Annotated in this window: 53 protein-coding genes and 1 pseudogene; 32 read left to right on the top strand and 22 right to left on the bottom strand. The window is 73.7% G+C overall.

Going from position 1 to position 55,769, the window contains the following annotated elements:
- The first annotated feature begins 165 nt into the window (after nt 1–165).
- Nucleotides 166–612: a hypothetical protein gene (locus tag FH609_RS13280; RefSeq protein WP_139669110.1), complete on the top strand. Its 447-nt coding sequence runs from the start codon at nt 166–168 to the stop codon at nt 610–612.
- 62 nt (nt 613–674) lie between these two features.
- Here the strand turns inward: FH609_RS13280 and FH609_RS13275 are convergent, their stop codons facing one another.
- On the bottom strand, nt 675–1,748 hold the full coding sequence (locus tag FH609_RS13275; protein ID WP_139669108.1) for a hypothetical protein: 1,074 nt from the start codon (nt 1,746–1,748) through the stop codon (nt 675–677).
- 140 nt (nt 1,749–1,888) lie between these two features.
- Here FH609_RS13275 and FH609_RS31075 point away from each other — a divergent pair, with 140 nt between their 5' ends.
- From FH609_RS31075 to FH609_RS13260, 3 genes are all read left to right on the top strand, one after another.
- On the top strand, nt 1,889–2,788 hold the full coding sequence (locus FH609_RS31075; RefSeq protein ID WP_193317948.1) for a hypothetical protein: 900 nt from the start codon (nt 1,889–1,891) through the stop codon (nt 2,786–2,788).
- 260 nt (nt 2,789–3,048) lie between these two features.
- On the top strand, nt 3,049–3,573 hold the full coding sequence (locus tag FH609_RS13265; protein ID WP_139669106.1) for a hypothetical protein: 525 nt from the start codon (nt 3,049–3,051) through the stop codon (nt 3,571–3,573).
- Nucleotides 3,574–3,762: 189 nt separating this feature from the next.
- Nucleotides 3,763–4,761 (top strand): aldo/keto reductase, encoded by a 999-nt coding sequence (locus FH609_RS13260; RefSeq protein ID WP_139669104.1) that lies wholly within the window; start codon nt 3,763–3,765, stop codon nt 4,759–4,761.
- Nucleotides 4,762–5,047: 286 nt separating this feature from the next.
- Here FH609_RS13260 and thpR read toward each other — a convergent pair whose 3' ends face one another.
- Entirely contained in the window at nt 5,048–5,641 is a 594-nt protein-coding gene (gene thpR / locus FH609_RS13255; protein WP_139669102.1) for an RNA 2',3'-cyclic phosphodiesterase, read from the bottom strand.
- 73 nt (nt 5,642–5,714) lie between these two features.
- On the opposite strand from thpR, the gene FH609_RS13250 reads away from it, so the two are divergent.
- Nucleotides 5,715–6,230 (top strand): GNAT family N-acetyltransferase, encoded by a 516-nt coding sequence (locus FH609_RS13250; protein ID WP_226961626.1) that lies wholly within the window; start codon nt 5,715–5,717, stop codon nt 6,228–6,230.
- A gap of 322 nt (nt 6,231–6,552) precedes the next feature.
- On the opposite strand, the gene FH609_RS13245 is transcribed toward FH609_RS13250, so the two are convergent.
- From FH609_RS13245 to FH609_RS13235, 3 genes are all read right to left on the bottom strand, one after another.
- Entirely contained in the window at nt 6,553–7,839 is a 1,287-nt protein-coding gene (locus FH609_RS13245) for a phosphotransferase family protein (protein WP_226961625.1), read from the bottom strand.
- A gap of 77 nt (nt 7,840–7,916) precedes the next feature.
- The gene (locus FH609_RS13240; protein ID WP_139669100.1) at nt 7,917–9,275 is read right to left on the bottom strand and encodes an MFS transporter; all 1,359 of its coding nucleotides are present in this window, start codon (nt 9,273–9,275) and stop codon (nt 7,917–7,919) included.
- A 166-nt stretch (nt 9,276–9,441) separates the two neighbouring features.
- Nucleotides 9,442–9,882 (bottom strand): MarR family winged helix-turn-helix transcriptional regulator, encoded by a 441-nt coding sequence (locus FH609_RS13235; RefSeq protein WP_122182837.1) that lies wholly within the window; start codon nt 9,880–9,882, stop codon nt 9,442–9,444.
- Between the two features lie 211 nt (nt 9,883–10,093).
- On the opposite strand from FH609_RS13235, the gene FH609_RS13230 reads away from it, so the two are divergent.
- Both FH609_RS13230 and FH609_RS13225 read left to right on the top strand, forming a co-directional pair.
- Nucleotides 10,094–10,423 carry a DUF2530 domain-containing protein gene (locus tag FH609_RS13230; RefSeq protein WP_139669098.1) on the top strand — a complete coding sequence of 110 codons (330 nt, stop codon included), beginning with the start codon at nt 10,094–10,096 and terminating at the stop codon, nt 10,421–10,423.
- A gap of 63 nt (nt 10,424–10,486) precedes the next feature.
- Nucleotides 10,487–11,389 carry a phosphotransferase family protein gene (locus FH609_RS13225; RefSeq protein WP_139669096.1) on the top strand — a complete coding sequence of 301 codons (903 nt, stop codon included), beginning with the start codon at nt 10,487–10,489 and terminating at the stop codon, nt 11,387–11,389.
- A 68-nt stretch (nt 11,390–11,457) separates the two neighbouring features.
- Here FH609_RS13225 and FH609_RS13220 read toward each other — a convergent pair whose 3' ends face one another.
- Both FH609_RS13220 and FH609_RS31070 read right to left on the bottom strand, forming a co-directional pair.
- On the bottom strand, nt 11,458–11,643 hold the full coding sequence (locus FH609_RS13220; RefSeq protein WP_139669093.1) for a hypothetical protein: 186 nt from the start codon (nt 11,641–11,643) through the stop codon (nt 11,458–11,460).
- A 3-nt stretch (nt 11,644–11,646) separates the two neighbouring features.
- On the bottom strand, nt 11,647–11,811 hold the full coding sequence (locus tag FH609_RS31070; protein ID WP_193317947.1) for a hypothetical protein: 165 nt from the start codon (nt 11,809–11,811) through the stop codon (nt 11,647–11,649).
- A 123-nt stretch (nt 11,812–11,934) separates the two neighbouring features.
- Here FH609_RS31070 and FH609_RS13215 point away from each other — a divergent pair, with 123 nt between their 5' ends.
- The 6 genes from FH609_RS13215 (at nt 11,935) to bla (ending at nt 19,624) form a co-directional block, all read left to right on the top strand.
- Nucleotides 11,935–12,786 carry a helix-turn-helix domain-containing protein gene (locus FH609_RS13215; RefSeq protein WP_139669091.1) on the top strand — a complete coding sequence of 284 codons (852 nt, stop codon included), beginning with the start codon at nt 11,935–11,937 and terminating at the stop codon, nt 12,784–12,786.
- Between the two features lie 12 nt (nt 12,787–12,798).
- A complete protein-coding gene (locus FH609_RS13210; RefSeq protein ID WP_139669089.1) occupies nt 12,799–12,987 on the top strand; it encodes a DUF397 domain-containing protein in 189 nt (62 codons plus the stop codon).
- A 10-nt stretch (nt 12,988–12,997) separates the two neighbouring features.
- Nucleotides 12,998–13,186 (top strand): DUF397 domain-containing protein, encoded by a 189-nt coding sequence (locus tag FH609_RS13205; RefSeq protein ID WP_139669087.1) that lies wholly within the window; start codon nt 12,998–13,000, stop codon nt 13,184–13,186.
- Between the two features lie 208 nt (nt 13,187–13,394).
- Complete coding sequence (locus FH609_RS13200; protein WP_139669085.1) at nt 13,395–17,975, top strand: DUF6531 domain-containing protein; 4,581 nt, start codon at nt 13,395–13,397, stop codon at nt 17,973–17,975.
- 18 nt (nt 17,976–17,993) lie between these two features.
- Nucleotides 17,994–18,662: a hypothetical protein gene (locus FH609_RS13195; RefSeq protein WP_139669083.1), complete on the top strand. Its 669-nt coding sequence runs from the start codon at nt 17,994–17,996 to the stop codon at nt 18,660–18,662.
- Nucleotides 18,663–18,664: 2 nt separating this feature from the next.
- The gene (bla, locus tag FH609_RS13190) at nt 18,665–19,624 is read left to right on the top strand and encodes a class A beta-lactamase (protein WP_405379022.1); all 960 of its coding nucleotides are present in this window, start codon (nt 18,665–18,667) and stop codon (nt 19,622–19,624) included.
- Nucleotides 19,625–19,655: 31 nt separating this feature from the next.
- On the opposite strand, the gene FH609_RS13185 is transcribed toward bla, so the two are convergent.
- Complete coding sequence (locus FH609_RS13185) at nt 19,656–20,570, bottom strand: endo alpha-1,4 polygalactosaminidase (protein WP_139669079.1); 915 nt, start codon at nt 20,568–20,570, stop codon at nt 19,656–19,658.
- On the bottom strand, nt 20,558–23,731 hold the full coding sequence (locus tag FH609_RS13180) for a sacsin N-terminal ATP-binding-like domain-containing protein (protein WP_226961624.1): 3,174 nt from the start codon (nt 23,729–23,731) through the stop codon (nt 20,558–20,560). Before FH609_RS13180 ends, FH609_RS13185 begins: the two co-directional genes overlap by 13 nt.
- A 160-nt stretch (nt 23,732–23,891) precedes the next feature.
- Here FH609_RS13180 and FH609_RS13175 point away from each other — a divergent pair, with 160 nt between their 5' ends.
- Nucleotides 23,892–24,614: a sulfite exporter TauE/SafE family protein gene (locus FH609_RS13175; protein ID WP_139669077.1), complete on the top strand. Its 723-nt coding sequence runs from the start codon at nt 23,892–23,894 to the stop codon at nt 24,612–24,614.
- Between the two features lie 91 nt (nt 24,615–24,705).
- Here the strand turns inward: FH609_RS13175 and FH609_RS13170 are convergent, their stop codons facing one another.
- Nucleotides 24,706–25,482, bottom strand: a complete 777-nt coding sequence (locus FH609_RS13170; protein WP_139669075.1) for a DUF3027 domain-containing protein — start codon at nt 25,480–25,482, stop codon at nt 24,706–24,708.
- Between the two features lie 406 nt (nt 25,483–25,888).
- Here FH609_RS13170 and FH609_RS13165 point away from each other — a divergent pair, with 406 nt between their 5' ends.
- From FH609_RS13165 to FH609_RS13150, 4 genes are read left to right on the top strand one after another with little or no spacing between them, the layout of a single operon-like run.
- Nucleotides 25,889–27,286 carry an MFS transporter gene (locus tag FH609_RS13165; protein ID WP_405379012.1) on the top strand — a complete coding sequence of 466 codons (1,398 nt, stop codon included), beginning with the start codon at nt 25,889–25,891 and terminating at the stop codon, nt 27,284–27,286.
- A gap of 27 nt (nt 27,287–27,313) precedes the next feature.
- Nucleotides 27,314–27,892 carry a hypothetical protein gene (locus tag FH609_RS13160; protein ID WP_139669073.1) on the top strand — a complete coding sequence of 193 codons (579 nt, stop codon included), beginning with the start codon at nt 27,314–27,316 and terminating at the stop codon, nt 27,890–27,892.
- 20 nt (nt 27,893–27,912) lie between these two features.
- On the top strand, nt 27,913–28,638 hold the full coding sequence (locus FH609_RS13155) for a futalosine hydrolase (protein ID WP_139669071.1): 726 nt from the start codon (nt 27,913–27,915) through the stop codon (nt 28,636–28,638).
- Nucleotides 28,635–29,501, top strand: coding sequence for a 1,4-dihydroxy-6-naphthoate synthase (locus tag FH609_RS13150; protein ID WP_139669069.1), 867 nt, complete (start codon nt 28,635–28,637; stop codon nt 29,499–29,501). The genes FH609_RS13155 and FH609_RS13150 overlap by 4 nt, the downstream gene beginning before the upstream one ends.
- 141 nt (nt 29,502–29,642) lie before the next feature.
- Here the strand turns inward: FH609_RS13150 and FH609_RS32285 are convergent, their stop codons facing one another.
- Nucleotides 29,643–30,026 carry a cold-shock protein gene (locus FH609_RS32285; RefSeq protein ID WP_139669067.1) on the bottom strand — a complete coding sequence of 128 codons (384 nt, stop codon included), beginning with the start codon at nt 30,024–30,026 and terminating at the stop codon, nt 29,643–29,645.
- Between the two features lie 166 nt (nt 30,027–30,192).
- Here FH609_RS32285 and FH609_RS13140 point away from each other — a divergent pair, with 166 nt between their 5' ends.
- Nucleotides 30,193–30,435: a hypothetical protein gene (locus FH609_RS13140; protein WP_226961623.1), complete on the top strand. Its 243-nt coding sequence runs from the start codon at nt 30,193–30,195 to the stop codon at nt 30,433–30,435.
- A gap of 23 nt (nt 30,436–30,458) precedes the next feature.
- Here the strand turns inward: FH609_RS13140 and FH609_RS13135 are convergent, their stop codons facing one another.
- Nucleotides 30,459–31,127 carry an HAD family hydrolase gene (locus FH609_RS13135; protein ID WP_139669063.1) on the bottom strand — a complete coding sequence of 223 codons (669 nt, stop codon included), beginning with the start codon at nt 31,125–31,127 and terminating at the stop codon, nt 30,459–30,461.
- A gap of 66 nt (nt 31,128–31,193) precedes the next feature.
- Here FH609_RS13135 and FH609_RS13130 point away from each other — a divergent pair, with 66 nt between their 5' ends.
- The 4 genes from FH609_RS13130 (at nt 31,194) to FH609_RS13115 (ending at nt 35,285) form a co-directional block, all read left to right on the top strand.
- Nucleotides 31,194–32,249: a FecCD family ABC transporter permease gene (locus tag FH609_RS13130; RefSeq protein WP_139669061.1), complete on the top strand. Its 1,056-nt coding sequence runs from the start codon at nt 31,194–31,196 to the stop codon at nt 32,247–32,249.
- Nucleotides 32,246–33,325 (top strand): FecCD family ABC transporter permease, encoded by a 1,080-nt coding sequence (locus tag FH609_RS13125; RefSeq protein WP_139669059.1) that lies wholly within the window; start codon nt 32,246–32,248, stop codon nt 33,323–33,325. The genes FH609_RS13130 and FH609_RS13125 overlap by 4 nt, the downstream gene beginning before the upstream one ends.
- The gene (locus FH609_RS13120) at nt 33,322–34,224 is read left to right on the top strand and encodes an ABC transporter ATP-binding protein (RefSeq protein ID WP_139669057.1); all 903 of its coding nucleotides are present in this window, start codon (nt 33,322–33,324) and stop codon (nt 34,222–34,224) included. Before FH609_RS13125 ends, FH609_RS13120 begins: the two co-directional genes overlap by 4 nt.
- Nucleotides 34,225–34,295: 71 nt before the next feature.
- Nucleotides 34,296–35,285: an ABC transporter substrate-binding protein gene (locus tag FH609_RS13115; protein WP_139669055.1), complete on the top strand. Its 990-nt coding sequence runs from the start codon at nt 34,296–34,298 to the stop codon at nt 35,283–35,285.
- 90 nt (nt 35,286–35,375) lie between these two features.
- Here the strand turns inward: FH609_RS13115 and FH609_RS13110 are convergent, their stop codons facing one another.
- From FH609_RS13110 to FH609_RS13080, 7 genes are all read right to left on the bottom strand, one after another.
- The gene (locus tag FH609_RS13110) at nt 35,376–36,170 is read right to left on the bottom strand and encodes an ABC transporter permease (protein WP_139669053.1); all 795 of its coding nucleotides are present in this window, start codon (nt 36,168–36,170) and stop codon (nt 35,376–35,378) included.
- Nucleotides 36,167–37,153, bottom strand: a complete 987-nt coding sequence (locus FH609_RS13105) for an ATP-binding cassette domain-containing protein (protein WP_226961622.1) — start codon at nt 37,151–37,153, stop codon at nt 36,167–36,169. Before FH609_RS13105 ends, FH609_RS13110 begins: the two co-directional genes overlap by 4 nt.
- Nucleotides 37,154–37,289: 136 nt before the next feature.
- Nucleotides 37,290–37,721 carry an SHOCT-like domain-containing protein gene (locus FH609_RS13100; protein WP_139669051.1) on the bottom strand — a complete coding sequence of 144 codons (432 nt, stop codon included), beginning with the start codon at nt 37,719–37,721 and terminating at the stop codon, nt 37,290–37,292.
- 35 nt (nt 37,722–37,756) lie between these two features.
- Complete coding sequence (locus FH609_RS13095) at nt 37,757–38,017, bottom strand: hypothetical protein (RefSeq protein ID WP_139669050.1); 261 nt, start codon at nt 38,015–38,017, stop codon at nt 37,757–37,759.
- Nucleotides 38,014–38,379 carry a DUF2089 domain-containing protein gene (locus FH609_RS13090; RefSeq protein ID WP_139669049.1) on the bottom strand — a complete coding sequence of 122 codons (366 nt, stop codon included), beginning with the start codon at nt 38,377–38,379 and terminating at the stop codon, nt 38,014–38,016. Before FH609_RS13090 ends, FH609_RS13095 begins: the two co-directional genes overlap by 4 nt.
- A 164-nt stretch (nt 38,380–38,543) precedes the next feature.
- Entirely contained in the window at nt 38,544–39,404 is an 861-nt protein-coding gene (locus FH609_RS13085) for an alpha/beta fold hydrolase (RefSeq protein ID WP_139669048.1), read from the bottom strand.
- Nucleotides 39,405–39,632: 228 nt separating this feature from the next.
- Nucleotides 39,633–40,667 (bottom strand): hypothetical protein, encoded by a 1,035-nt coding sequence (locus FH609_RS13080; RefSeq protein WP_139669047.1) that lies wholly within the window; start codon nt 40,665–40,667, stop codon nt 39,633–39,635.
- Between the two features lie 547 nt (nt 40,668–41,214).
- Here FH609_RS13080 and FH609_RS13075 point away from each other — a divergent pair.
- From FH609_RS13075 to pstB, 5 genes are all read left to right on the top strand, one after another.
- On the top strand, nt 41,215–41,922 hold the full coding sequence (locus tag FH609_RS13075; protein ID WP_226961621.1) for a response regulator transcription factor: 708 nt from the start codon (nt 41,215–41,217) through the stop codon (nt 41,920–41,922).
- A gap of 256 nt (nt 41,923–42,178) precedes the next feature.
- Complete coding sequence (gene pstS / locus FH609_RS13070; protein ID WP_139669046.1) at nt 42,179–43,291, top strand: phosphate ABC transporter substrate-binding protein PstS; 1,113 nt, start codon at nt 42,179–42,181, stop codon at nt 43,289–43,291.
- 124 nt (nt 43,292–43,415) lie between these two features.
- The gene (gene pstC / locus FH609_RS13065; protein ID WP_226961620.1) at nt 43,416–44,399 is read left to right on the top strand and encodes a phosphate ABC transporter permease subunit PstC; all 984 of its coding nucleotides are present in this window, start codon (nt 43,416–43,418) and stop codon (nt 44,397–44,399) included.
- Nucleotides 44,399–45,496 carry a phosphate ABC transporter permease PstA gene (pstA, locus tag FH609_RS13060; protein ID WP_139669045.1) on the top strand — a complete coding sequence of 366 codons (1,098 nt, stop codon included), beginning with the start codon at nt 44,399–44,401 and terminating at the stop codon, nt 45,494–45,496. The genes pstC and pstA overlap by 1 nt, the downstream gene beginning before the upstream one ends.
- 59 nt (nt 45,497–45,555) lie before the next feature.
- Nucleotides 45,556–46,335 (top strand): phosphate ABC transporter ATP-binding protein PstB, encoded by a 780-nt coding sequence (pstB, locus tag FH609_RS13055; protein ID WP_139669044.1) that lies wholly within the window; start codon nt 45,556–45,558, stop codon nt 46,333–46,335.
- Between the two features lie 128 nt (nt 46,336–46,463).
- Here the strand turns inward: pstB and FH609_RS13050 are convergent, their stop codons facing one another.
- Nucleotides 46,464–47,318 (bottom strand): helix-turn-helix domain-containing protein, encoded by an 855-nt coding sequence (locus FH609_RS13050; protein ID WP_139669042.1) that lies wholly within the window; start codon nt 47,316–47,318, stop codon nt 46,464–46,466.
- Between the two features lie 188 nt (nt 47,319–47,506).
- Between FH609_RS13050 and FH609_RS13045 the strand changes: the two genes are divergently transcribed.
- The 3 genes from FH609_RS13045 to FH609_RS13035 all read left to right on the top strand — a co-directional run bounded on the left by FH609_RS13045 (nt 47,507) and on the right by FH609_RS13035 (nt 52,239).
- Nucleotides 47,507–49,912, top strand: a complete 2,406-nt coding sequence (locus tag FH609_RS13045; RefSeq protein ID WP_139669040.1) for a helicase-associated domain-containing protein — start codon at nt 47,507–47,509, stop codon at nt 49,910–49,912.
- 99 nt (nt 49,913–50,011) lie between these two features.
- A complete protein-coding gene (locus FH609_RS13040) occupies nt 50,012–51,661 on the top strand; it encodes a DNA repair helicase XPB (protein ID WP_139669038.1) in 1,650 nt (549 codons plus the stop codon).
- Nucleotides 51,658–52,239, top strand: coding sequence for a hypothetical protein (locus FH609_RS13035; protein ID WP_139669036.1), 582 nt, complete (start codon nt 51,658–51,660; stop codon nt 52,237–52,239). Before FH609_RS13040 ends, FH609_RS13035 begins: the two co-directional genes overlap by 4 nt.
- A gap of 131 nt (nt 52,240–52,370) precedes the next feature.
- Here the strand turns inward: FH609_RS13035 and FH609_RS31635 are convergent.
- Nucleotides 52,371–52,475 (bottom strand): annotated as a pseudogene (locus FH609_RS31635) (RNA polymerase subunit sigma-24); the annotation flags it as partial.
- A 21-nt stretch (nt 52,476–52,496) separates the two neighbouring features.
- Complete coding sequence (locus FH609_RS13025) at nt 52,497–52,691, bottom strand: hypothetical protein (protein ID WP_139669034.1); 195 nt, start codon at nt 52,689–52,691, stop codon at nt 52,497–52,499.
- Between the two features lie 318 nt (nt 52,692–53,009).
- Between FH609_RS13025 and FH609_RS13020 the strand changes: the two genes are divergently transcribed.
- Complete coding sequence (locus FH609_RS13020; protein WP_139669032.1) at nt 53,010–55,067, top strand: HelD family protein; 2,058 nt, start codon at nt 53,010–53,012, stop codon at nt 55,065–55,067.
- The last annotated feature ends 702 nt before the right edge of the window (nt 55,068–55,769 follow it).

Here is a 55,769-nt window from a genome sequence, read left to right as displayed (position 1 = left end):
GCGCACGCCACCGCGCCCCGGCGGACCCCGCATCCCCCGGGGAGCCCCAGCCTCGGAGACGCAACTCCCGGTGTACGCACGGCCGCCCCCTCCCACCGGCGTGGTACGGCAGGTGTCAGCCACGGGCCGACGACCGCACGGCACGGCGCCCCGGAGTCTTGGCGCATGGAAGGTTCCCGCTCCCCGCTCACCCGGCGCCTGGCCGCGCTCGACCGACGCCTGGTCGCCCTGCTGACCGGCATCGCCCTGATCCGGCCGCTGTGCTCCGTCACCGGACTGACCGACGCGCTCGGCCGACCGTTCGCCCCGCTGGCGCTCACCGTGGCCATCTCGCTGGCCTGGGTGCTGATCGTCGCCCGGAGCGACGCGCCCGACCCGTTGGGCACGCTGGTCGCCGCAGGGCTGTGCTACGCCCTGGCCGCCATCGTGCTCAGCGGCGTGCTCTCCCCGCTGCTGGACGGCGAGTTGGACGGGCCGCTGGCCCGGCCCTTCACCATCGTCCCCCTGTTCGCGGTGAACGCCCTCTGGGGCGCCGTCTGCGGGCTCGCCGCAGCCGCCCTGCGCGACCGTCGCGACCGTCGCGACCGTCGCGATCGCCGCGATCGCCGGTGACGCGCGCCGGCTGGGCTCCGTGCTCGCTCCCACCCCCCTGTGTCCCCTCGTCCCCCTCGCTCTCACTCTCCCTTTCCGCCCTTCCCGGGCAGTCGCCGCGAGGCGAGCAGCGCGATCGCGCCGACCACCAGCAGCACCATGACCGAGTTGGCGCTGATGCCGCCGTTTCCGTCGTCCGTCTCGCCGTCGCCCGAACCCCCGGACGCACCGCGTTCGTTCGTCCCTTCGTCCGCCCCCTCCTCTCGCGCGCGGTCCTCGGCCGCGACGCTCTCCGGCAGCAGTTCCCCCTGCAACTCGATCGGCTCGACCTGACTGCCCGCCCCCTCAGAGCCGAACATCAGGTACCGCCCACCGGTGGCGAAGGTCACCGACTCCCCCTGCTGCTGAAGCGGGACCCGCACCCGCCGCTCCAGCCGTTGGGGCACCCCGTCCTCGCCCCAGGCGAACATCCTCGCCGCGAAGTAGCCACGCAGCAGAAGCCTGCTGCCATCCGGCGCGAACGCCCCGTCGGTCACCTCCAGTTCGACATCGGCTACACGTTCAAAGACGTTAACCCCTGCCTCTGACAATTCCTCGGGACCGGCGTAGAGGCCGCCCTCGCCGTCCCCGTTCTTGCTGGCGATATAGACCCGGCCCGTCTCCGGATGCACCATCAGCGCCTCCGCGTCGCGCGGTCCGTCGGCGTACTGGACGGTGTAGACGGTCGGCGCGACCGTGGCGTCACCCAACTCGGCCGGCTCGGGCAGCCGGTAGATCCACACCTCCGGCCACTCCCCGCCGAAGTTGTCTCCGATGTCCGCGACATAGAGGTCGCCGTCGGGCCCGAGGGAGATCGCCTCGACGTCCCGGGCCGTCACGCCCTCCAGGCTGACCGTGGCCCTGGTCTCGCCCGTGGTGCCGTCCACCGCGTAGATCCGGGCCGCGTCGTCGCTGTCGTTGTGCGTCCAGTAGACGTCCGGGTGGCGCGAACTCGCCGCCAGGCCACTGGACTCGGTCAGCCTCGGGTCGGACAGGGTGAACTCCGCCGGCTCGCCGCCCGACTCTCCGTCGTCCGCCGCCGCGACCGGCGCGGCGCCGGCCCACACCCCCGCCACCAGGCAGGGAACGACGAGGGCGCGTGAGATCCAGGTCGGCATGGGTCCAAGGGTGCCATCCCGAAGACGCGCCCGGCGCGCCCGCCCGAAGCACCCGCCCCCGCCCCGCGCGCCGTTCCGCAACTGACCGGGATTCCAAGGGCCATTGCGCCGAGGGTGACGCCTTTCTACGCTCGGTGCCCATGAGCGGATACGGACCGCCCGGATACGGGCAACAACCCGGCCAGGGGCAACCCGGTCAGGGGCAGCAGCCCGGTTATGGATACCCGGGCCAGGGCCAACCAACCGGCCCACCCACACCACAACAACCCGGCTACGGCCAGCAGCCCCAGTACGGCCAGCAGCCGGGCCAGCCGGGGCAACCTGGCCAACCCGGCCAGGGGCAGCAGCCCGGCTACGGCTACCCCGGCCAGGGACAGCAACCCGGCGCACCCGCGCCGCAGCCCAACTACGGCCAACAGCCAGGCCAACCCGGTCAGCCGCAGCAACCCGGCGTCCCCGGCCAGCCGCAGCAGCCCGGCTACGGATATCCCGGCCAGGGACAGCAACCCGGCGCAGGCCAGCAGCCGCCCGCCTGGGGCGCCCCAGGCCCCGCCGTTCCCCCGTCCCCGTCGGGCGCGACGTTCCCGGGGCAGGTCTACATCATCGGCATCGCCGGCTCCGCTATTGCCGCGATCGCGTCGTTCCTCTCCTGGGTCAAGGTCTCCGGTGACCTGATCGCGGAGGGGGATGCCGACGGCATCCGGGGCACCTCGGGTGACGGCATCTGGACGCTGGTCCTCGGCATCATCGCGGTCGCGCTCTTCGTCGCCGCCAAGGCGGCCAAGAAGCCGGTGCTCAACGCGGCCGGCGCGGTGCCGGGTCTGTTCATCCTGGGCATCGCGGCGCTCAACATGTTCAACACGGAACGGCTCGCCCGCGCCGACGTGGAGGACGAGATGTCTCTCACCGACGCGCAGTGGGACGAACTCGCCGCGAACTTCGAATTCTCGCCGGACATCGGCCTCTATCTCGTCACGGCCGGCGCCCTGGGCGCATTGACCGCCGGCATCCTCGCGGCGACGCAACTGCGCAAGAGCTAGCGGCGGTTGAGGGCGCCGCCGGCGGGAGACGGCTCAACTTCCCGTCCACAGAAGGGATATCGAGCCGTCGATGGGGAACGATCAGGAGCAGTCGCTCGTCCAACGCACGTGCATCGGATTTCGGACGAAGCGGAAAGTCCGTTCCGGATGAGGACGACTTTCGGCGGATGGCTACATCTGCGCAAAGATAAAACGCGCATAAGCGGTCTATCGGTCAAGCGGGTTGCATGGGTACCCCCCTGTTCCTAGCGTCTCCCGGCATGAGTGGATACGGACAACAGCAACCGGCCGCATACAACCAGGGCCCCTACACCCCTCCCCCGGCGGCACCCCTCGCCCCGGCGCTTCCCCAGCAGATCCACATCGCCGGCATCGTCGGCAGCGCGCTCGCCGCGCTGGGCTCGATCCTGGTGTGGGCGACGGCCGAGGTCGAAGGCGAGTCCGCCGGCACCAAGGGCCTTGAGGGCGACGGCCTCTGGACCCTGCTGCTGGGCATCGTGGCGGTCGGCCTGTTCGCCGCCGGCATGGCGACCAAGAAGGTGGTGCTGAGCGCGGCGGCCGCCGCTCCCGCGCTGATCGTTCTTGTCTTCGGCGTTCTGAACCTGCTCGACCCTGAGCGCGTGGTGCGCGCGGAGGGCGAGAGCGAGGGCGTGCCCAGCGAGCAGATCGATGCGCTTCTTTCCATGGTCGACGTCTCCGCCGGCTTCGGCCTCTACCTCGTGGTCCTCGGCGGCCTCGGCGGCCTCGCCGCCGGCGCGTTCGCGGCCACCAAGCTCAAGAAGTGAGTTGCGGTTAGCACTCGTTAGCAGAAGCAACACGCGGGAGTCGCTCCACAACGGAGCGTTCGTCGGGCGCACTCCACGAGTCGGTCATCACACACGTGGTGACCGACTTTCGCGTTCCGGCCCACCCGGCGCGGGACGGCGGCGCGGGCCCTTGCCTTGAGCGCACTCCAAGGCGTTTGCTTACTGAACATGAAGTACACACAGCTGGGACGCACGGGGCTCAAAGTCAGCCGACTGGTTCTGGGAACGATGAACTTCGGGCCTCTCGCTGACGAGGCGTACAGTCACTCGATCATGGACGCCGCGCTCGATGCCGGCGTCAACTTCTTCGACACCGCGAACGTTTACGGGGGTCCCAACAACCGGGGCCGCACCGAGGAGATCATCGGCACCTGGTTCGCCAAGGGCGGCGAACGGCGCGACAAGGTCGTCCTGGCCACCAAGGTCTACGGGAACACCACCAACGGCGACCAGCCGCCGTGGCCCAACCACGACAAGCTCTCGGCCGTCAACATCCGTCGGGCCGTCGACGCGAGCCTCAGGCGGCTCGGGACCGACCACATCGACGTCTACCAGTTCCACCACGTGGACCGGAACACCCCGTGGGACGAGATCTGGCAGGCCATCGACGTCCTGGTGCAGCAGGGCAAGATCCTCTACGCCGGGTCGTCGAACTTCGCCGGCTGGCACATCGCCCGCGCCAACGAGGCCGCCGCGCGGCGCAACTCGTTGGGCCTGGTGAGCGAGCAGTGCCTCTACAACCTGGCCGAACGCAGCGCCGAGATGGAGGTCATCCCGGCCGCCGAGGGCTACGGCCTGGGCGTGATCCCCTGGTCCCCGCTCCAGGGCGGGCTGCTGGGCGGCGCCATCCGCAAGGAGCGCGAGGGCGGCGCCTCGCGCAGCGCCGAGGGACGCTCGGGCCAAGCGCTGGCGGACCCGACCCTGCGTGCCAAGGTGCAGGAGTACGAGGACCTGCTGGAGAAGCACGGCATCGAGCCCGGCGACGCGGCGCTGGCCTGGCTGCTGACTCGACCGGGCGTGACCGGCCCGATCGTCGGCCCGCGCACCAGGGAGCAGCTGGACTCGGCGCTGCGCGCGGTCGAGTTGGAGCTGAGCGATGAGGTGCTCACCGAGCTGGACCGGATCTTCCCCGGCCCTGGGCCGTCCCCGGAGTCCTTCGCCTGGTGACCTCGCCCCGGGCGGCGACTCGTCCGTTGCGCCGGCCCGCCGGTCCGCTTCCTTCGGGAAGGGAACCGGCGGGCCGCGCCATGTCCCGGCCCCGGGGAGGGCCCCAGCCGGCGCCCGCGCCAGTCACCGCGCCCGGCCTGGGCGGCGGGCGCCGGCGCCCGTCAGCCGCCGAGGGCGGCGGCGACGGCGACCACGGCGAGGATCAGGACAAGGGCGGCGCTCACGATGCGGGCTCGGGTCTTGGCGTTCACACCAACCACGGTACGCCCAGCTCACGACCGCTTCATCACCGCTTCATCGGCCCTCCCAACGGCCAGGGCCCTCCCAACGGCCAGCTGGCCTGGGTGCGGTACCGCGTCCCGCCGGCGCCGTCCACCGCGTCCTCGCTCCGCATCAACACCAGCGAGTCAGCCGTCCAGGCCCCGCCCTCGAAACCTGCCAGCCTGGCCAGCCAGTGATCGAGGTCACCGTTCCGGTCCCGGTTCCGGGCGAGGGTCAGATGGGGCCGGTAGGCGTCGTGCACCGTCCCGCCGGGGGCGCCGGCAGCGCGGCCCGCCCCCGCGCTGGCGAACGCCAACCTGGTCAGCGGCTCCAGGTCACCCGCGACACCGGCCCACAGGTGCCGGCGGCCGAACGCACCCCCGCCGACCAGCCGCAGCGAGAACGGCTCGGCATCCCTCGCCACGTCGGCCAAGCCCTCGTACAGCACCGGCAGTTGGGAACCCTCGGTCTCGCCGAAGAAGGCGAGGGTGATGTGCCAGTCCTCCCGGTCCGCCCAGCGCAGCCGCTCGCCGGCCGGATGGCGACGCAACGGGCCGATCGTGTCCGCGAGTTGGTCAAGCGCCTCGGCCGGTGGCAGCAGCGCCGCGAAGGTTCTCATGCCGGCTCATGATAGGGACGGCCACTGACAGTCGCCGGAGACCGCGAGACGCTGGCCGCCTAGGATGCCCGTCATGAAGATCAGACCGGGCGGGCCCGAGGATCTGCCGCTGGTGTTGGGGATGTTGGACGGCGCGGTCGCCTGGCTGGTGGCGCGCGGCCACACGGGTCAGTGGGGAACGGAGCCCTGGTCCGCGCGGCCGAAGGCGCGGGCGAAGGTGGAGCGCATCCTCACGGAGGGCGCGCCCTGGATCGCGGAGATCGACGGCGAACCGGCCGGAACCCTCACCCTGACCACCGGCCCCGGGCCGGAGATCCCGCCGGCCGACGAGCCCGAACGGTATGTGCACCTGCTGGTCACCGACCGCCGCTTCGCCGGCCGGGGCGTGGGCGCGGCGCTGTTGACGCACGCGGTCGAGGAGACCCGGCGCGCGGGCGTGGATCTGCTCCGCGTGGACTGCTACGCCGGCAACGAGGGGCGCCTCGTCGCGTACTACACCAGCCAGGGCTTCACCCCGACCGAGCCCTTCTCCGTGGGCGACTGGCACGGCCAGGTGTTGGCGCAACGGGTGCTGCGCGGGGACGGCTGAACGCTCAGCGGAGCATTGTCAGCACTCTCGGTTAGCATTCACTCCCTTCTTCGGTTACTCTTCGTAGCGACAAAGCCGCGAGGGGCAACACACAGGGGGTAGAGCGATGTTGAGGCAGTTGCTGAGCCGGGTGATGGGCCGGGTGTCACGGGGGATCGCGCGGGTCGGGAGGGCGCTGGTGCGGTCGCTCGCGCGAGGGGCTGCGCCCCGGCGGCCGGCCGCGCGGACGCCGGCGTGGGAGCCGGAGCCGGCGCCTTCGTCGGCCAGGCTGTCCGCGCCGGAGCCGGAGCCGCCGAGGACGCCCGCCCCGGCCGCACCACCGCTAACGCGTGCCGAGTCCCAACAGCTCCCGGACCTCGGGGCGTTGGAGGAAGTCCACGCACCAGGCGAAGTGCCCGTCGTCGCCGGCCGAGGAGTAGACGGTGGCGGTTGCCAGGGAGTAGGCGGCGCGGTAGAGGAGCAACGTCTCCCTGGCGTACCCGAGTCGTTCGGTCATGGTGGCCAGCAGGGCCTCGTCGTGCTCCCGCGCCTCGGGCCCGTACATGTCGAAGAAGCCGGCGGCCGTGGCGGCGTCGAAGGCGTTGTCACCGGCCGTGCTCAGAAAGCCCCAGTCCAGCAGACCGACGACCCGACCGTCGTTGTCGACAAGGATGTTGGGCGGGCAGATGTCGCCGTGCAGCACCCGCGCCGGCCCGTCGACAGGCGGCAGCGCGCGAAGCCGCGCCAGCACGCTGGCCGGCACCGCGTCCTGCCCGGCCCTCCGGTCACTCGCCGCGTCAGCGCCCGGATCGGCTCCGGGCCCCGGACCCGCAACGGACCCGGCTCCGGCGCCCGGCCGCGCCGTCGCCCAGGACAGCGCCCGGGCGAGGGCGGGGCGGCCGGCCGCCGCGCGACGCTCGACGAGGGCGGCCAGCGCCTCCGGCCAGGAGGAGTGCCCGGCCCACAGCGGGACGGCCTCGCCCAGCGCGGGAAGGGAGCGGGCTGCCGGCCCGGCCGTGGTCGCGCCGAGCGCGGTCACCACCTCGACGACGGCCGCGTGCCCCACCGCAGGTCCCAGCCCCGCCTCGCTCAGCGGAACGCCGGGCAGCTCACGCTCCACGGTGACCACCAGTCCGTCCCGTTCCCGCACCGCCACCGGCTCGGGAGTGGCGAACGGCAGCCGCTGGGCGGCCAGTTCGGCATGAAAGGCGGCGAACCGCCGCGCCTCGGCGGCGGTTCGCCCGTTGCTCCAGACCTTGCCGACCAGCCCGTCCGCCAGCCGGTAGACGGTCCCCTCCATCCCCTGCCCCAGCAGGGCGAGGGGCCGAAGGCCCAGCGCGCGCAACACCTCGACGGCCGTTGGCGCGCCGCCGTCCGCCGTTGGTTCCTCGCTGCCCGCCGGCGGCTGCTCGGCGCCTACCGCCGCCTCGCCACCGCCCGCCGCGTGGCCACCGGCGGACGCCGCACCGCCGGCGGTGGCCGGCCCCCGGCCGGCGGCCGTCGAAGCCCGGCCGCTGGCCGACGTCCCGCCGGTCGCCGACGTCCCGCCGCGCGCGGGCGCCCCACCGCCCGGCGGCGGGCAAGCGCCGGCGCCGCCGTCCCGACCGCTCGGGCCACCCGGGTCGCTCATGCTGCTCGGCCTCATCACGCCCCTCACGCTACCCAGACCGCTGACGCCACGAGCACCGGTCGCGCCACCCGCAACGCCTACGCCGCCGGGCGAACCGCCGCACCGGCGCCAGCCGTTGCCTCGTTGGGCTCGCGCGGCACCAGGGCCAGGCCCCGGTTCCCCGCCCGCAGGCTGATGCGCAGCCGCAGTCCGCCGATCCTGGCGAGGATCAGGGCCACGCCGACGGCCGCCGCCAGGCAGACCACGCCGCCGCTGATCAGGCCGACCCGGGCACCGAACGCGTCGCTGAGCCAGCCGACCAACGGTCCCCCGATCGGTGTGCCGCCGACGAAGACCATCATGAAGATGCTGATGACCCGGCCCCGCATCGCCGGATCACTGGAGATCTGAATGGTGGAGTTGGCGGTCACCTGGAAGGTCATCCCGGCCAGACCGATCAGCGGCATGAGGACGGCGAAGGTGACGAACGTCGGCGCGGCCGAAGCCACCAACAACAGAGAGGAGAAGAGCGCGGCGGCAGCCACGGTGAACCGCATCCGGCTGCTGCCGCGCCTGGCGGCCAGCAGCGCGCCGACCACCGAGCCGGCGGCCATCAGCGAGTTCAGCAGACCGTAGGTGCCGGCTCCCGAGTCGAAGACCTGGTCGGTGAAGGCGACCAGCCAGATCGGGAAGTTGTAGCCGAAGGTCCCGATGAAGCCGACCAGCACGATCATCCACAACAGGTCGGGCCGACCGCCCACATAGCGCAGCCCCTCCCGCAGCTGACCCCGGCCGCGAGGCACCCGCTCTGCCGGGTTCAGCTCGGAGGTGCGCATCAACATCAGCCCGATGATCGGTGCCACGAAGGAGAGGCCGTTTGCCAGGAACGCCCACGCACCGCCGACGGCGGAGATCATCACGCCGGCCACCGCCGGGCCGATCAGCCGGGCGGACTGGAAGTTCGCCGAGTTCAGGGAGACCGCGTTGCGCAGCAGGCGCGGGCCGACCATGTCGGAGACGAAGGTCTGCCGGGCCGGGTTGTCGACCACGGTGACCAGGCCGACGACCAGGGCCAGGACATAGACGTGGTAGACGTTCACCACATCCGTGAACGTCAGCGCCGCGAGGCTCAGGCCGGTCAGGCCGAGTGCGACCTGGGTGCCGATGAGCAGCTTGCGCTTGTCGACGCGGTCGGCGAGGACGCCGCCGTAGAGGCCGAAGAGCAGCATCGGCAGGAACTGGAGCGCGGTCGTGATGCCGACGGCGGCGGCGGAGCCGGTCAGTTCGTGGACCAACCAGTCCTGGGCGATGCGCTGCATCCAGGTGCCGATGTTGGATATCGCGTTGCCGAAGAAGTGGATGCGATAGTTGCGCACCCGGAATGAGCTGAATGTGGATACTTTGTCGTTTGCGGTCAGGGATGCGGGTGCGGAGCCTGCTCCGGGTCCCGGACTCAAGGGTGTCTCTCCTTTGGTGCTGTTCCGTGCGTTCCTGCTCGTTGGTGCGGGTCCTGCTGGTCGTGCCAGTTCTGTCGGTTGTGCGAGTCGTGCTGGGTCCTGCTTGGCGGTGCGGTTTGGGGGTTGTCCCGGGACGGTGATCTCCCGGGGCGCCGCCGGGGGCGCGCTACAAGTGGGCGAGCTTGTGGAGCACGGGTGCGGCGGCGCGGAGCGCTGCCCACTCCTCCTCGGTCAGCTCGTCGGCGAGCCCGGCCAGCCAGGCGTTGCGCTGGGCGCGGCTGGCGGCGAGCATCTCCTCGGCGGCGTCGGTCGCGGCCACCAGCTTCTGCCGGCGGTCCTCCGGGTGCGGCTGGAGCGCGACGAGTCCGCGTTCCTGGAGCAACGACAGGATGCGGGTCATCGACGGGGGCTGCACATGCTCCTTGCGAGCCAGCTCCCCCGGGGTCATGGCCCCACAGCGCGCGAGCGTGCCCAGGGCGGACAGCTCGGCGAGGCTGAGCGTGCGATCGACGGAGAGGTGGCGCATCCGTCGGGAGAGCCGAAGCACCCCGACACGCAACGTGTTGACCGCCTCGGCATCCTCCGGGCGATCCATCGCGTGAGGCATGAACACCACCGTTCGCTCATTAGCTTGCCTAACGAAATATAGGACGATCGGTGGCCGCTGTACATTCCTGAGACCCACCGGAGTGAGCAACCCCACGCCTGGCCCGCGCACGCTGCGTGCGCCGGCGACGTCCGGGCGCGCTCCCGCGTGCCCGAAAGCGCGGGGGTACGCTGAGCCGGCGAACGGTTCACGGACACGGGAGGCTGGCGCGATGCGCTGGGGCGATCTGGCGGACGGCAAGCGGGAGGCCCCCGAGCCGCTCGAAGGCAACCCCGTCCGCACGGTGCTGGTCGGCACGATCACCTGGGCCGTGCTGTTCGTCGTCCAACTCCCCTTCTACGGCTGGTTCGACGACAACGACCACCTCTGGTGGCTGTGGACCTGCGCCGCCGGCGCCGGGCTCGGCCTGATCGGCCTCTGGTACGTCCGCGCCCGCGACGCGGCGATCCGCCGCGCGGAGGAGGCGGAGCGCCAGGCCGCCGGGAGGCCCGAGGCAGGCGGAGCCCCAGGGAAGCCCGGCACACCCGAGGCAGGCGCGTAGCAACGCTCACGCGGCCGGCGAGTGACGGCCGCCGCGCGCGGCGGAGGACCGGGGAGTTCACGGATGGGCACTCGGCTGCGGGACCGGGCCTTGAAGGCGCTGGGGGTGGTCAGCGACGGCGGGAGCGACTCGCTGGAGTCGCGCTCCGGCGCGTCGGTCGGATCGGTGCGGAGAGCCGACGGGGAACGGGCGTTCCTCAAGGTCGTGCCGGCCTCCGCCGGTGCGATGTCCCTGGCGAACGCCCGGAACGAGCTGCGTTTCTACCGGGAGCTTGCCCCCGTCGTCCCCGTGCGGGTGCCGAGGCTGATCGACGGCTGGGAGGACGGGGACGGGGTCGTCCTGCTGCTGACCCACGCCGGCAAACCACGGGAAGCGGCGTCCTGGACGCCCGAGTTGTGGGCGATGTTGGGCCGGGACCTGGCGGCGCTCCACACGATGCCGCCCCCGGCGGCGGCCGGTTGGGAGCGCCGCGACCCGTTGTCGGCCGCGCTGGACGCCCCCGACCTCCCGGGGATCAGAGAGTTCTGGGGCGATGCGCTGCCGCAGCTCGCGGTGTTGCTGTCCAGCGCGGCGGAGTTCCGACGGCGCATGGAGGTTCCGCCCCCGGTCTTCCGACACGGCGACTTCCACACCGACAACATCGTGCACCGGGGAGCGTCCCTCGTCTTCTGCGACTGGCAGTCGACGGGAGTGGGCCGCCCGAGCACCGATCTGGCGTTCCTCAGCGTGCGGATGACGCCCGGGGGAACGGTGGTGCCCCGGGCGTTCGTCGATGCCTACCTCGCGCACCGCCCGGTCGCGGTCGGCGACCGGGCGGTGTGGGAACAGGCACTGGTGGCCGAGGAGTTGGCGACGCTCCTGTGGCTGTGGCCGCCGTTCGCCGCGTACAACGACGCCGAGGGCATCGCCCGGGTGCGGCACCGCGCCCGGGCGCTCGCCGATCGCTTTCTGTACCCGAAGGAATGATCTCCGGAACCGACCCGACGGGCTGACCGCGCCCACCGCCGACCGGGCGTGGCTGGGAGGCGGGGCACTCAGGCGGGTACGGGTTCGGCTTCCGGTTCCGGGTCGGTCTCCGGCTCCGGGTCGGCCCAGATCACGCGGGCGCTGACCTCCGGCGCCCGCTGGAACGGCAGCAGCACCCGGTCAAGCGAGCGCAGTCGCATGATGCGCCGCCCGTCGTGGCTGATGACGTCGAACCGGCCGTCCTCCTGTCGCATCCCCTACGCCGCGACCACGGCATCCTCGTTCTCGCCGAAGACCTGCACCACGGCGAAGAGGCGCGGTCGTTGGCTCAGCGCCAGATCCCGCACCTCCGTGTCGAAGTCGATTCCCAGCTCGTCCCACTCCGTCATGTCCCGCTCTCCCTCGGTGAGTTGGTCGAGCACCAGATGCTAGACGCTTACGTAAGTGTGCGTCATCACCCGAACGTGTGACTTCAAATCGCTTACATCAGAACTAGGATCGAGCGCGAACCGGCACAACCGGCGTGATGCAAGGGGGCGTTACTCATGGCCAGTTCTTCGGCGCAGTTGCGGCGACTCGGGGCGGAGCTTCGCAAGCTGCGGGAGCGCAGCGGGCGGACACAGGGCGATCTCGGCCGGGTGTTGGGGCGCACCCACGCCAGTCTGGTCAACTGGGAGCGCGGGAAGACCAAGATCAGCAAGTCCGATCTGGCCTATCTCCTCGCGGAGTTGCGGGCGCCGGCCGAGGTGCGCAAGGGCCTGGAGGAGCTGCGGGTGGCGGCCAACCAGGGCCGGTCGCCGTGGGCCATGTTCGGGCTGCCGGACTGGCTGCGGCCAATCGTCAGCTTCGAGGAGGACGCGGTCGAGGTGAAGACGTTCGAACCGGTCCTGGTGCCCGGGCTGCTCCAGACCGAGGACTACGCGAAGGCGCTCCACGAGGCGGGGCGTCACAAGGTGGACCCGGAGTTTGTGGAGCGGTGGGTGGCGGCCCGGATGCGGCGCCAGCTGAGGCTGGTCGACCATCGGCCGCTGCGGCTGCACGCGGTGATTCCGGAGGCGGTGCTTCAGTTGGCCGTCGGCGGGCCCAAGGTGCTCAAGGGGCAGTTGGCCAAGCTGCATCGCATGTCCACGGCGGAGAACGTCACGCTTCAGGTGTTGGCCGCCGACCGCAGCGGCTACGGCGGCGCGGCCAGCAACTTCATGACGCTGCACTTCGAAGACCCGGAGCAGGACCCTCCGTTGGGCTGCTTCGACGGTCCGCTGGGCGGCTATATGATCAGCGACGAAGGCGATGTGGCGACGTTGGTGGCGATGTTCGACGATCTGAGCCAGATGGCCCTTTCGCCGGAGGACTCCACGGAGCTGCTCGCCAAGGCCCTTGCCGAGCAACCTGGATAAGGCACCCCTCCCATGACCGAAGCGCCCCACTCCCCCTGGCGGACCTCCTCCTACAGCAACGCGGGAGGCAACTGCGTGCAGGTGGCGGAACTGGCGGACGGCACCATCGCCATCCGCGACAGCAAAACACCCCACACCGCCACCCTCCACTTCCCCCGCACCCAACTCACCACCTGGCTACACACCCTCAAGCACGGGTAGCCAGGTTGCCATGGAACGGCCAACCAACTCCCCCTGGCGGACCTCCTCCTACAGCGACGCCGGCGGCAACTGCGTACAGGTGGCCGAGCTGACGGACGGCACCATCGCCATCCGCGACAGCAAAACACCCCACACCGCCACCCTCCACTTCCCCCGCACCCACCTTCACATCTGGCTGGAAACCCTCAAGCGGGCCTGAACGCCAGCGGATCGAGACGAGGCCCCGGCCCGGGCGCACCACGTGCCCGACCGGGGCCTCTCGCTGCCGTCGACCGGACCATGTCATGCCGGGAGTTGGCCGGTTCGGCCCCTTGTGAGACGGTCTGCGCGATGCCACCCGTTGACTCCGCTTGATTACTCTGCGTAACCTCTCCTCGTAAGGCGCTCGTTCCTCACGAGGAGGGGTCGTGGCACGTCCGTCTGACTGGTCCCCGGTGGACATGGACCGGGACCCGACGCCTGGGGACCCGGACGAGGTTCGAGAACTCGCCGATGACTTGCAGGAGTTCGCCGACGACGTCGGCGAGGCGCTCGGCAAGATCCGCAGCATGGCCTCCGAGCGCGCCATCCTCGACTGGGCGGGGCTCTCGGCGGACACCTTCCGCGCCGAGTTCGAGGGCGTTCCGGAGAACCTGACCAAGCTGGAGGACTCCTACAGCCTGTGTTCCCAGGCGCTCCAGACCTACTGGCCCAAGCTCCAGACCGCGCAGGGCATGGCGGACCGGGCGCTGGATCGGGCCATTTCCGCGCAGGCGGATCTGGCGAGCGCCCAGGCCGCGTTGGGCGACGCCGAGGACTGGGTGGGCCGGGCCGGCGACGAGGCCGAGCGGTTGCAACGCGAGGGCGAGCGGGACAACGTCGAGCCGCCGGACGAGGCCGATGTCCGCGCGGCGGCCCGGGACCAGCAGGCCGCCGAGGCGGCGGCAGGCGCCGCGCAGTCCCGGGTCAACGACGCCGAGGAACGCCTCGCCGCCGCCCGCCAACTCGCCCAGGAAGCCCAGGAGATGCGGGAGGAGGCCGCGCGCAGCTGCGCCCAGGGCATCGACGAGGCGTCCGACGCCGGCATCCAGAACAAGAAGTGGTGGGAAAAGCTCATCGAGTGGCTGAGCGACGCCTGGGACGTGCTCGTCGAGATCTGCAAGGTGATCGTCGCGGTCCTGGGCATCGTCGCCCTGATCATCGGCGGCCCGCTCGCCTGGGTCGTCCTCGCCGCCGCCGTGGTCGTGTTGGCCGACACACTGATCAAGTTCGTTCAGGGCCGGGCAAGTCTGCTCGATGTCGCGTTTGCGGCACTCGACTGCATCCCAGGGATGCGCGGGCTGACCACCCTGGGCGGACTGGCGCGCGGCCTGCGCGGCGGGCTCAACGCGGCGCGCACCGGGCTGCGCGGCATCTCCGGCGGCCTGCGCGGCATCGGCACCAGCCTCTCGCGCGGCGCGGCCAACCTGCGGGGCAACGCGGTGGAGTTGCTCAACCGGTTCACCTGCGGCGACCCGGTGGACGTGGTCAGCGGCGACGTGGTGATGCTGATCAGGGACGTCGAGTTGCCGGGCACGCTGCCGCTGGAGGTCGAGCGTTCCCATGTCTCGTCCTACCGCTGCGGGCGCTGGTTCGGGCCGTCCTGGTCCTCGACGTTCGACCAGCGGCTTGAGGTCGAGGCGGACGGCGTGCGGTACGCGGCGCCCGACGGCGTGGTGCTGGGCTATCCGGTGCCCGAGCCGGGCGTGCCCACGCTGCCGAAGGAGGGCCCGCGCTGGCCGTTGACCTGGGACGGGACGCCCGAAGGCGAGATGGTGATCGACGTCCCCGAGGAGTTGCGGTCGTTGGTGTTCCGGCCGGGCGGCGGGCCGGCCTGGCAGGGGATGTTCGAGACGCTGATCCTGCCGATCGCCGAGGTGGTGGCGCGCGACGGGACGCGGATCACGTTCGAGTACGGGCCCGAGGGCGCGCCCACCGGGGTGCGGCACAGCGGCGGCTACCACCTCGCCGTGGAGACCGAGGAGCACCGGATCACCGCGCTCCGCGCGCCGGCGACCGGCGAGACCCTGACGCGCTACGGCTACGACCCGATGGGCCGGCTGGTCGAGGTGGTCAACTCATCCGACCTGCCGCTGCGGATGAGCTATGACGGCGCCGGCCGCATCGCGAGCTGGGCGGACCGCAGCGGCAGCCACTACGCCTACACCTATGACGAGGAGGGGCGCTGCGAACGGGCCGAGGGCTCGGACGGGTTCCTTTCGGCCACGCTCCGCCACAACCGCGAGGAGCGGGTGACCGTCGCGCTGGACTCGCTGGGCCACCCGACCGAGTACCGGTACAACGAGCGCGGCCAGGTGGTCGCCGTGACCGACCCGCTGGGCGGCACCACGCTCAGCGAGTGGGACCGCTACGACCGACTCCTCGCCCGCACCGACCCGTTGGGCCGCACCACCCGCTACGGCTACGACGACGAGGGCAACCTGACCTCGGTGGAGCGGCCGGACGGCAGCACCGTCACCGCCGAGTACGCGGGGCCGCGCCGGCCGGCGGTGGTGACCAATCCGGACGGCACCCGGCACGAGCACCGCTATGACGCGTTCGGGCGGCTGACCGCCAGCACCAACCCGCTGGGAGCGACCGAGCGCTATGTCTGGGACGAGCGGGGCGGGTTGCGGGAGGTGGTGGACGCCGGCGGCGGCCGGCACCGGGTGCGGTGCGACGCCACGGGGCAGCCGGTCGAGGTCACCGACCCGCTCGGCGGCACGATCCGCTACCGCTACGACCCGCTGGGCCAGCTGGTGGAGGTGGTCGATCCGGTCGGCGGGCGGACGGTGTTGAGCTGGACACCCGAGCGCCGGCTCGGCTCCCGTACCCACCCCGGCGGCGAGACGGAGCGCTGGGAGTACGACCCGGACGGGAACCTGCTGGCCCACACGGACGCGGCGGGCAGGGTCAGCCGGCACGAGGTCGGCTCGTTCGGCCGGGTCACGGCGCGGATCGACCCGGACGGCGGGCGGCGGGAGTTCGTCCACGACACCGAGCTGCGGGTCACCGAGATCATCGACGGGGCCGGTCTCGCCTGGCACTACACCTATGACGCGGCCGGGAACCTGGTGCGCGAGACCGATGTCAACGGCCGCTCGGTGCGGTACGCCTGGGACGCCGCCGGGCAGTTGACGGAGCGGGTCAACGGCGCCGGCGAGGCGGTCGGCTACCGCCACGACCGGCTGGGCAACATGGTCGAACGGACCGGCCCCGGCGTCGCCGCCACCTTCGCCTACGACCCGATGGGCCGGATCGTGGCGGCGCGCAACGCCACCGCCGAGCTGGTGCTGACCCGCGACGCGCTGGGCCGGCTGGTCGAGGAGACCACCAACGGGCGGACGCTGCGCCTCGGTTGGGACGCCGCCGGGCGCCGGACGCGGCGCGAGACGCCGTCCGGCGCGGTCAGCGTCTGGACGCACGACGAGGCCGACCGGCCGACGTCGCTCAGGCTGGACGGGCACGACCTCGCGTTCGGCTACGACCCGGCGGCCCGGCCCACCACGCTGGCCAGCCCGCTCGGCCCGGTGTGGGAGCAGGCGTGGAGCGCCGACCACCAGCTGACCGAGCAGCGGTTCGCCGGCGGGCGCCGCGCCTGGGAGTACCGGGGCGACGGGGTGCCCACCGCGCTGCGCCAACCGGACGGCGAGGAACGGCACTTCGACGTCGACGGCAGCGGGCGGGTGCACGCCGTGCGGGACGCCGGGGGCGCCGCCCTGGAGTCCTACGCCTGGGACGCCTCCGGGAACGTCACCGACGCGGCCGCCGCCCCGCGCGAGGTGCGCGGCACGCTGCTGCTGCGGCAGGGCGCGTTCGGCCATGTCCACGACGCCGAGGGGCGGGTGGTCGAACGGGTCCGGCACGCCGCCGACGGCGCGGTCGAGGTCTGGCGGCACGCGTGGAACGCGGAGAACCAGCTCACCGAGCTGACCACCCCGGACGGCACCCGCTGGGTCTATGGCTACGACCCGTTCGGCCGGCGGATCAGCAAGCGGCGGCTGGCCGGGGACGGCAGCGAGGCCGAACGCGTCGAGTATGTCTGGGACGACGCCGTGCTGGCCGAGCAACGGATCGTCGTGGACGGGCGGGCGGGGAGCGCGGGGCTGGCGAAGGGCGAGGGGCCCGTGCCGGGCGGGGAGCGGGTCACCACCTGGGAGTGGGGGCCGGACGGGCAGCGGCCGGTCGCCCAGCTGGACCGGATCGCGCCGCCGCAGGGCGAGTTCGCGCGGCGCGAGGCCAACCCAGACGGGGTCGACCCGCGCCTGCTCGGCCAGCGCGAGGTGGACGAGCGGTTTCACGCCATCGTCAGCGACCTGGTGGGCACCCCGACGGAGTTGCTGGCCCAGGACGGCACGGTCGCCTGGCGCGCGCCCCGGGCCACGCTCTGGGGGCTTCCGGTGGCCGAGCCGACCGGCGAGCCGGCCCTGGACTGCCCGCTGCGCTTCCCCGGTCAACTGTTCGACGCCGAGAGCGGGTTGCACTACAACGTCCACCGCTACTACGACCCGGCCACCGCCCGCTATCTCACCCCGGACCCGCTGGGCCTGGTGCCGGGGCCGCACCACTTCGGCTATGTGCCCAACCCGCTGATCTGGCTGGACCCGTTGGGCCTGGCCGGCGGCATCGCCTATGTCCTCAAGGGCCGCGCCGGCATCCGCCGGGCCGAGGCCGACCTGCGGGCCAGCGGCTACAGCGTGGTCGCCAAGGAGGTGCGCATCCAGGCCAACGGCGCGCCCGGCGTCAACGCCTTCGTCGACATCGTGGCCCGCAACCCCCAGGGCCAGCTCGTGCTGATCGAGGTGAAGAACGGCGCCCGCGCCCCGTTCACCCGCAACCAGCGCATCGTCTACCCGCGCCTGCCGCAGGCCGGCGGTACGGTGATGAGCGACCGGCTGGCCGCCGTCGGCGTGCCCAACGGCACGCCGATCCCCGTGGGCACCAGCGTGGGGGTCATCCGATATCCATAGCCACATCCAAGGGACCTGATGAGCCTCTCCGACGACTTCAACGCACGGTTCGCCGAGGTCTTCGCGCCGCTGGGCTTCCGGAAGCGGGCCAGGGGCTACTTCTTCCGCAAGGTCGAGCCCGGGGTGCAGGCCGGGCTCTTCATGCCGCTGAGCCATGACGTCGAGACCGGGGAAAGCGGGGTGATCCCCAGCGTCGGGGTGCGCCACGACCCGGTGGAGCTGCTGCTGAAGAAGTACTTCCTCGACAAGCAGTTCGCCAAGTCCACCAACCTGACGCTGGCCGCCCCGCTCTACGCGCCCGAGCCCGGCGCGCAGACGGTCTGGTACATGGGGAACGCGGCGGATGTCGCGCGGACCGTGGACGAGTTCGTCTCGCTCTACGAGCAGCGCGGGGTGCCGTTCGTCGAACGGTACGCGGACCCGTTGGAGGTCTGCCGCACCCTCCGCGCGGACCTGGAGTGGGACGGCGGGCCGCGTTCCGCCGCCGGGCTAGTGCTGGCGGCGCTGCACGACCCGGCGGGCGGGGGCGCGGAGTTGGCGGCGGACGCCGTCAAGGCGCTGGGCGCCGGCGCGGTGCCCAGGGGCGAGCGGCTGGCCGGCCTGCTGCTGGCGCTGGCCGAGGAGACCGAGCTGGAGCTGACGGCCGAGCAGGCGGCTTCGCTGCGCGCGCTGGCGGGTCGGTCTTGAGGGTGCCGCGCCGGGGCGCGATGCCCGTCGTCGCCGGCGCGCTGGCGATGCTGTGCGCGCTGGCCGCATGCTCGGGCGGCGCGGAGCCGGTCGCCGAGTCGCGGCCGGAGGCCACCTCGTCGGCGACGGAGGAGCCGCCGGCCGAGGAGCCCGGGGCGGCGGAGGAGTTCGACGCGCTGGAGGGCGAGTTCGACGCCCTGCTGGGCGTCTACGCGGTGGACACCGGCACCGGACGGGAGGTCGCGCACCGGGCGGACGAGCGGTTCGCCTACGCGTCCACCTTCAAGGCCCTGCTGGTGGGCGCGGTGCTGGACGAGCACGGGGCGAACGGCCTCGACGAGGTGATCAGCTACACCGCCGACGACCTGCTCGACAACTCGCCGGTGACGGAGAACTTCGTCGACGCGGGCATGAGCCTGCGCGAGCTGTGCGCGGCGGCCCTCTGGTACAGCGACAACGCGGCGGCCAACCTGCTCCTCGACGTCGTGGGCGGGCCCGGGGCGCTGGAGGCGTGGCTGCGTCAACTCGGCGATGACACCACGCGGATGGACCGCTGGGAGCCCGACCTCAGCGAGGGAACCCCGGGCGACGACCGGGACACCAGCACGCCGCGTGCGCTCGCCGCCGACCTGCGCGCCCTGCTCCTGGGCGACGGGCCGGAGGAGGCGCTGGAGGACGCGCTGGGTGACGCCGAACGGGCGCTGCTGCGCCAGTGGATGGAGACCAACACCACGGGCGAGACGCTGGTTCGGGCCGGCGTCCCGGCCGAGTGGACGGTGGCGGACAAGAGCGGGACGGCCGGCTATGGCGGGCGCAACAACATCGCCGTGCTCTGGCCGGACGACGGCGGCGAGCCGATCGTGCTCGCCGTGATGTCCCGCCGCGACCAGCAGGGCGCCGAACGCGACGACGCGCTGATCGCCCGGGCCGCGACCGTGGCCGTCGAGTCGCTGGGCCGCTGACCCGGAAGCGGCGGGCTCGGCGGGCGGGGGCTCAGCAGGTGGCGCGCCAGGCGTCCAGCTCCCAGTTCTTGGCGAGCGAACTGAGCCCCAGCGGCGTCGTCTCGGGGCAGAACTCCTCGGGCGCCAGCTCGTACTCCACGTGGAAGACCGGCTTGTCGGCCTCGATGAACGGGGTCAGCAGCCCGCACTCGCCGTGGGCGGCGCACTCCTCGTTGACGGCGAAGTCGAACTCCCCGACCAGCTGCGGGATCTGGTCCAGGTCGTTCTTCAACCCGACGGCCAGGCCGCGTTCGTGGGCCAGCTCGGCGACCATCCGGTTGAACGCCAGCTGGTCGTCTGCGGTCAGGGGGAAGCCGGTGTTGTTCTGGTAGCCGTCGAGGAGGTCGGGCTCCACCGCGTCGAAGCCCTTGGCCGCGCAGCGGTCGAAGCGTTCCGCCAGCAGCGGGCGGAGGGCGTCCAGCGCGCGGATGTCCAGCCAGCGTTCGCCGGGCCAGCCGTTGCCCTCGCCCAGCAGCTCCTCGGGGAAGGCGTCGGCGTCGGGGCGGAAGTCCTCCCAGGCGCCGGCGTTGACATAGCAGATCACCTTCACGTCCCGGTCGTGGAGCGCGGCGACGTCCTCGGCCGTGGCCTCGAAGGCGTCGATGTCGTAGACGTCGACGGGGAGTTCGAGGTCGAGGTCGCCGGTGAGCTGCCACTGCCAGTCCAGCCCGGCGGTCGGCCGCCACCACCCCGCCGGCTCCCCGTCGGGCTCCCCCTCGGCCCCGGCCCGCTCACCACCGCCCGAAGCGCCGCCGCCCGAAGCGCCGCCGTCCGGGCCGCCGCCGTTCGAAGCCGCGTCGTCCGAGGGGCCCGAGCGGTCCGAGGAGGAGCAGGCGGCGAGCGGCAGAGCGGTGAGCAGGGCGGCGAGGAGGGCGGCGGCGAGCGGGGCGCGGCTCAGTCGAACCATCGGGCGGTCTCCAACTCGGCCGCCCGCTCCGGGTCCTCCAGCAGCGCCGCCAGCTCGAAGCGGCGCGGCCACTGCCCGGTGGCCCAGGCCAGCCCGGCGGCCAGCCCCTCGAAGGTGGCGGCGTGCAACACCCCCTCCGGGGTGAGCCGCCAGTCCACCTCCCGGCCGTCGATCACCAGGCCGTCCTCGTGCTCCCGGTACTCCGTCGGCGTCTCCTCGCCCAGCAACTCCCGCGCGCTGGCCGGCACCTCGCGCACCTCCCCGTCCGAGGGCGGAACGGCCGGCAGCGCCGCGCTCAGCGGCCGCACGTCCAGCACGGCCGCCAGGTCCCCGGCCAGCTCAGGCGGCACCGGCAGCAGCGCCCGGCCGTCGGCCAGCGGCAGCAGGTCGGGCGCGTCGGCCACCAGCGTCTCGCCCGCGTCCACCACGCGCACCTCGCCGTCCACCACGGCCCGCAGCGCGTCGGGCAGCGTGACCTCCTCCGGGTCCAGCTCGGCCAACAGCCCGTAGAGGCCGTGGAGTTGCCAGGCCGAGACGGTCAGCTCCGGGTCGGCCAGCCGGGCCAACAACTCGGCGGCGCCGCCCGGTTCGGCGAGCAGCGCGGCAGCCGTGGTCCGCACGCCGAGCGCGCGCAGCACCTCGTCGTCGGCCTGCGCGGTGTCCGCGTCCTCGTACAGGCCGGCCAGCAGCGGATCGCCGCCGGCCGAGCGCAGCCCGGCGGGCCGGCGGCCGTCCAACACCGGCGCGCCGCGCAGCCACCACGCGGTGTAGGAACGGGCGGATCGCACCGTGCCGTCCGGCATCCGCACCCGGACCCGCCCCGTGAGCGCCTCCCGCAGCGGGGAGCGGCCCAGCAGTTCCAGCACCAGCGGCCAGCGGTCGTCGTCCACCAGCTCCAGGTCCCGCACGGCCAGCACCTCGGCGGCGACCGGCGGCAGCGGCGCGTCCGGGAGCGCGTCCAGCACGTCCTCGCACCAGACGTCGACCGAGTCCAGCAGGCCGATGTCGTCCGGCTCGGCGTAGGGCCCGTCGCGCGGCTCCAACTCGTCCGGTTCCAGCACCACATCGGCCGCCCTGACCAGCACGAAGTCCGCCTGCACGCCGACGGCGGTCAGCACCCGTTCGCCCCACTGCTCGGCCAGGTCGGCGTCGCAGGCGGCCAACTCGTCGGCCCTGATGACCTGTTGGAAGAGGCTGCCGGGATAGACCAGCTCGCCGGCCGGGGTCAGCTCGCCCGTCTCGTCGGGCAGCGCCAGCGCCGCCAGCCAGGGCTCGTCGCCGGGGCCGAGGTCCGCCTCGCGGACCAACGCCAGGACGGTGGCGGCCAGTTCGGCGGCCGGCAGGGCGTCCTCGTCCCAGACCTCCAGGTCGGCCGAGGCCGCCACCGCGTGCCGCACCTGCGACGTGTCCAGCACCGCGCGGGGCGTCGCGGGCGCCGCGCCCAGCTTCTCCAGCAGCGGGTGGGCGGCCTCCGGGTGCGCCACCTTGAGGCCGAGCCGCCCCAACTCGGCCGGCTCGGTGCCGACGGTGGGCAGCAGCACCCGCATCGGGCCGATCGTGGTGCGGCCGTCGGCCAGCGGCACCGGCAGACCGGTCAACAGGTCAGGATCGACGCCGGCCAGCGAGTCGTAGAACCGCCACCACCAGCCGGGCGGGCGCTCCACGCCGGCCAGCCGCTCGATGACCTCGCCCAGCGAGACCCGCTCGACCTCCAACACCCGCAGCTCGGCGCGGCGTTCCAGGCCGGCGGGGAGCAGCCCGGGGAACAGCTCGGAGAGCACGGCGACCGTCTCGGCGCCGGCCCGCTCCACCAGCTCGGCCTCGGTGGGGCGCAGCGCCACCGGCGGCTCGTGCTCCGCCGGCTCCTCGCCCGCCACCGGCTCCAGCGGCTCCGGCGGGGCCGCGCCGGCCGCGGCGCTCGGCAGGAACGCCGTGCCGGGCAGCAGCTCCAGCACCAACTCCCGGAGCCTGCCGTCCAGTTCGCCACGGCCCAGCGGCCCGGGCACCAGCGTCAGGATCTCGGGCGTGACCGGCCGCCAGTCGGCGAGCAGCGCCGCATACGCCTCGGCGGCGCGGCGCAGCAGGAAGTCCGTCAGCGGCCCTGGCGCCACATGGCGGCGGGTCGGCTCCAGCGGGAAGCTGCCGATCAGCAGCGCCGGCAGGCCCAACGTGTCGTCGGTCGGGGTGGGGGCGTGCAGCACGGGCGCGCTGACCGGCGGCGCGGGCGCCCCCTCGGCGTCCACCGGAACGGCCCAGCTCAGCGACCAGTTGCGGCGCTCGCGTTCCTCCAGGGGCCGGTCGGCCAGCAGCGCCTCTTCGGCCTCGCCGGCGAGGGAGGAGACCCGCCAGCGGGTGGAACGCACCGCGCTGCCGGCCGGGCCCGGCTCCTCGGTGATCTGCGTGTAGGGGCCGAACTGCCGCCGGGCCAGCGCCCGTTGACCCGTCGGGGTGTCGAGGACCACCTCGCTCAGCCCGGGCAGCGCCAGCAGCAGCGTGTCGTCCACGGCGGCCAGCAGCCGGTCGGCCAGGTCCTCGGCGGCCGCGTCGCGCAGCGGCAGGGTGATCACCGTGTCGCAGCCGTCGGGAACGTCGGCCCCGGCGAGCGGCAGCGGCAGCCGGAGCAGCGGGACGGCGTGCCGTTCGCCCGCCCGTCGCTCCAACTCGGCCAGCAGCTCGGGGTGTTCTTCCCCGGCGGCGCGGGCCAGCTCGGTCGCCTCGGCGAGCGACCAGCGCACGCCGCCGCCGGCGCCGGCGATCTCCGGCCGGTCGCTGACGGCGAGGACGGCGGCGAAGCCGACGCCGAACCGGCCGACGCCCGCGCCGCCACGCTTGGCCGAGGCGCGGAGCGTGGCCAGCGACTCGACGCCGGCGGCGTCCAGCGGGGCGCCGGTGTTGGCGGCTGTGAGCACCCCGTCGCGCAGGGTCAGCCGCAACCGGCCGGGGCGGCCGGCGCGTTGGGCGGCGTCGGCCGCGTTCTGCGCCAACTCGACGACCAGCCGGTCCCGGTACCCGCCGCGCGCGAGGTCCTCCTCGGCGTTGGCGTCCTCCCGGAACCTGGCCGGCGAGTCCCGCCAGGCGCGCAGGACACGGTGCCGCAGCCGCTCGGTGTTGAACGGGTCGGGCAGGCCGGAGTACGGGTCAACCGCGTGGTCGGTGGTCACGCCACCGACACTATCGCCGTCCACTGACGATGACGCCCCGGACCGGGCCTCCTCCGGGCCGGCAACGGGACCATGGAACGGGCAGGCGCCGGGGCCATGGAACGGGCAGGCGCCGGGCGGGGGCGGGACTGTCGGTGGCGGGTGTTACGTTCGGGGTCCTGTGACCGAGATATCCACTCTGTTCCTGCTGTCCGGTGCGGTGTTCGTGGGTTCGGCCCTCCAGAGCGGCATCGGGCTGGGCCTGGGGCTGCTGGGCGCGCCGGCGTTGGCCCTGCTCGAACCGTCGCTGCTGCCCGGCGGGTTGCTGATCACCTCGCTGGTGCTGCCGGTGCTCGGCGTGGTCAGCGAGTGGCGGCAGGTGGACTGGCGCGGGCTGGCGTGGGCGCTGCCGGCCCGGGTGCCGGGGGCGTTGCTCGGGGCGTGGCTGGTCGGGCGGCTGGCGCCGGGCGCGTTGGCCGGCGCGGTGGGCGTGATGGTGCTGCTGGCGGTGGCCGCCTCGCTCTCGCGCGCGCGGTTGGCCATCGGCCCCTGGTCGTTGGCGGGCGCCGGCGCGCTGTCCGGGATCACGGGCACGGCGACATCGATCGGCGGCCCGCCGATGGCGCTGCTCTACCAGCACGAGCCGCCGGCCAGGGTGCGGGCGACGCTGGCGGCGTTCTTCCTGCTGGGCGGGGCGATCTCGCTCGGCGCGCTGATCGCCGCCGGGGAGTTGGGCGGGCGTCAGGTCGGGTACGGGCTGGCGGCCACGCCGCTGGTGGTGGCCGGCTTTCTGGCCGGCCGCGCGTCGCGGGAGCGGACCGACGCGCGGGTGCTGCGCGCGGTGCTGCTGGCGGTGGTGGGCGCGGCGGGCGTCGGGCTGGTCGTCCGCGCGCTGCTCGCGTGACGGGCCGGCGTACGGGGCCGGCCCGGTCACCGGATGAACGGGCGCCGCCGGCCCGCCAGGTGACCGCGCCGGCCACGCCGGGCCGGGGCGGCTACAGCGGGTCGGTGCCCAGGTCGTCGATCACGGGCGGCGGCGGGGCCTGGTGCTTCGGCGACTCGGCCGCCTCCGAGTGCGCGCCGCAGCCGTAGGCGAGGGAGACCACCCGGCCGTCCGCCGGGGAGAACTCGTTGCCGCACACCCCGAACGCCTGCCGCAGGCTCCCCGCCAGCGGCACCAGGAAGCCACAGCTCACACACGAGGCCGGCGCCGCCTGCGCCATCGGGGACTCCGCGCCGAACTCCTCGTCCCAGCGTTCGGCCGCCTCCCGCAGGCCCTGGAGGGACAGCACCCGGTTCCGGCCGAGGAACAGGTCGGTGGCGACGTCCCGCACCGTGCCGCGCTCGGGCCGTTCCGCCTCCTCGGCGAGCGGCGAGTTGGGCGGCGGCGCGTCCTCGGCGAGGAAGCCGGGCTCCAGGCGCGGGTCGTCCTCCTCCGCCGGCAGCAGGTCGCCGGGGCCCAGGTCGCCGGGGCGGAGCCGTTCGCTCCACGGCACCCAGTCCGGGGCGAGCAGCGCCTCGGGGCCCGGGGTGAGGGCCACCTCGTCGACCGTCACATAGCGGGCGCGCGAGGCGCGGGCCACGGTGACGCCCCAGCGCCAGCCGGAGTAGCCAGGCACCTCGCTGGCGAAGAAGTGTGTCACCAGCCGCTCGCCCTCGGCCACCATCCCCAGATGCTCGCCCAGCCGGTGCGGGTGCGCCGCCTGTGCCGCCGCGTCGCGGGCCAGCTCCACCGCCTCGGCGCACAGCCGGTCGGGCGTCCGGCTTCGCATCCCAGCACTCACAGGCAACTCTCCTACCGCGTTGTTCGGGCGGGCGCCTCGCGGCGAACGGAGCGGACGGAGCGGACACCGGGACCGCTGCGACGTCGCGCACTCACTTCAGGCCAGGCGCACCGTCGGCCACGCTATCGCACGGGGTGGGCGAGGTGCGCACGGGTTCTGCCGGGGCCGGGCGCACGTCGGTCCCGGACCGCCCGGCGGGTTCACCCCGGACCGCCCGGCACGTTCGCCGGGACCGCCCGGCACGTTCGCCCCGGACCGTCCGGCGCCTTCGCGCGGACCGGGCGGGCACGGAGGGGACCGTGCGGCGACCGGGGCTGGTCCGGCTTGGGGAAAGCCCGTAAAGCCCGGACGGATCAAAGGAGTCAGGGGCCCCGGTGGCCGTACGCTAACGGTTGTGGCTGCTGGCGGTCGGTTGGACACGGGAACCGAGCACCGCGCCGGGGTGATCGTGCGCACCGGCCGGGCGCTGGGGCGCGCGCTCCTGGCCGTGCCACGCGCCGTGACGCGCCGGGTGCGGCGCGCGACGCACGCGCACGGCGCCGGCGAGTCGGGGATGGCGAAGCTGATCGAGCTGCACGCCGTGCACTCGGCCGGCGACATGCTGATCACCTTCGCGCTCGCCTCCACCATCTTCTTCTCCGTGCCGACGGACGAGGCGCGCGGCCGGGTGGCGCTCTATCTGGCCGTCACCATGGCCCCGTTCATCCTGCTGGCGCCGGTGATCGGGCCGCTGCTCGACCGGCTGCCGCACGGGCGGCGCGCGGCGATGGCCGGCGCGCTGCTGGCGCGCGGGATGCTGGCGCTGGTGATCGCGAGCGCCGTGGTCACCGGCGGCCTGGAGCTGTATCCGGCGGCGCTCGGCGTGATGGTCTGTTCGAAGGCGTACAACATCGTGCGGGCCGCCGTGGTGCCCCGGCTGCTGCCGCCGCGCGTCTCGCTGGTGAAGGCCAACGCGCGGATCACGCTGACCGGGCTGATCTCGGCCGGCGCGATGGCGCCCGTCGGGCTGGCGCTCAACGCGATCGGCGAACGGTGGCCGCTCTACGCCGCCTGCGCCATCACGGTCACCGGCGCGCTGATGTCGTTCCGGCTGCCCGGCCGGGTCGACCTCGCCAAGGGCGAGCGGACCGCGCACCTGGCCGAGCTGGCCGACATGCGCTCGGGTCGGGGCGGCAACGAGGGGCAGCGGTCCGGGTTCCTGCCGAGGGTCGGCGACTCCCCGGTGATCAAGGCGCTGCTGGCCAACTCCGCGCTGCGCGCGCTCTCCGGCTTCCTCCTCTTCTTCATGGCGTTCCTGCTGCGCGGCGAGCCGCTGCCCGGCCTGGGCGCCGCGCTCTCCCTCGGCCTGGTGGGCGTCGCCGCCGGGGTGGGCAACGGGATGGGCAACCTGCTGGGCAACTGGCTGCGGGAACGTTCCCCCGAGCTGATCCTGCTGGCGGTGCTGACGGTCGCGGTGACCACCACGGTCGCGGCGACGGTCAGCTATCTCGCGGTGACGGTGATCGCGGTGTGCGCGGCGGCCGGGATCTGTCAGGCGTTGGGCAAGCTGGCGCTGGACGCGCTGATCCAGCGGGACGTGCCGGAGGTGGTGCGGACCTCGGCGTTCGCCCGCTCCGAGACCACCCTCCAGATGTCCTGGGTGCTGGGCGGCGCGATCGGGATCTCGCTGCCGCTGATCGGGCCGCTGGGCATGGGCGTGGCGGCGGCGCTGGTCCTGGTCGGCGCCGGGCTGAGCGTGCGGGGCCTGCTCGCGACGGCCCGACGCGGCTCGCCGCACCCGCGCGTCAGGTGACCGGTATCGGCCGGTAATCTGCGGTGCATGACCGCTACCGCCAGGAACCGGGGCCGCCGGGCCATTCGTACGACGCTCGCCATCGGCACCGTTTCGCTGGGCGTCCTCGTGCTGTCCGCGTGCGAGAAGCCGTCGCCCAACGCGCACTTCACGCTGGAGAGCAGCAGCAAGACGCGGGAGACCGCCAGCGACTGCTACGGGCACGGCGAGGCGCTGGGCGCGCAGCGGGCGTTGGAGTGCCTGTCCAGCGAGGACAACCGCGCCACGTTCTCCAGCACGCCGGGCGACACCTTCCGGATCGGGGTCGACACCGAGATCGCCGAGGAGGGCTGGCTGCTGTTCGTCAACGACCAGCTCTACCGCGCCGAGCCGTTCACCGGCACCTACCGGAGCTTCCCCAGCGACCAGCTCTTCCAGATGGTGCAGCAGCAGGCGGAGCCCGGCTCGCCGCCGGTCGCCGAGGACCTGCGGCTGAGCGTGGCGCAGGTCCGCGAGGACTACGACATCGAGACGATCTGGGCGTCGCAGTCGGAGGAGGAGTTCCAGGAGAACCTCTTCGGCAGCGTCGAGGGTGTCTGGAACGCGACGCTCACCCCGGGCGACTGAGCGCGCGAGCGCGTCAACCGATGAGCCGCAGACGCACGTTGGTGGTGACGGCCGTGCCCGCCGAGCGGGACGCGGTAACGCTGGCGACGGGCGCGCCGCCCGACCCGTTCACCCTGCCCGCCGGGTTGACGCTGCACCGGGGGCCGGCGTGGGACGCGGTGGCCGTGGGCGTGGGCCCGGCCGCTGCCGCCGCCGGCACGGCGACGGTGCTGGCCGTGGCGCCCGGGCGGTACGACCTGGTGGTGGCGGCCGGCATCGGCGGTGGGTTCGCGCCGGTGGCGGCGGTGGGCGACGCGGTGGTGGGCTCGGCGCTGGTCGCCGCCGACCTGGGCGCCGAGGGGCCCGACGGCTTCATCGACCTGGCGGAACTGGGCTTCGGCCAGGTCAGCCACCGGCCGCCGGCGGAGCTGGCGGAGGCGGTGGCCGACGCGACGGGCGCGGTGCTGGGGCCGGTGTTGACGGTGGCCACGGCGACGGGCACGGCCGAGCGGGCCGCCGCGCTGGCCGCCCGGCATCCGGGCGCGGCGGCCGAGGCGATGGAGGGGCATGGCGTGGCGACGGCCGCCGCCGCGCACCGGCTGGCGGTGCTGGAGGTCCGCACCGTGTCGAACCCGGTCGGGCCACGGGACCGCGCGGCCTGGCGCATCCCGGCCGCCCTCCAGGCGCTGACCGACGCGTTCGCCGCGCTGGGCCCTGCGGTCGAGACCTGGCGGCAGAAGCATCACGAGGAGGCTGACACACCATGAGCACCACGGCCGAACCGCCGCTCTCCCTGACCTACTCCCCCTGCCCCAACGACACGTTCGTCTTCCACGCCTGGACGCACGGGCTGCTGCCCGGGACGCCGCCGGTCACCGTGGACTACGCGGACATCGACATCACCAACGGCCGGGCGGAGCGCGGCGAGGGCGACCTGCTGAAGGTCTCCTACGCGGTGCTGCCCTGGGTGTGGGAGGAGTACGCGCTGTTGCCGTGCGGCGGGGCGTTGGGCCGGGGCTGCGGCCCGCTGGTGCTGACGGCCGACGGCGGCGCGGCCTCGCCGGCCGAGCTGGCGGGCCGGACGGTGGCGGTGCCCAGCGAACGGTCGACGGCCTACCTGCTGTTCCGGCTCTGGGCCGGGGAGCTGGTGCCGGGCGGCGTCGGCGAGGTGCGGGTGCTGCCGTTCGCCGAGATCATGCCGGCGGTGCGGGACGGCCGGGTGGACGCCGGGCTGGTGATCCACGAGGCGCGCTTCACCTACCAGACCTACGGGCTGCGGCAGTTGGCCGACCTGGGCGAGTACTGGGAGTCCAGCACCGGGCACCCGATCCCGCTGGGCGCGATCGTCGCGCGGCGCTCGCTGGGCGAGGAGCGGCTGGCGGCCGTCACCGAGGCGATCCGCGCCTCGGTGCGGCACGCGTGGGCCGACCCGGCGGCCAGCCGGGAGCATGTGCTGGCGCACGCACAGGAGATGGACCCGGCGGTGGCCGACGCCCATATCGGGCTGTATGTCAACGAGTTCACCGAGGACCTGGGCCCGGCCGGCTATGCCGCGATCGACGCGCTGCTCGGCCGCGCGGCGACGGCGGGCCTGGTGCCGGCCACGGGCCGGCTGACGCCGGTGAGTTGACGGCCTGGGTGGTCGCCCGCCGGCCGGTTGATGGCGGCCGGTTGATGGCGGGCGGTTGATGGCGGGCGGGCGGCGCGGTGCTGGGGCTGGGGGCTGGGGCCGGGCGGCGGGCCGGGGAGGACGACGCCCGGCCCGGGGGCCTCAGACGTCCAACTGGTCCGCGACCGCGCGCAACATCCCCGCGATCTTGCGCCCGCTGGCGCGCTCCGGGTACCGGCCGCGCTCCAACTGCTGGGAGACGCCGTCGAGCAGCGTCGTCAGGTCCTGCACGATGGACGCCAACTCGTCGGGCTTGCGCCGCTGCGCGGCCGCCACCGAGGGCACCGGGTCCAACAGGACGACGGAGAGCGCCTGGTCGCCGCGCTGGCCGGCGACGACGCCGAACTCGACGCGCTGGCCCGGCTTGAGCACGTCCAGTCCGGCGGGCAACGCGGAGGAGTGCACAAAGACGTCGCCGCCGTCATCACGGGAAAGGAAGCCGAAGCCCTTCTCGCTGTTGAACCACTTGACCTTGCCGGTAGGCACGTGTACTCGTCCTCGCACTCGTCCATAGCAGTGAGGCGGGCCACATCAGCCCGCCACGTCCCAGGCTAATCGCCCGTAGCCCGGTGACAAGATGCTCCCGGGCCGTTTCGGAGGATCACTGCCCCCACCGCGTCGCAAATATGCTCGCACCTGCGATCCTGTGGGGGTGAGTAACGAACAAGCAGGGGATGGCCTGGTCCGGATCGGCGGCGTGATCTTCGCCGTTGGCGCGGTGGCCACCCTGATCACCGTGATCCCGTTGCTGGTCGGCGCCGAGCCGCTGCCGACCGCCGCCTATCTGGTCTCGATGCTGATGGGCGTCGGCTTCTTCGTCGCCGGCTGCGGGCTGGCGCGCTCGGTGGCCGCGCAGCGGCGCGAGGACCGCGCGGCGCAACGCGCGGTGCGGTAGCGCGCGGAAGCGCGCCCCGCCGCTCAGGCGCCGGCGGCGCCCGGCGCGCGGTGGGCGGCCAACCAGTCGGGGAACGCGGTGAGATCGGTCAGCACCACGTCGGCCCCCGCCTCCCGCAGCTCCTCGGCCGGGCAGGGCCCGGTGGCCACCGCGACCGACACCGCCTCGGCGGCGCGCGCCCCGCGCACATCCCCGATGTGGTCGCCGACATACACGCCGGCGGCATACTCCCGCAGCGCCTCCGCCTTGCCCTCCGCCCACAGCGAGCCGACCAGCAGGTCCGTCTTGAGGCCCAGATGATCAAGGTGCAGTTGGGCGTTGGGCCCGTACTTGGCCGTCACCACCATGCTCCGGCCGCCGAGCCTGCGCACCGCGTCGATCGCCTCGGCCGCGCCCGGCAGCGCCGGCGTGGGCTCGATGGCCAGCTCCACATACAGCTCGCGGTAGCGGTCGGCCATCGCGGGCACCCGCTCCGCCGGGAACCAGTGCGCCAACTCCTCGGCCATCGGCGGCCCGAGGCGGCTCACCGCGAGGTCGGCGTCGATGAAGACGCCGGTCTCCTCGGCGAGGGCGAGATAGGTGCGCCGGATGCCAGGTCGGGAGTCGATCAGGGTCATGTCGAGATCGAATCCGACCGTGAACCCGGGAACGGGTTCGAGGTCGGCGGAACGCGGCGACGGGGAAAGTGACATGCCGCTATTGTGCCCCTGGCAGTTGCCTATACTTAGGCTCGCCTAACCTAACCGCGCAGGGAATCCATGCCAACCACCGCCGACCGCCCGCCCGTTGTGGAGCGTCGCGCCACCGCCTCGCGACGGCTCGCCTGGCTGGCCGCCGGGGTGGCCGTCGTCGCCGTCGCGATGCTGCTCAGCGTCGCCCTCGGCAGCCGCTCCATCGGCGTCGAACAGCTGCTGCGCGCGCTGACCACCTCGCCCGACGCGCTGACCGGCGAGGACGCCAGTGCCGCCAAGGTGGTGCGCGAGCTGCGGGTGCCGCGCACCCTGATCGCGCTGATGGTCGGCGCGGCCCTCGGCCTGGCCGGCGCGGTGATGCAGGGCCTGACCCGCAACCCGATCGCCGAGCCCGGCATTCTCGGCGTCAGCCAGGGCGCGGCCGTCGGCGTGGTGCTGGCGATCACCTTCGCCGGGGCCAACTCCCTCGACGACTACGTCTGGTTCGCGTTCCTCGGCGCGGCGATCGCCGCCGTGCTCGTCTACGCGGTCGCCAACCAGGGCCGGGGCGGCGCGACGCCGGTGCGGCTGGCGCTGGCCGGGGCGGCGATCAACGCGCTGCTGGCCTCGGTGATCGCCGGCATCCTCACCACCCATGGCGCGACGCTGGACGAGTACCGCTTCTGGCAGGTCGGCTCGTTGACCGGCCGGGACGCCGACATCGCCGAACGGATCTGGCCGTTCCTGCTGGCCGGCGTGGTCCTGGTGGCCGCGGCCGCGCGCGGACTGGACGCGCTGGCGCTCGGCGACGACGTGGCCCGTGGCCTGGGGCAGAACGTGGCGGCCGTCCGGATCACCGGCGGGCTCGGGGCGGCCGTGCTCACCGGCGCCGGGGTGGCCGCCGCCGGGCCGATCGCCTTCGTGGGCCTGGCCGTTCCGCACATCGGGCGGGCGCTGGTGGGCGGCTCGCACCGCTGGCTGCTGCCGATGGCGGCGCTGCTGGGCGCGGCGGTGCTGCTGGTCTCGGACGTGGTCGGGCGGCTGGTCTTCCCCCCGTCGGAGGTGCCGGCCGGGGTGACCACGGCGCTGGTCGGCGTTCCGTTCCTGGTCTATCTGGTGCGCCGCTCGGGGGTGCGCGGATGACCACGACGCTCGCGAAGCCGCAGGCCCCCGCGCGGCGCGCCCGCCCCACCGGCTACCGCGCGGTGCGCCTCGGCGGCGCCTCGCTGCTGGTCCACGGCCGGACGCTGCTGGTGGTCGCGGTGCTGCTGCTGGCGCTGGCCGCCGGCTGCGTGGCCAACCTCTCGCTCGGCGAGTCCGACGTCCCGCCGTTGGAGGCGGTCCGTTCGGTGCTGGGGCTGACCGACGAACACGACTTCGTGATCGGGGTGTTGCGGCTTCCGCGACTGACTGTGGCGCTGCTGGTGGGCGCGGCGCTCGCGGTGGCCGGCGGGCTGATCCAGACCGTCGCCCGCAACCCGCTGGCCAGCCCCGACATCATCGGCGTCAGCCAGGGCGCGGCGGCGGTCGCGGTGATCGCCATGACCTACGGCCTGGCGTCCACCGCCGTGCTGCCCTACTGGGCGATCGCCGGCGGGCTCGGCGCCGCCGGGCTGGTCTACCTCTTCGCCTGGCGCGGCGGGCTGCACGCCGGACGGTTCGTGCTGGTCGGCATCGGCTTCGCCGTCGCGCTGCGCTCGGTCACCCAGCTCTTCCTGACCAAGGGCGACCACACCGTGGCGCAGCAGGCCACGGTGTGGATGACCGGCTCGTTCAACGGCCGGGGCTATGCCGAGGCCGAGCCGCTGGCCTGGGCGCTGCTCGCGGTGGTGCCGGCGGTGTGCTGGGCGGCGCGGGCGCAGCGCACCGTGACGCTGGACGACGACACCGCGATCGCGCTGGGCGTCCGGCTCAACGTGACCCGCGTCGGGCTGGCCGGCGTCGGCGTGCTGTTGGCGGCGCTCGCCACCGGCACGGCGGGCCCGGTGGACTTCGTCGCGCTGCTCTCCCCGCAGATCGCGCGCCGGCTGACCGGCACCGCGCAGATACCCCTGCTGACCACGGCGTTGGTGGGCGCGCTGCTGACCGTGCTGGCCGACCTGCTGGCCCGGACGCTGTTCTCGCCGACGGAACTGCCCGCCGGCGTGGTCACGGCGGCGATCGGCGCGCCCTATCTGCTGTGGCTGATCCTCAAGAACCGCACCGGAGGCCGGGCATGAGCATCCTCTCCAAGCCGGGAAACGAACCGGAGCGCTTCTCCGGTAACGAGCCGGAGGGCTTCTCCGGTGGCGAGCCGCCGGCGGGCCGGCTGGCCGCGCGGGGCCTGACGCTCGGCTACGAGGCCGACCGGCCGGTCGTCGACGCGCTGGACCTCGACATCCCCGACGGCGAGGTCACCGTCATCGTCGGGCCCAACGCCTGCGGGAAGTCGACCACGTTGCGCGCGCTGGGGCGGCTGCTGAAGCCGCGCGCCGGGACGGTTCTGCTGGACGGCGCCGAGCTGCACACGCTGCCCACCCGGCGGATAGCCCAGTCGCTCGGCCTGCTGCCGCAGACCCCGGTCGCGCCGGAGGCGATCACCGTCGCCGACCTGGTCTCCCGGGGCCGGCAGCCGCACCAGCGCTGGTGGCAGCAGTGGTCCCCGGCCGACGAGGCCGCCGTGGCCGAGGCGATGGAACGCACCGACGTCACCGGGCTGGCCGACCGGCCGGTGGACGCCCTCTCCGGCGGGCAGCGGCAGCGCGTCTGGATCGCGATGGCCCTCGCCCAGCAGACCGACCTGCTGCTGCTCGACGAGCCCACCACCTATCTGGACATCGCCCACCAGGTCGAAGTCCTCAACCTGGTACGCCAGTTGGCCACCGCCACGGACGAGGCGCCGGCCCGCACCGTGGTCACCGTGCTGCACGACCTCAACCAGGCCGCCCGCTACGCCGACCACCTGGTGGCCATGAAGGACGGCCGGATCGCCGCCCAGGGCCACCCCGACGAGATCGTCACGGCCGAGTTGGTGTGGGAGGTCTTCGGCCTGGCGGCCGTCGTGATCCCCGACCCGGTCACCGGCTCCCCGCTGGTCGTGCCCGAAGCCCCCACGCCCCTGCCGGGGGAGGCCCGTTGACCCCGCCGCGCGGCCGCCCCACCCCCGGTTCCCGTTCCCGCTCCCGCTTCGTCAGAAAGGCCCCGCCCGTCATGAACCGTCGCATCACCGCCTCCGCCCTGGCGCTCGCCTGCGCCGTCGCCCTCGCCGCCTGCGGCGACGACGCCGACTCCGAAGGCTCCGGCGGCTCGTCCGGCTCGGGCGGCTCCGACGGCTCGGGCGGCTCGGGCGGCACCCGGACCGTGGAGACCGCGATGGGCCCGGTCGAGGTGCCGGAGGACCCGCAGCGCGTGGTGGTGCTGGACACCGCCGAGCTGGACACCGCGATCACCCTGGGCGTCATCCCGGTCGGCGCCGTCCAGGCCGACGCCACCCAGGAGTTCCTCGACTACCTGCCGCAGGACCAGCTCGCCGACATCGAGAACGTGGGCAACATCGCGGCGCCCAATCTGGAGGCCATCAACGAGCTGGACCCGGACCTGATCATCGGCAGCAAGGTGCGCGACGAGCAGCGCTACGACGAGCTGTCGGCGATCGCGCCGACGGTCTTCTCGGAGACGGTGGGCGCGCCCTGGAAGGAGAACTTCCTGATGCACGCCGAGGCGCTGGGCAGGTCGGAGGAGGCGGCGGAGGTCGTCGCCGCCTACGAGGAGCACGTCGCCGAGGTCACCGAGGCCATCGGCGGGCCCGAGGCGGCGGGCGAGATCGAGGTCAGCATGTTGCGCTTCATCGACGGCGGCAACACCCGGCTTTACGGCCGGGAGAACTACATCGGCGGCATCCTCACGGACCTGGGCCTGGGCCGGCCGGCGATCGTGGACGACGCGACCGACGGCTTCGCCGTGGAGATCAGCCCCGAGCAGGTGGACCAGGCCGACGGCGACGTCATCTACTACTCCTCCTACGGCGACCCGGACGCCTCCGGCGAGGAGGCGGCCGTCGGCGGCCCGCTGTGGGAGGACCTGACCGCCGTCCAGGAGAACCGCGCGTTCCCGGTCAACGACCAGCTGTGGTTCCTGGGCATCGGCTACACGGCGGCCGAGCAGATCCTCGACGAGATCGAGGAGACCCTCGGCAGCTGACCCCGCACCGACGGCCCGGCCCCGCCGCCAACGGCCGGGCCGGGCCGCCGCACGCTTGGGCCGGGCCGCCGCACGCTTGGGGCGGCGTCCTCACCCCGGGTCGCGGTCGAACAGCGCCCGGGACCAGAGGAAGCCGAGCGTGATCAGCGCCAGGCACCAGCCGACGGCCAGCCAGCCGTCGTTGCCGATCCGGTCGCCCAGCAGCAGCCCGCGCAGCGTCTCGATGGCCGGGGTGAACGGCTGGTACTCGGCGACCGGTTGGAACCAGCCGGGCATCGTGTCGACCGGGATGAACGCGCTGGAGACCAGCGGCAGCAGGATCAGCGGCATCGCGCTGTTGCTGGCCGCCTCGGCGTTGGGGCTCGACAGGCCCACCCCGACCGCGATCCAGGTGAGCGCCAGGGCCACCAGCGCGACCAGCCCGAACGCCGCCAGCCACTCGACGACCGTCGCGTCGGTCGAGCGGAAGCCGATGGCCACGGCGACGGCGCCGACCAGCAGCAGCGCGGCGAGCACCTGGAGCACGCTGCCGAGGACATGGCCGACGAGCACCGAGGACCGGTGGATGGCCATTGTGCGGAAGCGGGCGACGATGCCCTCGGTCATGTCCATCGCGACCGAGACGGCGGTGCCGATCGTGGCGCTGCCGATGGTCATCATCAGGATGCCGGGCACGAGATACGCCAGATACGCGGACCGGCCCGCCCCGCCGCCCTCGATGCCCGCGCTCATCACGTCCCCGAAGAGGTAGACGAAGAGCAGGAGCAGCATGACCGGCGTGAACAGCAGGTTCAGGGTGAGGGAGGGGTAGCGCCGCGCGTGCAGCAGGTTGCGGCGCAGCATGGTGGACGAGTCGCGCAGGGCGTGCGCGGTGACGAAGCTCATGAGGTGGCCTCCCGCCGGGGTTCGGGCCGACCGGTCAGGGCGAAGAACACGTCGTCGAGGTCGGGGGTGTGCACGGTCAGCTCGTCGGCCTCGACGCCGACCGAGTCCAACCAGTCGAGGAGCGACCGCAGTTCGCGCTGGCTGCCGTCGCTGGGCAGCCGCAGCGCCAGCGCCTCGTCGTCCCTGGTGACCTCGCGCAGCGCGGAGGCGGCGGACCGGTAGGCGGCCGGGTCGGCGAAGCGGAGGCGCACATGCCCGCCGGGAACGAGCCGCTTCAACGCGTCGGCGCTGCCCTCGGCGACGATCCGGCCCTCGTTCAACACCGCGATGCGGTCGGCGAGTTCGTCGGCCTCGTCCAGGTACTGGGTGGTGAGCAGGACGGTGACGCCGTCGGCGACGAGTGCGCGGACGACGTCCCACATCGTGCGGCGGCTGCGCGGGTCGAGCCCGGTGGTCGGCTCGTCGAGGAAGATGATCCGGGGCGAGCCGACCAGGGTCATGGCGATGTCCAGGCGGCGCCGCATTCCGCCGGAGTAGCTCTGGGCGGGCTTCCGCGCGGCGTCCGCCAGGTCGAACCGTTCGAGCAGTTCGGCGACGACCCGCCGCCCCTCGCGCCGGGGCAGATGGTGCAGGTCGGCCATGAGCAGCATGTTCTCCTCGCCGGTGATCAGCCCGTCGACGGCGGAGAACTGTCCGGTGACGCCGATCGCGGCGCGGGCCGCCTGCGGTGCGACGGCGAGGTCGTGGCCGGCGACCCGGGCGCTGCCGGCGTCGGGGGTGACGAGGGTGGAGAGGATCTTCACGACGGTGGTCTTGCCGGCGCCGTTCGGGCCGAGCAGCGCGCACACGGTCCCGGCCGGGACGGACAGGTCGACGCCGTCGAGGACGACCTTGTCGCCGTACGCCTTGCGCAGGCCGACGGCCGAGACGGCGAGCGGCGAGGCGGCGGGGCGCCCCGGCGGCGGGCTACTGGATGTGGGCATGACAGATGAAGGCATGGGCCCTCCCGTTCGAAGGCTGGGGTTCCTGGTGGAGGAAGCTGAAGTGGGCGGCGCCGGCGGCCGGTTGGGGCCCGGCGCGGGGCCGGGCGGGGTGGCGGCCCCGCGCGGGGCCGCCGGGCTACTCGCAGAAGACCCGCACCGTGGCCTCGGGGTCGTCGATGTCGATGTCCACGTCGGCCAGGTGCTCGATCAGGTCCTCGATGTCCTGCTGCTTGAGCTGGGTCAGGTCGATCGGCACCCCCGACCTGTCCAGCTCCGCGTTGACCCGGGCGAGGGCCTGCGGCGGGATCAGGCTGGTCAGCCGGACCCCGGCGCGCAGCAGTTGGAGCGGGACCCGGATGTTGACCCGGCTCATGCCGTCGCCGCCGGTGCCGTCGGCCGCGTTCACCACCAGGCGCAGGTACTTGGGCCGGGCCTTCGGGCGGGGCGGGGCCCCCGGCGCCGACTCGACGGGTTGGCGTTCGAGCGCGCCGAGCAGCCGCTCGGCCTCGTCCGCCGTGATCTTGCCCTCGGCCAGCATCTCCAGGATCTGGCGGCGCTGCTCGTTCATGGTCGTCTCCCGCTCTCCGCTCGCCGCTGGGCGGCTCATCTGACGTGTACCAGCACGGCCGTTCGGCCCTGCTCGATCTCGACCCGCGTCCCGGGCAGCGCCCACACCAGCCGCCCGACGCCGCGCAGCGCGCCCACCGGGCTCACCCGGGTGACCAGGCACGCGACCACCCCGGCCAGCACGACGAGCAGCAGCAGCGGCGACAGCACCAACACCAGCGGCAGGACCGGGAGATACAGCCGCCGCCACCGGCCATCGGCGCGGCGGTGACGCACGGTCACCAGGTGCGGGATCATCCGGGGCCCTCCAACTCGGCCAGCGCCTCCTGGGCGCTGATCTCCCCGCGCCGCAGGCGCTCGACGACATCGGCGGGGCCGCTGGGCGCCGGGTCGACGTCGACGAAGTCGAGGCGCTCGGCGATCCGCTTCAGCCGCGCCTTGACCGTCGGGTAGCTCACCCCGAAGATCCGCTCCATCTCCTTGATCGAGCCGTGCGCCCGCACGAAGGCGGCCACGAACACCTGGTCGTCGACGCTGAGTTGGGCCAGCTGCGGCGGCTCGAACTGCCCCTCGACCGCGACGCCGCTCTCCGCGAGGCGAACCCGCTCGACCACGAACGGCTGCCCGCGCGTCAGCTCCGTCAGCTCCTGCCAGTCCACCCTCGGCTCCCTACCCTTGGCCGCGCTTACCCCGCATTTGTATCTTGAGATTTTTAAGCTGTCAACGCGAGATTATTGATTTTCTTGAGGTTGGACTTTGAAAGCGGCGCCCCCGCCGCCACCGGACACGGCGACGACGGGGGCGCTACGGGAGGACGCCGGGCTCAGCGGGCCAGGCGGGTCAGCAGGTCGGCGAAGAGCGCCGGGCGGCTGAAGTAGCCGACGTGCGAGGCCGCCAGGGTGTGGACCTCGAACGGGTTGGCCGGGGTCAGCTCGTCCGCGCGGCGGATCATGACGTCCTGCACGGCCGGCGGGATGGCCCGGTCCTCGGCGAGCCGCACGAAGGTGTGGGGAACGCGGCCCCACCCCTCCGCACTGACGACGGCCCCGGCCGCCAGGACGCCGTGGTTCTCGTCGGGGTCCAGCGCGTCGAGCAGCAGCCGGAACTGGTGGTCGGTGCCGTCGGCCATGATCGCCGCCTTCAGCCGCGCGAACAGCTCGGGATCGCCGTGCGCCGCACGCCAGTTGAGCCGTACCACGCCCGGGTCCGGCACGCCGGGCACGGCGATCCGCGCCGCCGCCGCGTCGAGCAGGTTGTCGTCCTCGACGCCCCAGGGCTCGGTGAGCATGGCGGGGTCGCTGAGGCAGAGCGCGGAGAGGTAGACCACCCGGCCGACCAGCTCCGGGTGGGCGTCGGCGACGGCGCTGATCGTCAGGCCGCCCAGGCTGTTGCCGACCAGCACCGGCGGGCCGGCCGGCGCGAGCCGGCGCAGGACCGCGGCGACGTGCCGCACGTTGTCCGCGAGCGTGACCCCGCGCAGCGGGGAGGGCGCGGCGGCCAGCGCCGCCGGGTCCTGCGGCTGCCGGTAGTAGGCGGCCGGCACGTCGGCGAGGTCGCCGTGCCCCGGCAGGTCGACGGCGTACGAACGGTGGCCGCGCAGGGCCAGCTCGTTGCGCAGCGGGGTCCAGGTCCTGGCGGTCCCTGAACCGCCGTGCACCAGGACAAAAGTGGGCTGAGAACGCATAACGGGAAAACCTCGTCATCCTGAGGTCGGACATGGGGACGCGTACGACCCCGACGCCGGCGCCCGGCCGACGCCGCAGGTCAGCGCCCCGACCGCAGCCGGACGCTCGACCAGCAGTGAATGACGAGGGACATGCCGCCCAGGCTAACCAACCCCTCCGGGGACCCGCGACGCCGGGGCCCGGGCCCGGGCCCCGAGGGACCCAACGGCCGCCCGGCCCCGGCCCGTTCAGCCCTCCCTGACGGGCCGGCGGGCGCGGAAGAGGAGGAAGGCGGCGGAGGCGAAGGCGGCCAGGCGGAGGAGGAGGGGCCAGTCGTTGGCCAGCAGCTTCTCGATCTCGCCGTCGGCGAGCGGCTCGCCCCAGTTCCCGCCGAGCCGGCCCATCAGCCAGACGCCGTAGACCGTCGCGACCAGCGCCGGCATCCCGAACGTGGCCCACTGGCGCTCGCGTTGGCCGAGCCGGGGCGACCAGTACGCCAGCACCCAGCCCAGCGCCAGCGCGGGCAGCGAGCCGGCGACCGCCCCGCCGACCAGCGCCACCACGCCGGCCAGCTCGACGATCCCGCCCCGGCGCCGCCCGCCGATGACCGCCCTGGCCAGCCGGGCCCGCCGGCGCGGCCGGGGCGGGTCGGCGTCCTCGACCACCGGCTGGGTGAGGGAGGCGTCGGCCGTCTCGCGCTCCGCCTCGGCCGCCGTCAGCTCGGCCTCCGTGGCCGGCCCGGGCTCGGCGTCGGCCAGGCCGCTGGGGTGCATCAGCTCCGGAATGTCGATCCCGCCGCTGAAGCCGGCGATCTGCCCCTCGGGCCCCTGCTGCCAGCCGCTGCCGCGCGGCAGCTCCTCGGTGGGCCAGCGCATCGGCACCTCGGGCCCGTCAGCGCCCGGCGACCCCGGCCGCTCGCGCCGCGCCGGCCGCTCGCGCTGCGCGGGCAGCGGCGCGGCGGACCTGGCGGGAGGTGACGGCGCGGGAGACGGCGACGGCGAAGGTGAAGAACGTGGCCGCGCCGGCCTGTTGGTGGCGGCCGGCGGGGCGTCGCCGGCCGCGCGAGCCACCACGTCCTCGGGGCTGCCGAGCTTCCCCAGGATGCGGCGCACGGAGGCGGCGGACCGCGTCTCGGAGCCCGCGTCGGCCCGCGCGCGGCCGATCTCGTCCCGCAGCCGGTTGACCAGCCGGGCCCGTTCGGCCGACGACATGGCGGTGCCATGGGCCAGGTCGCCGACCCGGCTCAGATAGTCGAACACCAGCTGCTCGTCCTCGATCCCCACGCCACTGCCCCTGCGCTCGCCCGGCCCGGACCCCGGTGGGGCCCCCGACACTCCCCGCGTTACCCACCGATGCTACTGACGCACACCGACAGCGGGGCCCGCCGCGCGGAAACGATCCCGCGCGGCCGGCGATCCCGCGCGGCCACGGTCCCGCGCGGGTATCCGGCGGAACCTGAGAGAACACCGTTGTTCATCGCGGGTTCACCGAACGCCGTGCAACCCGCTACCCACAGCTCGTTACATGGTGAACGTCGCTCGTGGACACCGGTTTCACGCCCCCGGGAGCCCGGCGCACGGCCGTCGGCCCGCCCGCCGGCCCCGCCCGCCTCCCGTGGCGCGACGCGGCCTGACGGGCAACCGGCCCTGGCCGTTCGTTCACCGCCGAGACCACTGCCGAAACGACGCCGAGACCACCGCCGAGACCGACAGCGAGGGAGAGCCCGTGGGCGCCTGGTTGAGTTCGACTCGGGCAACCTCCGTGCCCGGCACGGGGGTTGACGGTGCGGAGGACGATGGTCCGGCCGCCGGCCTCGGGCCGGAGCGGGCCGTGGGCCCGGCGCCCATCCCGCTGGGCACGCACCCGGTGGTGCTGCTGGCCGACGCCGACGAGCGCATCCGGCAGGGGCTGACGACGCAGCTGGCCAAGTACCAGGTGTCGGTCGTGCACTGCGCCGACGGCGCCGCCGCGCTGCTGGAGGCCGGCCTGCGCAAGCCCGACGTGCTGCTGGTCTCGGCCGATCTGCCGCTGATCGACGGGGCGACCGTGCTGCGGCTCGTGCGGCGGCGGCTTTCGATTCCGGTGGTGCTGGGTGTGGGCCCGGAGGACACCGCGCAGGTGGCGCCGGCGCTGGCCGCCGGCGCGAGCGCCTGTGTCGCGCGCCCCTACCGGCCGCGCGAGGTGGCCCAGCTCCTCAGCCTGGCCGACCGGGGCCACCGGGGCTGGGACCAGCCGCTGGTCTGCGGCCCGTTGACCCTCGACCCGAGCACCTACGAGGTGCGGATGCACGGCGTCTCCACGGCCCGGCTGCCGCTGAGGGAGTTTCAGCTGCTGCACCTGCTGATGCTGCACGCCGAAAAAGTGATCACGCGTGACCAGATCAGAACGGAGTTGTGGGGCGAGGGGGCGCGGCGCTCCAACACCATCACCGTTCACATTCGGCGGCTTCGGGAGCGGCTCGGCGACGACCCGCACCACCCGGAGATCATCCAGACCGTGCGCGGCGTCGGCTACCGCCTGGTGCCCCCCGCGGGCTGACGCGCGGCCCGATCCCGGCGCGTCCCGGCCCGCTCCCGGGCCGGGACGCGCCCTTGATCACAGGCATGATCACCAGGTCTCTTCCTTAACGATTCCAACTCTCTTTGTGAAACTGCCGGTTCCGCCGAACCTATCTTTTTGTTCACCTTCTGGCCCTCACTGCTTCGCTGGCCGCTCCTACGTTCTGGGTGAAACACGTCATCGACGTCATCTCCACATCCCGGCCACGGGGCCGGTCAGGAACAAGGAGCAGGTCATGCGCAAGACGCGCGCTCGCATCGCCGCGATAGCCGTGGTGTCCGCCCTGGCGCTGGTCACGGCGTGCAGCAGCGACAACGAGAGCAACGGCAACGGCGACGGGGGCACCACGGGGGGCAACGGCGAGGGCGGCTCCGAACTGTCCGGCACCATATCGGGGGCCGGCGCCAGCTCCCAGGCCGCCGCCCAGCAGGCCTGGCAGGCCGGCTTCCTGGCCGCCAACCCGGATGTCACCGTCAACTACGACCCGGTCGGCTCCGGCGGCGGCCGTGAGCAGTTCATCGCCGGCGGCACCGACTTCGGCGGCACCGACGCCGCGCTCGCCGACGAGGAGCTGACCGCCGCGACCGAGCGCTGCGGCGAGGTCATCGAGGTCCCGGTCTATGTCTCGCCCGTCGCGCTGGTCTTCAACGTCGAGGGCGTGGACGAGCTGAACCTCCAGCCCGCCACCATCGCCGGCATCTTCAACCAGGAGATCACCACCTGGAACGACGAGGCCATCGCCGCCGACAACCCCGACGCCGAGCTGCCCGACACCCCGATCACCCCGGTCAACCGCTCCGACCCGTCGGGCACCACCGAGAACTTCGTCGAGTACCTGAGCATCGTGGCGCCCGACGCCTGGCCGCACGAGGTCAGCGACGAGTGGCCGGTCTCCGGCGGCGAGGCCGCCCAGGGCACCTCCGGCGTCGTGCAGGCCGTCTCCGGCGGCAACGGCACCATCGGCTACGCCGACGCCAGCCAGGCCCGTGACCTGCCGAGCGTCAACGTGGGCGTCGGCGAGGAGTTCGTCGCCTACTCCCCGGAGGCCGCCGCCAACGTGCTGGAGGTCTCCGAGCGGGTCGAGGGCCGGGGTCAGTACGACTTCGCCTACGAGCTGGCCCGCGACACCACCGAGGCCGGCACCTACCCGATCGTGCTCGTCTCCTACGCGATGGCCTGCGCCACCTACGAGAGCGAGGCCGAGGCCGAGCTGGTGAGGGCCTACCTCTCCTACGTGATCAGCGAGGAGGGCCAGCAGGCCGCCGCCGACGCGGCCGGCTCGGCGCCGATCTCCGACGCGCTGCGGCAGGAGCTCCAGCCCGCCATCGACGCCATCGCGGCCGGCTGACGATCCGAACGCCCCGGCGCGGGTGGCCTCCCCCGGGCGGGCGGCCACCCGCGCACGGGCCGTCGCCCCCCGGGGCGGCGGCCCCGCCCGTTCGGAGAACCAGCCTCGATGAAGGGAGCGAAGAGTGTCATCGAGCACCGAGCTGACCCACCCCGACCACCAGCCCCAACCGCCGCCCGACGCACCGCTGTTCGAGAAACCGGTGAGCCGGTTCGGGGACCGGGTGTTCTCCTCGTCGGCCATGGGCGCCGGCGTGCTGATCCTGGTCATCCTGGCCGGCGTCGCGGCGTTCCTGCTGGTCGAGGCGTGGCCGGCGCTGTGGGCCGAGCCCGACGAGGTGCCCGGCGGGGACGGCATCATCCTGTATGTCTGGCCGCTGCTCTTCGGCACGCTGCTGGCCGCGTTCTTCGCGCTGCTGCTGGCCGCGCCGCTCGCGGTGGCCATCGCGCTGTTCATCACGCACTACGCGCCGCGCCGTCTCGCGACGGCGCTCGGCTATGTGATCGACCTGCTGGCGGCCGTGCCCAGCATCATCTTCGGCCTGTGGGGCCTGTCGGAGCTGGCGCCGCTGACCGTGGAGCCGACCCGCTGGCTTGAGGAGAACCTCGGGTTCATCCCGCTCTTCGAGGGCCCGGCCTCGGCCACCGGCCGCACCATGCTGGTGGCCTCGATCGTGCTGGCCGTGATGATCCTGCCGATCACCACGGCCGTGATCAGGGAGGCGTTCCTCCAGACGCCCCGGCTACACGAGGAGGCGTCGCTGGCGCTGGGCGCGACCCGCTGGGAGATGATCCGGCAGGCCGTGCTGCCGTTCGGCCGCTCCAGCATCATCGGCGGCGCCATGCTGGGCCTGGGCCGCGCGCTGGGCGAGACGATGGCCGTGGCGATCGTGCTCTCGCCGTCCGGCGGCGTCACGTTCAACCTGATCAACAACGGCAACCCGTCCACCATCGCGGCCAACATCGCGCTGGACTTCCCCGAGTCCTCGGGCCTGGACATCAACGTGCTGATCGCCTCGGGCCTGGTCCTCTTCGCCGTCACCCTCGTGGTCAACATGACGGCCCGCGCCGTGATCAACCGCCGCCGTGACTTCTCGGGAGCCAACTGATGAGCACGTCACCGACCTCCCTGACGAAGGCGCCCGAGCCCGAGGAGCCGCCCGTGGTGCTGGAGCGCCCCGCGCTCACCCACGGCTCGCTGCCCCGCCTGGCCGCGCCGCTGGCGCTGCTGGCCTGGGTCGTGCTGGGCCTGGTGCTGCACCTGCTGCTCGACGTCAACCCGGTGGTCGCCGGGCTGGCCGCCGCCGTCGGCTACACGCTGCTGGTCTGCGGCTGGTCGCGGGCGGTCGAGGGCGCGCGCAAGGCGCAGGACCGGCTGGTGACGGCGATCGTCACCTCGGCGTTCCTGGTGGCGCTGCTGCCGCTGGTCTCCGTGCTGGGCGCGGTGTTGGCGCGGGGCGTCGAGCGCTTCGACGCCGACTTCTTCAACAACTCGATGCGCGGCGTGGTCGGCGAGGGCGGCGGCGCGCACCACGCGCTGATGGGCACGCTGATCGTGACCGGCCTGGCCACCCTGATCTCGGTGCCGATCGGGCTGCTGACCGCGATCTACCTGGTGGAGTACGGGCGCGGCGCGCTGGCCCGCTACATCACGTTCTTCGTCGACGTCATGACCGGCATCCCGTCCATCGTGGCCGGCCTGTTCGCCTACGCGCTCTTCGAGCTGTTCTTCGGCGCCGGGGTGCGGATGGGCATCATGGGCTCGGTCGCGCTGAGCGTGCTGATGATCCCGGTGGTGGTGCGTTCCACCGAGGAGATGCTCAAGCTGGTGCCCAACGAGCTGCGCGAGGCGTCGATGGCGCTGGCCGTGCCGAAGTGGCGCACCGTCGTCAGGGTCGTGCTGCCGACCGCGCTGGCCGGCATCGCCACCGGCGTCACCCTGGCCATCGCCCGGGTCATCGGCGAGACGGCGCCGCTGCTGGTCACGGTCGGCATCACCGCGAGCGACAACTTCAACCCCTTCGACGACCGGATGGCGACGCTCTCGGTCTTCTCCTACAACCAGTACGCGACGCCGGGCATCCCGCCCGAGCCGTTCCTGGACCGGGCGTGGGCGGCGGCGTTCACGCTGATCCTCATCGTGATGGCGCTCAACCTCGTGGCGCGCCTGATCTCCCGCCTGTTCGCCCCGAAGACCCGCGCCTGACGGCCGCAGGGACCGGGTTCACACCGTCCACACCGGACACGCAGAGGAAGCGAAGCACCGTGGCCAAGCGCATCGAGGTCAAGGATCTCGACATCTACTACGACAAGTTCCTGGCCGTGCAGGGCGTCTCGATGACGATAGAGCCGCGCTCGGTCACCGCCCTGATCGGGCCCTCGGGGTGTGGCAAGTCCACGTTCCTGCGCACCCTGAACCGGATGCACGAACTGGTGCCCAAGGCGCGCGCCGTCGGCAAGGTCCTGATGGACGGGCACGACCTGTACGGCCCGCAGGTGGACCCGGTCGCGGTGCGCCGGCACATCGGGATGGTCTTCCAGCGGCCCAACCCGTTCCCCACCATGTCGATCTACGACAACGTGGTGGCCGGCGTGCGGCTGAACAGCAAGCGGATGAAGCGATCCGAGATGGACGCGCTGGTGGAACGCTCGCTGCGGTCGGCGAACCTCTGGGAGGAGGTCAAGGACCGGCTGAAGCGGCCCGGTTCGGGCCTGTCGGGCGGGCAGCAGCAGCGGCTGTGCATCGCGCGGGCGATCGCGGTGCAGCCGGACGTGCTGCTGATGGACGAGCCCTGCTCGGCGCTCGACCCGATCTCCACCCAGGCGATCGAGGACCTGATGCTGGAGCTGAAGCAGCAGTACACCATCGTCATCGTGACCCACAACATGCAGCAGGCGGCGCGGGTCAGCGACGTGACGGGCTTCTTCAACCTGCGGTCCATCGGCGAGCCGGGCGGGCTGGTGGAGATGGACGAGACGACGAAGATCTTCTCCTCCCCCAGCAACAAGGCGACCGAGGACTACGTCTCCGGCCGCTTCGGCTGACGCCGAACCTCCCCGGCTCCGCCGAAAAAGGGCGGGTGGGTGGGAAAAAGGACGCCCGCCCCGGACGCCCCGCACCCGCCCAACCCGCCGTCCCACGGAACCACGCCTCGTTCCCCGAACGCACAGCGCTAGAGCGTCCTGGCGATGTGGTGGATCAGCTGCCGGGACTCCTCCGGGTCCAGCGACCGCGTGGTCGCCCGGCCGAAGAAGATCCGGTAGTGCGCCAGCTGGTCGTCCGCGCCCAACAGCCCGCCGCCGGTGGGCCCGTCGACGAGGACCGTGTCCAACTGCGGCACCACGCCGTGCACATAGAGCATCGGCTGGGTGACCTCGTAGAAGTCCTCGTTGGTGAACGGGATGACCCGCACCGTCACCTGCGGCATGTCCGCCGCCTCCATCAGCGTCTCCAGCTGGCGCCTGGCGACCTTCCGCCCCCCGAACCGCATGTGCAGCGCCGCCTCGTGGAGGAACGCGGAGAACGGTGGCGGGTTCTCCCGTTCCAGGACCGCCTTGCGGCGCATCCGGTGCGCCACCCGCACGTCGATCTCCTCCTCGGTGGGCTCGGGCAGCCCACCCCGGAACAGCGCCCGCGCGTAGTCCTCGGTCTGCAACAGGCCCGGTACCGTCACGGTCTGGAGGGTGCGCAGCGCCGTGGCATGGTGCTCCAGCTCGGCGACCGCCAGATACTGAGAGGCAAGGGTGCCACGATATTCGTCCCACCAGAACTGGCCACGGTGCTCCCTGGCGATCGCGCAGAGCGCCTCAAGCAGCGCCTCGTCGACGCATCCGTAGAAGTCGGCGAGCTTGCGGATGCGCTCCTCACTGACGCCGATGCGCCCGGACTCTATGTGGCTGATCTTCCCCTGGTCGGTGCCCAGCATGGCCGCCGTCTCGCGCGCGGTACGCCCCGCCGCCACCCTCAACTTGCGCAGTTCGGCGCCGAGTCGGGCCTGTCGGGCGGTCGGGTTCTCCCTCGGCGGCATCGTCGATCAGGTCCTTCCGTTGACTGGTTTCCGAGTCTGCCGCGCCCCGACCGCGACAGTCCACTCGCCTACCGGGCCCTCAATGGCACGGTTGCCCCGGAGCAAAGGACAACAAAAACGGTTCAGCCGACGCGCTCCACCGCGCCAGGCCATGTCACCCGGGACCGACTGCCGCTACGGTTGGCAGGATGACCAGCGGTTCCATCGACAGCCCTCGCACCCTCGCGGACGAACTGCGCTCCCGTTCCGACGCGGAGCTGTCCGAGCTGCTGCGCGCCCGACCCGACCTGCTCTCCCCGCTGCCCGGCGACCTCTCCCAGCTCGCGACGCGAGCCGGCGCGCGCACCTCCGTGGTGCGCGCCCTGGAGCATCTCGACACCTTCACCCTCCAGACGGCCGAAGCGTTGGCCATCGCCGAGCGCCCCTGTTCGCAACACGCGCTCACCGCGCTGCTGCCCGGCGGCGAGGAACGGCTGCCCGAGGCGCTCGCCACGCTGCGCTCCCGGGCGCTGCTGTGGGGGCGCGCGGACGCGCTCCGACTGGTGCGCGTCGCCCAGGAGTTGCTCGCGCCCAGCGCCGGCCGGCCCAGCGCCACCGGCCTCGGCCCGACGCTGGCCGAGGCGGCCGCCGGGATGGCGCCCAGCCGCACCCAGGCGCTGCTCACCGCGTGCGGGCTGCCGCCCACCCACGACCCGGTGAGCGCGATCGCCGCGCTCGGCGCGCTCTTCCGCGCCCCGGAACGGCTGGCCGCGCTGCTGGCCGAGGCGCCGGAGGCCGCCAGGTCCGCACTGGACCGGCTGACCTGGGGCCCGCCCTACGGCACGCTCGGCAGCGGCGCTGACGCCGCCCGCTCCGGGGCCCCGCTGCGCTGGCTCCTCGACCGGGGCCTGCTGATGCCCACCCAGCCGGGCACCGTGGTGCTGCCCAGGGAGGTCGCGCTGACCCTGCGCGGCGGCCGCGCGCACCGCGAGCCGCGCCCGGAGCCGCCGCCGGTGGCCGCCGTCGCCGAGCACGCCGCCGAGCTGGTCGACGCGACGGCGGCCGGCGCGGCGCAGCGCGCCGTGGACACCGTCGAGGAGCTGCTGACCTCCTGGGAGCACGAGGGCCCGGCCGTGCTGCGCTCCGGCGGGCTGGGCGTGCGGGAGCTGAAGCGGGTCGCGGTGACCCTGGACGTGCCCGAGCCCGAGGCGGTGTTCTGGCTGGAACTCGCCTACGCCGCCGGCCTGGTGGCCTCCGACGGCGAGGCCGACGAACGCTATGCGCCGACCCCCGCCTACGACGCGTGGCTGGCCGCGCCCACCGGCGAACGCTGGCTGCGGCTGGCCACCGCCTGGCTGGCCGGGACCCGGGTGCCGGCCCTGGTCGGCACCCGCGACGGCAAGGGCCGGCTGCTGGCGGCGCTCGGCAGCGGCCTGGACCGGGGCCCGGCCGCCGCGCTGCGGCACCGGGTGCTGGAGCTGCTGGCCGCGCTGCCGCCCGGCGGCGCGGCCGACCCGGTCGCGGTGCGCCGCCGGCTGCACTGGGAGTGGCCGCGCCGGCTGACCGACGAGGCCAGGGAACGGCTGGCCGCTGCCGCGCTCGCCGAGGCGGAGACGCTGGGCGTCACCGGGCGCGGCGCGCTCGCCTCCCACGCCCGCCCGCTGCTGGCCGAGCCGCCCCGACCGGCGGCGGCCGCCGAGGCGTTGGCGCCGCTCTTCCCCGAGCCGGTGGACCATGTGCTGCTCCAGGCCGACCTGACGGCGATCGCGCCCGGGCCGCTCCGCCGCGACCTGCGGGCGACGATGGCGCTGGCCGCCGACGTGGAGTCCACCGGCGGCGCCACCGTCTACCGGTTCACCCCGGCGTCCGTCCGCCGGGCGCTGGACGCCGGCCTGACCACGGACGAGCTGCACGCGTTCCTCGCGGAGGTCTCCCGCACGCCGGTGCCGCAGCCGCTGGACTACCTGGTGGACGACGTGGCCAGGCGGCACGGCCGGCTGCGGGTCGGCGCCGCGACCAGCTATCTGCGGTCGGAGGACGAGACGGCGCTCGGGCAACTGCTCGCCGACCGGCGGTGCGAGCCGCTGCGGCTGCGCCGGATCGCGCCCACGGTGCTGGTCTCCTCGCTGTCGCCGGACCAACTGTTGCTGCGGCTGCGCGAGTTGGGGCAGGCGCCGGCGGCCGAGACGGCGGAGGGCGCGGTGCTGACGCTGCGCGCCGAGCCGCGCCGCACGCCGGCGCGCAGCGCGCCCGTGCCGGCGCCCGACACCCCGCCGCCCGCCGACGACGCGCTGCTGGACGCCGCCGTGCGCGCCGTGCGCGCCGGCGACCACGCGGCGGGCGCGGCGCCCCGGCCGGCCGGCGCCAAGGCGCCCGAGCCGGTCGGGCCGCCGCCACGCACCCCGGCGACCGAGACGCTGAACACGCTGCGCGCCGCCGCCGAGACCGGCGGCCTGGTCGCCATCGGCTATGTGGGCGCCGACGGCGTCGCCGGCCACCATGTGCTGGCGCCGGTGCGGGTCACCGGCGGCTTCGTCACCGCGTTCGACCACACGGCGGACGAGGTCCGCACCTACCCGCTGCACCGCATCGCCGGCGCCGTCCCCGTGGAGTAGGCCCGCCCGTTCCCCGGCTGTCGGTGCGGGGTGTTTCACTGGAGAGCTGACGCCACCCGTCGCGGGCGGCGCGGGGAAGCCGGTTGGTCGGAGGTAAGGGTGTCCTGCTTGATCGTGCAGAGCGACAAGACGCTGCTGCTTGAGGTGGACCACGAGCAGGCCGAGGCCTGCCGCCGCGCCATCGCCCCGTTCGCCGAGTTGGAGCGCGCGCCGGAGCACATCCACACCTACCGGGTCACGCCGCTGGGCCTGTGGAACGCGCGGGCCGCCGGCCACGACGCCGAGCAGGTCGTCGACGCCCTGATGCGGTACTCGCGTTACCCCGTTCCCCAGGCCCTGCTGGTCGACGTCGCCGAGACCATGGCCCGCTACGGCCGGCTCTCCCTGGTCAAGCACCCGACGCACGGCCTGGTGTTGACCACCACCGATCGGCCCGTCCTCACCGAGGTGCTGCGTGCCAAGCGCATCCAGCCGCTGGTCGGCGCGCGGATCGACGAGGACACGGTGGCCGTCCACCCGTCCGAACGCGGCCAGATCAAGCAGCAGTTGCTCAAGCTGGGTTGGCCGGCCGAGGACCTCGCCGGCTATGTGGACGGCGAGGCGCACCCCATCGAGCTGGTCGAGGACGGCTGGTCGCTGCGCGCCTACCAGCGGCAGGCCGTCGAGGGTTTCTGGCACGGTGGCTCGGGCGTCGTCGTCCTGCCGTGCGGCGCTGGCAAGACGCTGGTCGGAGCGGGGGCGATGGCGACCGCCAAGTGCACCACGCTGATCCTGGTCACCAACACGGTCGCCGCCCGCCAGTGGAAGAGCGAGCTGGTGCGCCGCACCTCGCTCACCGAGGACGAGATCGGCGAGTACAGCGGCGCCCGCAAGGAGATCCGCCCGGTCACCATCGCCACCTACCAGGTGCTGACCACCCGGCGGAAGGGCGTCTACCCGCACCTGGAGCTGTTCGACTCCCGCGACTGGGGCCTGATCGTCTACGACGAGGTGCACCTGCTGCCGGCGCCGGTCTTCAAGTTCACCGCCGACCTCCAGGCCCGCCGCCGGCTCGGGCTGACCGCGACGCTGGTGCGGGAGGACGGCCGGGAGTCCGACGTGTTCTCGCTGATCGGGCCCAAGCGCTTCGACGCGCCCTGGCGCGAGATCGAGGCGCAGGGCTATATCGCGCCGGCCGACTGCGTCGAGGTGCGGGTGGACCTCAGCGAGTCCGAGCGCCTCGCCTACGCCATGGCCGAACCCGAGGAGCGGTACCGCTTCTGTGCCACCACCGACGCCAAGCGCCGGGTCGCCGAGGCGCTGGTCCGCAGGCACGGCACCGAGCAGACCCTGGTCATCGGCCAGTACATCGACCAACTCGACGAGCTGGGCGAGCAGTTGGACGCGCCCGTGATCAAGGGCGAGACCAGCAACGCCAGGCGCGAGGAGCTGTTCAACGCATTCCGCTCCGGCGAGGTGCGGGTGCTGGTGGTCTCCAAGGTGGCCAACTTCTCCGTGGACCTGCCCGAGGCGACGGTCGCGATCCAGGTCTCCGGCACCTTCGGCTCCCGGCAGGAGGAGGCGCAGCGGCTGGGCCGGGTGCTGCGGCCGAAGGCCGACGGGCACGAGGCCAGGTTCTACTCGGTGGTCGCCCGCGACACCATCGACCAGGACTTCGCCGCCCACCGCCAGCGCTTCCTCGCCGAACAGGGCTACGCCTACCGGATCGTGGACGCCTCCGACCTGCCGGCCGACGACCAGCCGGCGTGACGCGAAGGCGCGGAGGCGCGCTGAACGAGTGGGGCCGGAACCTGGTCGCCTACCTCGTGATCTGGCCGCTCGCCGTGGTGGGCGTCGCCGGCTTCGGCGAGATGAGCTGGTCGCTCGGCACCCGCGCCTGGCAGGAGTACCGGACCGGCAGGGGCGAGGAGGGCGTGCCCGGCTCCGCCGCCGTCACCGAGATCGAGGAACGGTCCAGCGGCCGGGGCAGGACGTATGTCTGCTGGGGTACCTTCACCCCGGACGACGGCGGCCCCGTCCGCACCAACCTGCGGATACGCGCGCCGGGCGACTGCCGCGACGCCGACCTGAGCGAGGTCCGCCTGCTCTCCGGCGACGAGAGCGGCGCCGTCCGCGTCGACGACCCCGACACCATCGTGACGGTGGGCGGCTTCCACTGGCTCGGCAACGCCGCCTGGGCGCTGCTGCTGTCCGCCGTGACGGCCGGCTGCGCGCTGCTCGCGCTCGGCCCGCCGACCACCGCCACGCTCTGGCTGGTCCGCCGCCTGACGGGGGCACCTCCCAGGCCCCCCAGACCTGGGGGAGGACCGGACGCCGAAGGCGGCTGACCGGGCGGGCCGGGGCCACCCGCTCCGCGCCGGCCACCGGTCGGCGCGCCGCCGTGGTCCTGTCGCCGCCGCTGTCGGCGGTCCAGGTGGCGTCCGGTGCGAGCAGCGCGAGCGGGCCCGCGAGGTCACCGGATCGAGACCGACTCGGCGAGCGCCACGTCCACCGGGGCGTCCCTCTCGTCGAGCGGCAGGGGTTCGGGCAGCCACGGGCCGACGCGGTCCTCGCGACGGCGGCCCGACCACGCACCAGGCCCGCCTCAGGCCGGGCGGCGGACCCCGGCCTCGGCGGCGAGGCCGTCCCGCCCCAGGACCACCACGTCGAAGGCCGCCGAGCCGAAGACCCCGACGGCCCGCAGCGCGCGGCCGATCCGCCCACCCGTCGTGGACCGGCCGCGCACGTTCCCCACCGGGGTCCGCGCCCCGTTCCCGCCCCTGCTCACCGTGCTGTTCATGACTCCAGCCTGTCCCGGCCTGGTGGTCGGCGGCATCGGCCGTGGGGCCGATTCGCTCCCCCAGGGGTTCGGGGCGCCGCACCCCGGGGTCCCTCAGGGTTCGCCCCTGAGAGCCGGGCGGAGCCGGGCACCGCACCCGCCGCGAAAAACGATTTGCGCGCCCTCCCGGAAGCACCCTAGGCTCCCGTGCCTCTCCCTCCTCCCGAGCCGGCGGCCGGCGCCCCGAGCGCCGCGCGCCCGCGCCCAGGGCAGGAGCCGCCCGGACGGCAACCGGACGGCAGCCACCACCAGCCCGCCGCGCGACCCGGAGGCCCCGCCATGTGTGCTTCACCCCCGCCCGCCCACGCCCAGGACCCGCTGGAGGCGGAACGGGCCCATCTCGCCGCGTCCCGCGCCGCGTTGCGCGCCATGCGGAAACACACCGAGTCGCTCGACATCCGCGACGTCACCGCGAACTGGGTCAACGCCGAGGTCCTCGCCAGCGAGATCGCGCAGCGGATCAAGGCCCTCGCCGACCTCGCCGACACCCCGCTCTTCTTCGGCCGCCTCGACTACCACCGCCGCGTCGACGCCGACGGGGAACACGGCTACCGCTTCTACATCGGCCGCCGCCATGTGCACGACGCCAAGGGCGACCCGATGGTGATCGACTGGCGGGCGCCGGTCTCCCAGCCCTTCTACCAGGCGTCGAAGAAGGACCCCAAGGACGTCGAACTGCGCCGCCGCTTCGGCTACGACGGCGGCGAACTGACCGCGTACGAGGACGAACACCTCAGCGACCCCGACGAGGAGGAGACCGTCAGCGCGCTCCTCCAGCGCGAGATCGAGAAGCCGCGCGTCGGCCCCATGCGCGACATCGTCGCCACCATCCAGCCGGAACAGGACGAGATCGTCCGGGGCGCGCTCAGCGAGACGGTCTGCGTGCAGGGCGGCCCCGGCACCGGGAAGACCGCCGTCGGCCTGCACCGGGTCGCCTTCCTCCTCTACGCCCACCGGGAACGGCTGGCCCGCAGCGGCACCCTGGTGATCGGCCCCAACCGGTCGTTCCTGCGCTATATCGAGCAGGTTCTGCCCACGCTGGGCGAGTTGGAGGTCAAACAGGCCACCGTCGACGAACTGGTGGCCCATGTCGAGGTGCGCGGCGAGGACGACGCGACGGCCGCCACCCTCAAGGGCGACGCGCGGATGGCGCGGGTGCTGCGCCGCGCGGTCCGGGCCGGCGTGACGCTGCCGAAGGAGCCGGTCATGGTGGTGCGCGGCTCCCGCCGCTGGCGGGTCCCGGTCCACGAACTGACCGAGATGGTCGAGGAGTTGCTCGCCAGGGACATCCGCTACGCGGCGGCAGGCGAGGCCCTGCCGCAGCGGATCGCGCACGCCGTGCTGGTCCGCATGGAACAGGCCGGCGAGGCCCCCGACGACCGGGTGCAGAACGCGGTGGCCCGCAACGCGGCGGTCAAGGCCGCCGTCAAGGCGATCTGGCCGCCCGTCAACCCCGCCAAGCTGGTGCTGCGGCTCCTCTCCGAACCCGCGTTCCTCGCCGAACAGGCCGAGGGCATCCTCACCGCCGAGGAACAGCGGGCGATCCTCTGGGCCAAGCCGCCGCGCAGCGTGCGTTCCGCCGCCTGGTCCCGCGCCGACGCGGTGCTCATCGACGAGGCCCACGACCTGGTCAGCCGCACCGGTTCGCTGGGGCACGTGGTGCTGGACGAGGCGCAGGACCTCTCCCCCATGCAGTACCGGGCCGTGGGCCGCCGGTGCAGCACCGGTTCGGCGACCGTGCTCGGCGACATCGCGCAGGGCACCACCCCCTGGGCGACGGGCAGTTGGGCCGAGGCGCTGCGCCACCTGGGCAAGGAGGCCGCGCACGTCGAGGAGCTGACCCAGGGCTTCCGGGTGCCGCGCGAGGTCATCGCCTACGCCTCCCGCCTGCTGCCGGCGATCGCGCCGCAGCTGCGCGAGGCGACCTCGATCCGGGAGGCGCCGGGCTCGTTCGCGGTCGACCGGGTCGAACCGGCGGAGCTGACCCCGGCGACCCTCGCCGCCTGCCGCGCGGCCCTGGAGAACCCCGGCTCCACCGGCCTGATCGCCGCCGACGCCCGCATCCCCGCGCTCCGCGCGGCCCTGGCCGCCGCCGGGCTGCCCCACGTGGAGCCGGGCGAGGAGACGGACAGCACGACGCGCCTGACGCTGGTGCCCGCCTCGCTGGCGAAGGGCCTGGAGTACGACCATGTCGTCCTCGACGAGCCACAGGCGGTCGTCGACGGCGAACCCGACCGCCGCACCGGCCTCCGCCGCCTCTACGTCGCCCTCACCCGGGCCGTCTCCGGCCTCACCATCACCCACGCGGCCCCCCTGCCGGCCGAGCTGCAACGCTGACCGCTGGCCGCTGGGCTCTCGGGGACGCCGGGCCCTGGGGCCCGGCGGCTGCGCTTGCCGCGCAGGGGCGCGCCGGGGCGCACGGGCCCCTGCGGGGCCCGATGCGGACGCGCCGCCGCGCGAGGCCCGAGCCGAGCGCAGGGGGCGCTGCCGACCCGAACGCGCAAGCTACCGCGCGGATCGCCGCACGCCGGCCGATGCGAGGCGCTTGCCGCAAGGCGCGCGGGGGCGCGCCCGGGGCACACGGGCCCCTGCGGGGCCCGATGCGGACGCGCCAGCGCAGCCTCGCCTTGTGGGCCCCAGCACAGGCGCGACCAGCGCCGGGCGCGCCGCCGCCCAGTCCGCCCAACGCCCGCCGGCGCGAAGCATCCCGCCGCCGGCGGAACGCGGCGCAGCCGCGCCGGGCCCGCAGGGGCAAACCGGGCCCCACCCGCTGCCGGGCACGGGCCCCGCAGGGACCCGAACCAGCCCCGCCCCGCCCGGCAAGGGCCACCGGCAGAGCCCGGCGCAGCCGAACCAGCCCCGCAATGGCCACCGAGAAACCCGCCGCCGCCGAACCAACCCCCCAGGGGCACACCGGGCCCCACCCGCTGCCGGGCACGGGCCCCGCAGGGACCCGAACCAGCCCCGCCCCGCCCGGCAAGGGCCACCGGCAGAGCCCGGCGCAGCCGAACCAGCCCCGCAATGGCCACCGAGAAACCC

It is taken from the genome of Streptomyces sp. 3MP-14 (assembly GCF_006334905.2).
Lineage (GTDB): Bacteria > Actinomycetota > Actinomycetes > Streptomycetales > Streptomycetaceae > Streptomyces > Streptomyces triticirhizae.
The sequence above is the reverse complement of the archived record's forward strand: the minus strand, read 5'-3'. Positions and strand labels throughout refer to the sequence as shown.

Excerpts from the sequence above, each read along its gene's own strand:
- FH609_RS13100 (WP_139669051.1), bottom strand. The coding sequence starts at position 37,721 with ATGAACGAGCAGCGCCGCCAGATCCTGGAGATGCTGGCCGAGGGCAAG.
- FH609_RS13095 (WP_139669050.1), bottom strand. The coding sequence starts at position 38,017 with ATGATCCCGCACCTGGTGACCGTGCGTCACCGCCGCGCCGATGGCCGG.
- FH609_RS13105 (WP_226961622.1), bottom strand. The coding sequence starts at position 37,153 with ATGCCCACATCCAGTAGCCCGCCGCCGGGGCGCCCCGCCGCCTCGCCG.
- FH609_RS13025 (WP_139669034.1), bottom strand. The coding sequence starts at position 52,691 with ATGAACAGCACGGTGAGCAGGGGCGGGAACGGGGCGCGGACCCCGGTG.
- FH609_RS31075 (WP_193317948.1), top strand. The coding sequence starts at position 1,889 with ATGAGCGGATACGGACCGCCCGGATACGGGCAACAACCCGGCCAGGGG.
- FH609_RS13130 (WP_139669061.1), top strand. The coding sequence starts at position 31,194 with ATGCCAACCACCGCCGACCGCCCGCCCGTTGTGGAGCGTCGCGCCACC.
- FH609_RS13260 (WP_139669104.1), top strand. The coding sequence starts at position 3,763 with ATGAAGTACACACAGCTGGGACGCACGGGGCTCAAAGTCAGCCGACTG.
- FH609_RS13115 (WP_139669055.1), top strand. The coding sequence starts at position 34,296 with ATGAACCGTCGCATCACCGCCTCCGCCCTGGCGCTCGCCTGCGCCGTC.
- FH609_RS13135 (WP_139669063.1), bottom strand. The coding sequence starts at position 31,127 with ATGTCACTTTCCCCGTCGCCGCGTTCCGCCGACCTCGAACCCGTTCCC.
- FH609_RS13220 (WP_139669093.1), bottom strand. The coding sequence starts at position 11,643 with ATGCGACAGGAGGACGGCCGGTTCGACGTCATCAGCCACGACGGGCGG.
- FH609_RS13020 (WP_139669032.1), top strand. The coding sequence starts at position 53,010 with ATGTGTGCTTCACCCCCGCCCGCCCACGCCCAGGACCCGCTGGAGGCG.
- FH609_RS13110 (WP_139669053.1), bottom strand. The coding sequence starts at position 36,170 with ATGAGCTTCGTCACCGCGCACGCCCTGCGCGACTCGTCCACCATGCTG.
- FH609_RS13225 (WP_139669096.1), top strand. The coding sequence starts at position 10,487 with ATGGGCACTCGGCTGCGGGACCGGGCCTTGAAGGCGCTGGGGGTGGTC.
- thpR (WP_139669102.1), bottom strand. The coding sequence starts at position 5,641 with ATGAGAACCTTCGCGGCGCTGCTGCCACCGGCCGAGGCGCTTGACCAA.
- FH609_RS13050 (WP_139669042.1), bottom strand. The coding sequence starts at position 47,318 with ATGCCGCCGAGGGAGAACCCGACCGCCCGACAGGCCCGACTCGGCGCC.
- FH609_RS13250 (WP_226961626.1), top strand. The coding sequence starts at position 5,715 with ATGAAGATCAGACCGGGCGGGCCCGAGGATCTGCCGCTGGTGTTGGGG.
- FH609_RS13205 (WP_139669087.1), top strand. The coding sequence starts at position 12,998 with ATGGAACGGCCAACCAACTCCCCCTGGCGGACCTCCTCCTACAGCGAC.
- FH609_RS13245 (WP_226961625.1), bottom strand. The coding sequence starts at position 7,839 with ATGAGCGACCCGGGTGGCCCGAGCGGTCGGGACGGCGGCGCCGGCGCT.
- FH609_RS13120 (WP_139669057.1), top strand. The coding sequence starts at position 33,322 with ATGAGCATCCTCTCCAAGCCGGGAAACGAACCGGAGCGCTTCTCCGGT.
- FH609_RS13195 (WP_139669083.1), top strand. The coding sequence starts at position 17,994 with ATGAGCCTCTCCGACGACTTCAACGCACGGTTCGCCGAGGTCTTCGCG.
- FH609_RS13160 (WP_139669073.1), top strand. The coding sequence starts at position 27,314 with ATGACCGCTACCGCCAGGAACCGGGGCCGCCGGGCCATTCGTACGACG.
- FH609_RS13185 (WP_139669079.1), bottom strand. The coding sequence starts at position 20,570 with ATGGTTCGACTGAGCCGCGCCCCGCTCGCCGCCGCCCTCCTCGCCGCC.
- FH609_RS13215 (WP_139669091.1), top strand. The coding sequence starts at position 11,935 with ATGGCCAGTTCTTCGGCGCAGTTGCGGCGACTCGGGGCGGAGCTTCGC.
- FH609_RS13210 (WP_139669089.1), top strand. The coding sequence starts at position 12,799 with ATGACCGAAGCGCCCCACTCCCCCTGGCGGACCTCCTCCTACAGCAAC.
- FH609_RS13235 (WP_122182837.1), bottom strand. The coding sequence starts at position 9,882 with ATGCCTCACGCGATGGATCGCCCGGAGGATGCCGAGGCGGTCAACACG.
- pstS (WP_139669046.1), top strand. The coding sequence starts at position 42,179 with ATGCGCAAGACGCGCGCTCGCATCGCCGCGATAGCCGTGGTGTCCGCC.
- FH609_RS13045 (WP_139669040.1), top strand. The coding sequence starts at position 47,507 with ATGACCAGCGGTTCCATCGACAGCCCTCGCACCCTCGCGGACGAACTG.
- FH609_RS13155 (WP_139669071.1), top strand. The coding sequence starts at position 27,913 with ATGAGCCGCAGACGCACGTTGGTGGTGACGGCCGTGCCCGCCGAGCGG.
- FH609_RS13280 (WP_139669110.1), top strand. The coding sequence starts at position 166 with ATGGAAGGTTCCCGCTCCCCGCTCACCCGGCGCCTGGCCGCGCTCGAC.
- FH609_RS13275 (WP_139669108.1), bottom strand. The coding sequence starts at position 1,748 with ATGCCGACCTGGATCTCACGCGCCCTCGTCGTTCCCTGCCTGGTGGCG.
- FH609_RS13150 (WP_139669069.1), top strand. The coding sequence starts at position 28,635 with ATGAGCACCACGGCCGAACCGCCGCTCTCCCTGACCTACTCCCCCTGC.
- FH609_RS13230 (WP_139669098.1), top strand. The coding sequence starts at position 10,094 with ATGCGCTGGGGCGATCTGGCGGACGGCAAGCGGGAGGCCCCCGAGCCG.
- FH609_RS13265 (WP_139669106.1), top strand. The coding sequence starts at position 3,049 with ATGAGTGGATACGGACAACAGCAACCGGCCGCATACAACCAGGGCCCC.
- pstA (WP_139669045.1), top strand. The coding sequence starts at position 44,399 with ATGAGCACGTCACCGACCTCCCTGACGAAGGCGCCCGAGCCCGAGGAG.
- FH609_RS13170 (WP_139669075.1), bottom strand. The coding sequence starts at position 25,482 with ATGCGAAGCCGGACGCCCGACCGGCTGTGCGCCGAGGCGGTGGAGCTG.
- FH609_RS13125 (WP_139669059.1), top strand. The coding sequence starts at position 32,246 with ATGACCACGACGCTCGCGAAGCCGCAGGCCCCCGCGCGGCGCGCCCGC.
- FH609_RS13085 (WP_139669048.1), bottom strand. The coding sequence starts at position 39,404 with ATGCGTTCTCAGCCCACTTTTGTCCTGGTGCACGGCGGTTCAGGGACC.